Below are 57,462 nucleotides of genomic sequence, written 5' to 3'. Positions count from 1 at the left end.
TTTAAGTTTCCTCTAACAAAAGTTAGATAGCCTTATTTCTATGGGCGAGAACACTTGCCCTTATCCCTCATAACGTAAGCTAACTTGGGAATACATTAGGTTGCGATACCTTGTATATTTTACGCATAGAAGGATTACTCTATGCAACCTTATATATACAGTTATCAAAGAACTATAATACTAACGATTTAGTATTTGTGCCAGTGACCTAATCTTGCATAATGTATGTCAAACGTTGGTATGCCAACATCCATAATAGCAAAGGCTATCCCTTATTTTTCAAAGGGCAAATTAGCTACCTGCATACAGGTGTTAGGGTGACACTTATATTATAACAGTTTTCTTAAATAATAACCATATCGAATGGTTATTATTTAAAGTCCTTACATCCACAGGCACAAGGCACAGTGGTTTTACGGACTAAATTATAAAAAAAAAGATTAAAGACTGATGAAAATTTATTCAACAGTTTTTAACCTTTTTTTGATATTTTACTTATTAAGGCATACTTAAATTGTTATTTTATTTTATATGTCTAATGCATATTCAAGTTAAACTCGTTATGCTAAAATAAAACATAGATACTTTAGATAGAAGCTCTGCTCAATCTGTTGTGAAACTGATAAATTACTAATAAGCATGCTATACTATTTTTTTATGAAATACTTCATAGTCTAAACCCATTGATAGAATACCTATGAAAGGGACAACTCTTTGAGTTGTTATTTATATTCATATACTTATAGCACTTATCAGTTTACAGCAACAGGATACTTAACTTGTAAAGTAAATCTAGTACTAAATATACTTGATGCATATACTGCAATTACATATTGTCCTGTTTGATGTGCATCATACGAAATAGAATTATCTCCATATGCAACTAAATTGTTATTTGGATCATATAATTCCACTTGTAATAATGAATTTTGATCTAAGTTTATATCTATTCTTCCCTCTGCAGTTACATCAATATACGTTATAGATGTTCTAAATATACTAGCCTTTTTATTAAATGTTTCTGTTTTATAGTCTACACTACTGCTATTGTTATCAACAGAAACAGTTATTTCATTTGAATTTCCTACATTACCAGATGTATCTATTGCTTTAACCATTATAGTGTGATTACCATTTGTAACTGTTGTAGTGTCCCAATCAATACTGTAAGGATTCGATGAATCTTCACCTATTTTTGTACCATCTATATAAAATTCAACCTTATTCATGGCTTTATCATCTTGAGCACTTGCAGTAATAGTAATTGTACCGTTTAATGCATCCCCATTATTAGGATATGTTATACTGCATGTTGGAGGCACATTATCCTGTTCTGATGTACCAAAATTTGCCGAAGAAAATAATGCAAATGTTTGAGGTCCTTGTGGCACATTGTAACCCCTTACTTCAACTGTATAGTTTCCAGTTTCAGGATTGTTAATGTATACATTTTCAACATTGTTCAAGCGATCATGTGTGCTATCATACGGACTTGTAAAATCATTTCCATAATATATGGTACCCGATGGTGAAATAACTTTGATATCTAAATCATTTACAAGAGCTTTAGATGCAGTTACAGAACCTGGATAATCAGACCAAACCAATGTAATTTTTAGTGGTGTATTAGAGTCTTCAATAGAATATGAAAAAGTTTGTGTATCTCCAGTATTCAAACTATATTCTTGATCACTATACTTATATTCCTTTGACTTCAAAGAATCTACTAAACTTATACGACCCCAGCCCTGATCTCTACTTGGATAACCAAATCCTAAATCAGTGCCACCATTTATTATTGCTGCCTTCATCATTGCTGCACTCGGAGTATGGTTCCACTCTTGCTGCATATATTGACGTGCTACTGCTACTGCACCTGCAGTAAGTGGTGTAGCCATAGATGTACCTCCCATGTAAGCATAATAATCGTTATACCCCTGCCAATAGTTAGTTTCTGGTGCCACTGAAGATTTAGTTGAAAGTATCCATGTACCAGGTGCTACTATATCAGGTTTTATTCTACCATCTTCACAATTACCACGACTTGAAAAAGCTGCAATTTCATCAACATTATCCCCAACATTTCCCCATCTAGTTTGAGGCATATTAGGACGATAATTCTCAGAAGCACCAACAGTAATACAATTTTTAGAGGTACCTGGTGAACTTATTGAGTTATATACAGTCGAACCATTATCACCATCACCTTCATTACCTGCTGCAAAAAGTATAATCATATCATTGTTATTCCAAACAAATTCATCAACATCACGTGCTTCTGCATTATATTGTCCATTTACAGGAGCCCCCCATGAATTCGTATGAATACGTGCACCAGCTTGTCTTGCCTGTTCAAATAAATTATTCAGATCTGATGGAAGTCCTCCTAAGCCACCATTTGAATCCAACACAGATTGAAATACAATATGTGCTTTTGGTGCAATACCCTTAAATTGTCCATTTGATCTTGCACCATTACCTGCTGCAGAACCCGCAACATGAGTGCCATGTCCATGAGGATCATCAGCTGTATTCCTACCTAAAGCATATATTTCATCAATTCTTCCTTGAAAATCCAAATGCATACTATTATCATTCACACCAGTATCAAGCCCAGTATCACATATACCTATTACTTGTCCTGAACCGTCATAACCTAAATTCCAAATGTCATTTACACCCATATAGTCTTTAGCCTTATCATTATACAAAACATGCTCAACAACAGGCTCAATGTACTTAACAGAATTTAAACGAGCAAAGTCTTCTAATTTGTTAAAATTCAATCTAATAATTACTTCATTTTTATAACTATTCAATTTCTTTCCACCAAAATTTTCAATATAATCATCAAGAATAGAAGAATTACCGACTGTAGCTATTTTAACTATTCCTTCTTGATCTTTTTTAATATTACCTGAACTATCCTTAAAAAATGAATTTATTTTAAATTCAGGCATATACATTATTACATTTTCAACATAAGGAAGCTGCAAAATATCAAATACGTTTTCTGGACTTATCCTTGCCAAAAATGAAAAATCTGGAACATATTCAATCAATTCTGCTCCTGTTTTTTTAGCCCCTTCTTTCATGTATTCTTTAATTGGTCCATTAAATGCAACAATATACAAATCCATAGAATCCTCAATAATATCTTTTAGATTCGTATTATCTTTTACTTTTGCCTTATCTTTAATATTAATTTTGTCTAGCTCTTTGCTAGGCTTGTCAATTTTTTTAGGATTTATAGTTTTTCCTTTTAAATAAATCATATGTGGATTAGAATCACTTTCAACAGCTAAAAATGTCGTTGGAAACAATGTAAATATTACAAACATTGTAACTAAAAACAACCCTATTTTTCTTTTAAAACCTCTATTCATATTCAATCCCCCAATTATTAAAATTATAAATTTATTACTGATTTATAATCTCTCAGATGAAATTATTGATAATAACCACCTCATTCAATATGGTATGTTTTACTTACATAATATTAATAAAACATTTAAAATATGAATATTTATTGAAATTTTTATAAAAAAAAAATAAGAGTTAATAGATTCTCCTTCTATCAACTCTTAATTTTTTGTTATACTTATCAAGTTATAAAATTTGTATTTTTGTCTGGAGAATTATACGATTTTAAGAACTTTGCAAGTATAACTACCACCAAGATAAGCAGCGGTAATTCCCTCGCCATAATTTTTATGAAACTTGATATTTATATTAACTATAAATATTCATCATATTTTTTCTCATCAATAAGCTTATTAACAAGATATTTTATCTCTTGATCTCTATTTTTATCCATAATTAGAATAACATCACCAGAATCAACTATGACTAAATCCTTTACTCCAAATCCTATTATTAACTTGTCCTTTCCAAAAACCGCACATTCTTCACATTGTTCCATAAACACATTACCTTTTATATTATTTCCCCGGTAATTGTATATGAACCTACTCAATGCTCCATAATTTCCAATATCATCCCATAAAAATTCACATTTTACGACATATGCTTTTCTTGTTTTTTGCATTATACCAAAATCAACTGAAATTCCTTCTATTAAGTTGTACTGCTCATTAATAACACTTTCCTCTTCCTCAGTGTCAACACTTCTGTATATAACCATAAGTCTTCTATACATTTTAGGAATGTATTTTTCCATTTCACGCAAGAACACATCTGCTCTCCACACAAACATTCCACTATTCCATAAATAATTTCCTTTAAGAATCAAATCCTTTGCTACTTCAATATTAGGTTTTTCTAAAAATCTTTCAACCTTAAACGTTGGAACAGCAGCTGTTATTCTATCTCCCATTTCAATATATCCATAACCAGTTTCAGCTCTTGTAGGTTTCACACCTATAGTTACAAGCCCTCTTTTTCTTTCAGCAATTTCAACAGCTTGTTTAATAGTATTTTCAAATATTTTTTTACCCTCCACATAATGATCAGAAGGAAGAACTATCATAGTTGCATCTTTATCTTTTTTCAAAAACTTTATTGCTGATAAACCTATACATGTAGCGGTCGGGTTTTAGACGTTATGGGTCATTTAGAATCATTTATGAAACTTATAATATATGTCTATAATCTTCTCTTTTGTCTCTTTATTTTCGGAAATTATAATTTTATCAATTAAACTCTCAACTGTAAATCTATCAAACTCCTGAAAGTTTAATATATTATCGATTTTATCTTTATATATATTATATAGTTTATCCTTATCATCATGTCTTCGCTTTAACTCCAGTAGTTCTTCTTTTCTTTGAAGTAGCGAGTCCTGTTTCCTCTGAATTCCTTTGGTTATATTCTCAAAGTTTCTCTGGCTAATAACTTCATTTAATTTATCTATATATACATTTTCAAATTGAGCATCTAGTTTTCTAAGTTCATTATCAATTTGTTTAATTTTATACTCATAGTTCTCTTTTTTATATACTAGTACTTTCGCATACTCATATAATTTATTTTTATCAAACTGCTGTTCCACATACCTCTTTAAGTCTTCAATTATTATTTCTTTTAAATAATCTTCCTTAACTGAATGTGCAGTACACCTTCCCCCACCCATTTGACTATTTGTACATTTATACCCTTTAAAACTTTTTTTATATGACATAGAGCCCTTGCATTCATTACATTTTAAAACTGTAGAAAAAATATGTTTTTCATTTCCTTTATATCTGTACCCTTTAGATCTTCTCTTCATTTCTCTTTTAACTTTTTCAAACGTGTCTTTATCTATTATACCTTCAAATTCACCTCCGTATATCCACTGTTCTTTTGGCACTTTTACAATTTTTTTAACTTTATAGCTTATTCTTTTATACTGTCCCTGTACCATTATTCCAGCATATTTAGGATTTGTAAGTATAGACTGAATTGTATTGTTTGTCCAAACTTCAAATTTTGTTTTAGTGAAATTTTTTACTCTTGCAGAAGGAGGAAGTACATTTCTTTTATTAAGGTAAGTTGCAATTCTTCCAAATCCCCATCCCTCAAGGTATAGTTTAAAAATTTCTCTAACTATTTGTGTTGTTTCATCTTCAGCTGAAACTAATTTTCTAATTTTAACATTTCCTTCAAAATCATCTACAATTTTATATCCATATGGTGGCTTACTAGCAATGCTTGAACCTCTTAGCATTCTCTGTTTAAGTCCATCTCTAGTTCTTCTTGAACAATCTTTTATATACATTTCATTTAATATATTTTTGAAAGGTACAATATCATTTACTTCTTCTAAAGTATCTACATTATCTAGTACAGATATAAATCTTACATTATTGACTTTAAAATAATCTTCAATATAATATCCTGCGACCACATAATTTCTTGCAAATCTAGATAAATCTCTAGTTAAAATCATATTGATTTTGCCTTTTTCAATATCCTCTTTCATTCTTAGAAAGCTATCTCTTTCGAAGTTAGACCCTGAGAACCCTTTATCTTCATAAACTTCAATAAGGTTATAAACTGCCTCTTTATCACTTTTACTCTTTTCTAGTAACCATTTTTTTAAGCTTTGTACCTGTGCCGGAATTGATTCCTGCTGCTCTTTTTTATCCGTAGATACTCTAGCATATATAGCAACGTTCCAAACTTTTCTCATACCATTCACCTCTTATTACACTCTTTGGTAAATGGTGATTGTCTACTTTTATTATACAACGATTCATAGTACTTTTTATTGTTTACCTGTAAGTTTTTTAATTTGAAGTATACTATTTTTTTAAATAGTTCTTCAAAATCCTTATCACCATTGTGAAAATTAACTGTATGATTTTTAATATTCATAAAAAAACCCCAGCATATTAATGACTATGTCATTATATGCTAGGTTTTTTTATTTTGTGATTCATCAGTTGTTACATATTACTTCTATTTTACCAAATTCATAAATATATATTTGTTTAGTGAACTCGTTTTGCTAAAGCAAAACATCGGAATTTCAAATGGAGACTCTACTACACCTGCATCAAAGCATACTTGTAAAATACTTGCTAATTCATCAACCTTAGTAATTGTGCCACCTATACTCATAGAACCTAATACTACCATCTGACTTTGAATAGGCTTCTTTAAAGCCCCAGAACACATAGCAACAAAAGCTGCAAGTGATAATTCTGAAGTTACCCAAATCCCTTGTAAATCCTAAATATGCATTAAATAATCAAAATTCTGTACAGAAATGCTACCACTGAATTTCTGATAAGTTCATTTAGCCACCTACTTACTCTATATTTCTTTCAACTTTCTAAATCCATTCTGAATGGTTTCATATTCTTCCCATCTAATACTTTTCAGCATAGAATCAATTGGTGTAAAAGTTTTTTGAGGAAATAATGTTCCAAGTGCTACAGCCAATTCTCCTTTTACTCTCAACCTTTGGGTATTTAAATATTTTGTCAAACTAAAACCTGAAATAAACTCTTTACTCTTGCCTACTACATGACTTTCTTCCTCACCCATTTCACAAATTGCATCTAATATAAATGTTTCTAATGCTCCTTCTTTATCAAATGGGATAATGATAGGGAGTACTTCTATATGATTTTCTTCATCATAGTTGTTTGAATAAATATAATGGACCCAATCATTGTTGTTTTTAAAATCTATTTTAATACCATTATCCATAAAAATATCTTCTATTTCTCTCAATATCTTATTATTCTCTTCAAATTGATCTCTATCTTTTAATATAATAAGTTTTTTATATGCATTATCTCTTTCTAAAACCTCATTAGCTTGTATTATATGAGAGATTGCGTAATGAAAATTATTTTGACCTCCAACAGCCCATATAATTAATTCTTTTTCATCTTTTGAATATACATATACTTCTTCATTTTCATGATTCCTTATCGGTAACCCAATTTTTTTAGTTAATCTTTTGTTATAATTCCAACCCACTACTTTCCCAAGGTAATAACTTAAAAGTATGGCATCTGTACTTCCCTCACAAAATATTATATTTTTCATCCTCTTAACTCCATATTAAAATCTTCTCTAACTTGAAATGCTTTATATCCATTTAAAATTCTTACCTTGGTATCAAAATAAGTATCACCTTTTCTCAAAGTAATAATATTGATTGAATCCTCTAGATATTTTTTCCCTTTGTAATTCATCGAACACTCCAATAATACATCCAAAGCTTCTAAACTGTGGGTTGTAAAAAATATTTGAACTTCATATTTGTTGCTTGCTTTTATAAACCATTTGAAAACTCCTTCTAATGCACTATAATGTATTGCTGTTTCTACTTCATCAATTAGCAAAACACCACCTTTTGCATTAATAATTACAGATGAAAGATAAAAAACTTTTTTTAACCCATCTCCATAGGCCGAAAGTGGTAATAAACCTGTTTTTTTATGCTGTATATATATTTTAACGTTGCAATCTTCTTTAATGGTTTCAAAACCAGTGATGTCTGGATCAAATATTTTCAATACCTCAATTATCTCTTGTTTTCTTCCACTTTTAATAACAGTACTTATTATTTCTTTATCTATATGATCAAAAGGCATCACTCTAATCATATTTACTGGAGAAAAACTGTTTCTATTGCTGATTTTAACTCTGTCTGTTTCTTCATCTATATATAATTTATTCTTTACTTGGTTAAACTCACCATTATCTTTTTTATAAGCCAAAATACCTTCAAAAGCCTCAATTTCTTCGTTTTCAGTATCGCTTTTGATAACTTTTAGAATTTCTCCTTCAATAAAACATCCAACATTCTTTTTCTTTATATTACCTTCAATAGAGATTTTTTTCACCATAGCATCATCTTTACTTATACTATTTATAAAAATGCTATAGGGGCTTATTTTATTTAATCCTTCTCTTTTTCTACATACTTTGATATAATGTCCTATTTCTCCAGGATACTCTAATACATGTATAGCCTCTAAAAGTGATGTTTTCCCCGTGTTATTATCTCCTACTATAACATTGATTTCTTTTAAGTTTGATAATTTAAAATCTTTAAATCCCCTAAATCCATTTAAATAAAAAGAATCAATATATTTCATTGTTTCACCTCCATTTAACAATTTTATTACCTACAATCTTATATTAGCTAGGATATGGAATTGCTTCAAAAGGAATTGGTGTTTCATTTATCCTGTTATGCTCTGCTAGATGTCTCAAATGGACTTCTTCATATTTTTCACCTTTACTTAGCCAAAAATAATCTTCCATACACATTGCCCTAGTTCTTCTACATAATTCCCAAAAATCATAGTCAATTAACCCCATTGCTCTCAATATATCATCTATATTTGCTCTCTCTTTTGGAACAACTCTATCTTTAAGCCAAAATACTATATCATCATGGGTAGGCTGGTAATCAATATTCCAATTCTCGAGAGTATACATGCCTAGTGGAAGGTATTTTCTATCCTTAATACTGTCATATTTGGCAAACCTAAATTTTCTAGTATTCGTATCATAAACAAGATCTCCAACTGGGACATCTCTACACATAAGTACATATTTATCTATCATATTATCCCCCTTCCCACCAAATGATTATATCTAGTTTCTAATAAATATTTAATGCATTCTATTCTATACGAGGATAAATACTCACTGTATTTGTCTACTATATTGAATAATTCTACTAATGATACCCTAATCTCCTATTAATTCTAATTGTTCATAATGCGATGTACAAAATGGTTTACATTCATCTATCATTTCCCATGTTTCTTTATCATCTTGCTCCAATTCAAAATCTTGAATGTCAGCGTATAATGATAAACCATGATCATATAATGATGCAAATTTAATAATTTTACCGTTCTTAGTTACTATACTAAAATTTCGTAAATGTCTATCTATATTATTTATAAGAAAATCCATTACAATCATTCTATCAATGTCAACTTTAAATTGAGGAATTATAGAAATAATATAATTATAAAGATTATCTCTGTCAGCAGGACCTAAAAATCTTTGCTATTAATTTATATTTATAAAATAATTCTTTTATCATTGATAGTTGATTATTGTTATTTATATTATACCCTATACAAATATTAAATAAAAATGATTTTCCTATTTTATTACACTGGATATTTTTTCTTCTACCATGTAAAATCCCAATATATATTTTCTATCATATATACTGGGACTTATAATAATATTAATCTATATTTAAAATAAATGTATAAATGTTGATTTTTAACAATAATGATTATAAATAGAAGTTTTATTGTATACTATAGACATATTATTTGTGATAACTAAATTATGAATTAAGAAATCAGGGGGAATTAATGCAAAGCAGCCGACAGGCTTTTTAGATTTACTTGGACCTTATTTTGATCTCAACTCTTTCATACCTAAATCTTTTACTGATAAGTATTATTGTAATTTAGGTAGAGATAGCAAATATACTTTAACTTCGATTCTATCAGCTTTATTAATACTACATATATTTAATATTCCTACAACTAAACTTCTTTCTCTATTTCTTGTTTTTTCTACTGAAATCAGAGAGCTTTGTGGATTCTACGAAAAAGTTTCTGATGATTCTTTTTTTAGTAGATTCAAAACCAACTTTGAAAATCATATAGCTGATTTATTTGATTGTTTAAATTTAGAAATTATTAATATTTGTGAAAAAATAAATGCTGATTATGATAGAGTTTAATTCTCAAGGTATTCCTCTCTGCCCTTTAACAAAAGAACCTTTTAAACCATAAGGTTCTTGTAAAGGTAAAAATAGAATCTTAAGATTTAAATATACTTGCCCAAAATCTTTTAAGAATAAGCATGGAAAACGATATCATTATCGTCCTAAAAAATTATCAAATACTACAATTCTTTATATTCAAATGATATAATTCCCAAAATCAATATTAAAAATATAAATATCAATTGATATATAAACATATTATTTATTAATATTGGAGTAACCATATATCTTTCTAACGAACCATCATTATATATTGACGGAGCAGATACATTTGTTATAGGAGCTATACAGGCAAGTATTCGTCTTACATTTATATTCAAATTAAGTTGGTATCCAAAGAAAGGTATTTTTTGAAAAGTATATATATTAAATATTGCCATCTCAATTAATCCTACTATTAGGCTCACTTTACCAAGAATAAATATTGATGAAACAGCAGTAACTATCATAACAACCATCATATTCATAAAAATATATAGAAAACATTGTACCAAATCAGAATAATTTATTACAATATCTAGTATAGTAGTACAGACAAAGTAATTAAATAATATTAGCAGTAGAAAAAATAATAATATTAATAACAACCCCAAAAAGTTGCCTAGTAAATATTTCCATCTTTTAGGAAAAGAAGTTATCATTATATATAACTTACCTGATGGAATATCATCGCCTATTAAACCAGTACCAATGTATATTCCGACAAGTTGTCCATATAAAGTGGAAATTATAGTGAAATTATTAATCAATAAAGTATACTTTAACAATTGATTAAATTCTCTGCTTCCTGCTGACAGTACACCTGAACTAATAAAGACATTATAATTTAATACAATAAAAAAGGATATAAGTATAAATTTAAATAATTTATCCTCTAATAAAGTTAATATTTTATACTTCGATACTTTCCACATCTATAACTCCCCCCTCCTCCATAAGTTTTTCCAAATACCATTCTTCTAAATCTAAATTTTCTATATAAAAATCTTTTATTATACACTTTTCTATATCATTAACATTTATTTCAGTCATAGGTACTAAATCATATGTTCGTTTTTCTTTAGAACCACCTTTTATAACTTCAAATGTTATTTTTGATTTGTTATTTTCTTTAAATTGAATAGTGTTTATTTCTGAAAGTAACTTGCCTCGATGCATAAGGCCTACTTTATCACTTATAAGCCTTAAATCCGAAAGAATATGAGATGTTATCAAAACAATATTACCTCTATCAGCAAACTCTCTTATATTTTTTAAAACTTTTCTTCTTGATATTGGATCTAATCCATCAGTTGGTTCATCTAAAATAAGTATCTTAGGTTCATTTATAATAGCTTGAATAAAACCCACTTTTCTTTTCATCCCTTTTGAAAATTTATTTATGCTTTTATTTAACATATTATTTATATCAAATTGCATTGTCAATTCATTTATTCTCTCCTTTATACACTCTTCTTTCATTCCTTTTATAGTACACATATCATATAAAAATTCGTATAATGATACCAATCCAGGAAACATAAGATTTTCGGGCAAATAACCTATTTGACTATTTTCCATAAGAATTTCTATGCTTTCATTCCCAAACTTTATTTTACCTTCATTAGCTCTAATTAATTTTAGTATGCATTTAATAGTTGTTGTTTTACCCACTCCATTCTGTCCTATTAGCGAATATACTTGTCCATCTTCAATTGTAAATGATAAATTATTTATAACATATTCAGTTCCATTTGATAATGTATGATATTCTTTATATAAATTCTTTACAATTAAACTCATATACCCTCCTCCTCCAAAAAATTATATATTTCTATATCGTTCGCATGTGGAGCAACATAAAATGGATTTAATTTAACAAATTCCTTTACAGCGCCTAAATGTTTCAAAGTCAATTTCGGATTAAATATTCTCACTTTAAGCCCATCATTTTTGCTAAAGTCTTTAGTTCTAGTAAGAGGAATAAGTATAAGTGTACCAATCTCCTTATTTTCAGGAATATCTATCCTAAAAGGTTTAATATCGCAACTCAATTGATTTACTAATTTAATTGATTTTATTTCTTTTGCCCACCTTTTGTTTTCATTTATCCCATTTTGAACATATTTTGTTATCAAGTCTAAATTATCCTTTACTTTAAAATGTACTAAATTTTCTTTATCAATACCAAAACTTTTTATACCTAAATCTATTTTTTCTAGTTTAAATTCTTCATAATTTCTTTTTATAAATAAGGATATACCACTATATGGGAAAAATCTATTTTTCTTACTTTGATCTGTAATAATAGTATCAATATCGCAAATCAAAAACGCTAAATTATCATAATATTTCTTATCATTACATATAATTTCAAAATCTCCAAAATCAAATTTTTTTATAATACCATCTTTATACGTTATTATGATTTTCTTAGGTTTAAACACTCCCGTATAATTCATGATTGCTTCTGTTTCAATGTTTCTGAAAATAAAATTGTCTTCTTTAACTCCATCATTTATTCTCCATTTTATTATTTTTAATTTTCTATTTTTATCATCAACTATCTCTAAAGATTTTATGTTATCACTTGAACTCATTTCACTAATTTCTTCAGAATCTACAAAAGCTAGTGGAAGAGAAAATTGAGTATTTTTTATAACAAACATACTTCCTTCAATTTTAAAATAAGCCTGCTTATAGTGTAAAAATTCATTCCTTTTATCACTTTTCACATATATCATTACTGCAAATACTAATATTATTGTCATTATAGTTGATAAAAGCATCAAAATTTTTTTCCTCATTACCATTCCTCCTGATATAAAACAATATATCAATATATTGTTTTATAAAAAATATTTCTACGCACAAACTATTTTGGGTAAGTAAAACGTCTCAACTTTAAAACTTTTTTAACAATGATTGATATTTTTTTGCAATCATTCCTCCTTAACCCCTTATTTACATAATTGTAACATATTTTATATATAGACTCAATCTTATTAATAATATGTATATATGTTTTATTATACCTGTAAATTTTTCTTTGAAATAACTATAGTTGAGAATATTTTGTAACATATATTCATAGTTAAAGTAATTTTATAAAAAAAATAGAGACAACCTTCACTTTTTGTTGTATAAATTATTTTGTATAAATTGTTTCGTGAACAGTCTTTAACACCAAGAGTGAAATTATGTATAAAATACACCATTACAATTAAAACACTCAATTCGTATATCATTTATAAAAAAATCTATGACCTATATCGTCTATAACGCGGTCTCTTTATTAGCAGGCTCGACAAATATATTTTCAGGAACAACCTCAGGCAATTCGTCGCATATTTTTTTATAATAATCCCTATTTGTAACAACATAAATATTTTCTACTTCAACAAAAGATTTAATTCTATCAACTGTATTTCTTAAAAAACTTTTACCATTTATTATTTTTAAAAACTGTTTTGGACTTTGTGTACGTGATAATGGATATAATCTCGTTCCCTTTCCTCCAGCTAAGATTAGAGCATATAGCACTAATAACACCTCAAAATATTAGTTCACATTTTATAGTATGAATAATTCTTTAATGTAGTGATAAAATAAGAGATTCACTATTCAAAAATATTTCTATAGAAATACTTAATAAAACAATAACATTCTATTGAAAAAAGGAATTCGACATAAAACCCCAAACATGATAATATTATGACCTGAATGTAGAAAATATTGTTTATAGGAGGATAAATATTCTATGAAAAAAATAAAAAGTATAATAGCAACAATATTAGCTGTTATTATGGCTACTGCTGTTTTTGCTGGTTGTTCACCAAAAGACGATTCATCAAATAAAGCTAAAGACAACTCACCAAAAGAAACAGCATCTGTTAAAAAAGAAAAACTAACTTTATGGTTACCTCCAATAGGTGAAAATGATGCACCAATTTGGAAATCAATATTAAAAAAGTTTGAAGATGAAAACAACTGCAAAGTTGATTTGCAAATAATTCCATGGGACAACTATCCTGAAAAATATGCATCAGCTATTGCAGCTAATAAAGGACCCGATGTAGGATACATGTATGCAGAAATGTTCCCTCAATTTATCAAAATGGGAGCTGTTGAAGATTTAACTCCATATTTAACTGATAAAGATTACAAAAATTATATTTACATAAATGATGCAAAAATGCTAGGTGGAATATATGGTCTTCCAATCGAAGCTGCAAATCCAGCAGTTTTATACTACAACAAAGACATATTAGCTGAACTAGGGGAACAAGTACCAAAAACATGGGAAGACTTTAGGAGAATAGCAAAAAAAGCAACAAAAGATACCGATGGTGATGGTAAAATAGATCAGTATGGATTTGCTCAAGGTTGGGGAAGAAAAATGTTTGGTGACCTTAACTGGAACTGGTATGGTTTTTTGTGGCAAGCTGGTGGAGAACTTTACAATAAAGATCTTAAGAGCGTGAGATTTAATGATAAAGCCGGACTTGAAGCTGCACAATTTTTATACGATCTTAAATTTAAGGACAAAGTATTACCAGCAAACGCAATGTCACAGACAAATAAAGAAATGTTACAATCAACTTTTGGACCTGGTAAGGCTGCATTCTGCATATGGTTATCCTCAGGTGCGTCTGAAATACTAGATAAATCGTTCCCAAATCTTCATTATGGATTCATAACTTCTCTTAAAAATAAAAGCATGGGAACTTTTGCATCTGTTGATGATTTAACATTGATGTCAGCAGCAAAGAATAAAAAATTAGCTTTTAAATTAATGACTTATATGTTAAGTGCTGAATCTATGACAAAATTCCATGCATATCATCCTAGAGCACCTATTTCTAAGGATGAACCTTACCAAGGTGATCCTAGATTAAAAGATATTATTGAAAAAGATAAAGGAATATATAGACCACTTGTAGTAGCACCTCATGGTGTTGAAGTATACGATTACCTTTGGAAACAACTTCAAAGAATGATGGCAGGAGAAGTTACTCCAAAAGAAGCTCTAGATGAAGCTGCAAGATTTGCAAACAAATTACTGTCTGAGTAAAGCATATTCAAAGGAATAACAAGTCAGTATGCCAGTATATTTGACTTGTTATCTTTTTCAAATGGTTAAGTACAAGTATAAATATGAATATAAAAGCATCAAAAATATTTTGTTTTTGGTGCTTTTGCTAAGTAAATTATACTCGTTTATAAAGTTAAAAATTTTATTATTTTTACAGCCCATTTTTATTAACATTCTCGCAGGAAAGGATTGTATATGAAAAAATTTAGAGTTTTAATATTTGATAAATTAAAATATATTTCGAAGAAACTTGCTCCATATGGTTATTTACTACCATTAGGTATATTGCTCACTAGTTTCTATGTTATTCCAATTATTATGTCTTTCATTTTTAGTTTTACAAAATACAATATAATGACTCCTGCAAAATATATTGGTTTAAAAAACTATTATTCTATTTTCAAAGATAAAATATTTGTCGAAGCACTAAAGAATACGCTATATTTTACTGCTATTGTTGTACCAGTTCAAACTATACTTTCACTCATTATTGCCGTATGGCTTACGAGTAGGGAAAAAAGTAAACTTGCCGAATTTGTTAAAGGAGTAATGTTTATTCCTGTGATATCCTCAATGATACTAATAAGTATAGTTTGGAGAATACTTTTAAATGGGGACAGTTCACCTTTAAATATTGTTTTTACAATTTTTGGACTAAACACTCCAAATTGGCTTGGGAATTCTAAACTTGCTCTACCAACCATGATGGCAATTTCTATTTGGAAAAATATAGGATATTTTATGATTATATATATAGCTGGTATAATGGATATACCTCAAAGTTATTATGAAGCAGCTGAGGTTGATGGAGCTAGCAGATGGAACGTATTCAAAAATATAACAGTACCATTGTTAAAACCCACAACAATTATGGTCGTTTTTATAGGATGTATATGGTCACTTCAAACATTTGATATTGTATATACATTGACTGGTGGCGGTCCTGGACTAGCATCAATAACAATAGTTCTTCATATATACAATCTTGCCTTCAAACAATTTAATGCTGGCTATGCAATGGCAGTTGCTAATATATTATTTTTAATAATTGCAATTATTTCAATAACGCAGAAAAAATTTATTAAAAGAGATAAATCTACATATTAAGGAAGGTCTATATGAAAAGCATAAAAAGAATTATTGGAAATATAGTTTTACTTATGATTACAAGTTGTATGATAGTTCCATTTTTGTATATGATTATTACTTCTTTTAAGGTCACATACACAGCATACAATTTTGATTTTTCATTTTCTGATATAACCATTATAAATTACATTCAAATTTTTAGAGAAAAAAACTTTATGCATTATTTTTTTAATAGCATGTTTATTTCATTATGTGGGGTTGTACTAAACGTTTTATTCAGTAGTCTTGCAGGTTTCTCATTTGCTAAAAAAAATTTTCGTGGTAATGATAGTCTGTTTTTTTATATGATTATGACTTTAATAATACCATCTCAAGTTACCATGATACCACTTTATATAATAATGAGAACACTTGGCTGGATTAATTCGTACTATGCATTAATATTGCCCCTTCCAACAGCACTTGGAGTATTTATGATGAGACAAGCAATAATTAATGTACCCGATGAATTAATAGATGCGGCAAGAATAGATGGATGCTGTGATTTGAGAATATTTTTTCAAATAGTTCTTCCACTTATAAAACCACCAATTATCGCACTAACCATATTCACATTTATTGGTGCTTGGAATGAATTTTTATGGCCTTTAATAATGACTATGGATGATTCTGTTCGTACCTTGACTGTAGGTCTTTCAACATTACAAAACCAGTATACTGTAAATTATGGATTAGTTATGGCTGGAGCAACACTAACATTTATGCCATCTTTCATATTCTATTTAATTTTTCAAAAACAATTTGTCAAAGGCATTACTTTATCTGGAATGAAAGGATAGGAGAATTCAATTATGCAAGAACCAAGAGCAACTAAAAAAGAAGAATTTAATGAAGTTATAAATCTTATAAATAATGTTTTTAGGATATCTAGAGGATGTAACCCAACTATGAAAGAAGAATTCCCTCTTCTACTTAACACTAATAATTGCGACAACATGAGAATAATACTTGAGGATGGTAAACCTGTTGCAGATGTCAATTTCTTAAAACAGCGTATTAAAATTCAAGATAGTATTATAAAGACAGCTTCCATAGGAGCTGTATGCACAGATAAAAAATATAGAAAAAGAGGATATGCTTCACTAATATTAGATGATGTCGAAGCAAAAATGTATAGTGAAAATATTGATGTTGTTTTGATTTCAGGTGAAAGAGAACTCTATAAAAGAAGAGGATGCATTTGCGTCAATAATTTTTATGAATATAAAATAAAACCGCTTAAGATTGAAACAGATATAATGACTAAAAAATATACACCAGACTTTCTAGCTGACATGTTTTCAATTTATAATAAAAATTCAACAAGATATATTAGAACTTATGAGGAATTTAAAATATTATTAAATGCGGCAACTATTCCTTGGGGAAAGTTCACATATAGAAAATATGTATTCATAAAAAACAATACTTTAGTAGGGTACCTTGTACTAAGAATTATAAATGATAATATTAAATATGGTCAGGTCATAGAGTATTCTGGAAATATAGATACCAAAGTACTATATTATAATTTTGCAAATATTGCATACGAATTGGGACTGGAATATATAAAATATCATGTCCACATAAAGGATAATGAAAACAAGCTTAAAAAATATGATGATAAACAAATCACAAATCTTCATGGTACTATAAAAATAATAAATTTTGAAAGTTTGATGAAAAATTTAAAACAATATTTTATTCAATATGTACCAAAACACATTGTAGATGCAATTAAATTTAAAGAAAAAGATAAAACTTACTATATTCAAATAGAAAATGAAATTCTTGTTATAAATGACATCGTAACAATTACAAAACTTGTTTTTGAGGGGATTGATGGCTCTGAATTAATACTAGAGAACAAACCCATAATTAAAGACTTTATCGAAAAAGTTTTTCCAGTGCATTTCGTATGGAGTGCTAACCTAAATTATCAGTAAAGTCTTTTTGCTAAAGCAAAAGCTTCACTCTCCCACTTATATAATGTATATTCAAATAAATAATAAACCAGTACATTAGTATACTTAACTTATCATTTATTTTTATATGTTTAAGTTAAAATCTTATAGAATTGATAAATTATTCATAATATGTAGGAGGAAGTCAAATTGAATGTAAAATATTGCCTTTTAAATTCAGATTATAAGCATATTAAATATAAAGAAGTATCTGAAAATCTTTGGAAAAGAAAATCTCTACAAATCACAGCAGCCAAAGAACAAAAATTTGCTTTTCAAATTATGATTAACTGTGATACTGAAGTTTTCTGTTCTCTTGATAAAAATAATAATATAAGTTATAAAGGTCTTGAAAACAAACTAAGACTTAACTTGAAAGTTGATGAATCTTTACAACAATACTTTAATATATCTTTTTTAGGATATGTTAAAGATGATTGTGGTTTAATTGTAAGCGATCCAATTTTAAATGAACCTGCAATTATGCTTGAAAAAGATATATCTCAAATGCTTTGGGTTGAGGGAATAATACCTTCTTCATATGATAAAGACAGTATAGATATTGTCATTGATGTTTACAGTCAATATGGTTACGAAGATGAAAAAAAAGAAACTACTATAAAAGTTAAATTAAATATAGTAAATATATGTCTAAAAAGCTTAAAGGATTATGATTTTCATCTTGATTTGTGGCAACACCCAAGCAACTGGGCAAGAATGTATAAAACTCCTCTTTGGTCTTATAAACATTTCGAAATAATAGAAAATTATATCAAGGAACTGGCACAAATTGGAGAAAAAGTAATCACTTTAATAGTTTCAGATTTTCTATGGGCTGGTCAATCTTGCTATAAAATTCACAAAAATGCCTCAAATCTTTTTGAACATAATATGGTCAAAATAATAAAAAATAAGGAAGGAAATATTGAATGTAATTTTGATAATTTAGATAAATATATTGAAATATGCATGAAACATGGTATAGACAAAGAAATAGCTATATTTGGTATTTTAGGAAATTGGGCTGCAAGGGACTTTGGTAATCCAATTAAGGATTATAAAGATCCTATAAGATTAAACTATTATGATGAAAAAAGCGATACATTTAAATATATAACTTCCAAATGTGATCTTAAACGTTATTTAAAATTACTATTCAATCATTTAGAAGATAAAAAATTGTTAGATAAAGTATATATAATATCTGATGAACCAAATAATACAGAAGTTTATTGGGAATGTATAGATTTTATAAATTCAGCCTCTAATAATAAAAAACTCAAATATAAAACAGCCTTACATGATGAAAATTTTACAAATAATTGCATGCATATGGTTGATCAGATTTCTTTAAGTCTTCCTCTTGCAATATCCAATATGGATAAATTAAAAGATGAAAAAAATAAATCTAAAACAGCAACTTGGTATGTTTGCTGTTTCCCTGATAAACTAAATAATTTCATAAATTCACCTCTTATTGAGAGCAGACTTATTGGTTGGTTTACGTATTTATTTGAATTAGATGGATTCTTAAGATGGGATTATGCAATATGGCCAAACAATCCATGGGAAAATATAAGCTATAAATACCCAGCTTGGAAGGCTGGAGATATGTTTTTTGTATATCCAGGTAAAGACTTAAATCCCGTGCGTTCAATTCGATTTGAAAATCTGAGGTTTGGCATTCAAGATCACCAACTGTTAAAATTATTAGAAAGCAAGGGACTATCTAAAAACATAATAGAAAAAAAATTCTTAGAAAAACTTCTAGGTAAAAAAGCTGAAATGAAAGCACCTGATGATAGAAGTGTTGAATTAAATTACTCACTTGACTACAATCTTTATTGTGATGCTTTAACCGAAATTATGAAAATGTTATAAATTCTATAATCTATGCCCAAGCTCAATATTAACTGGGGACAGTGCAATTTCCTGCACTACCCCAGTTAAGGCATTTTCAAAAAAATAACTAGTCAGTATGCTAGTCTATTTTGTATCTGAATTCTAAACTATTTTACACATACTGCAATCATAACAGTAGCATCATATAGTATACCTTCTTCAATTTTATTTTCAACTACTGAATAATAATCTATATTATCAAAATATTTTTCAAGCAAATATTTAAATTCATTAAAATCATATTCTTTCACATGGAAAGGATTATTAATATTCATTCTCATATTTCTATTTGGAGTAGACACTATCATATATCCATCTTTCTTTAATACCCTGTATGCCTCATTAAAGTAATTTGATACAGTATCTAGTGGTAAATGCTCTAATGTTTCAAATGATACATATACATCAAACTCCTCATTTTTATATGGCAACTTAGAAACATCACCTAATTGCCAACATATATTTGAAAAATCATATGCATTTTTACCAAATTCAATATTTTCATAAGCAATATCTAAAGCATATACTCTATTACATAGTTTTGAAAAATATGCTGCTCCATATCCAAACCCACAAGCTGCTTCTAGTACTTTATCTGTATTTTTTATATATTTTCCTGCAAATAAATATCTCTCAACTATTCTTAAATACCCTAATGTAGGCATAAATTGAGTTGCAGGTATACCCCTTTCCCAAATATAAGCAAGTTTATTTTCTTTAATGTCCTCTACTATATACTCATCAAAAATAAAACCAGCTATATTATTAGTATAATTGACATTTAAATTTAGAATTTGAACTACTATATTTTTTATAAATTCCAAATTTTTGCTATACGCAAAGCCTTCTGACATATAAATTTTATTGTTTTGAGTATCATACCAAATATTATTTAGCACAAGTTTTTTACCATATTCATTTTCTATTATGCACTCAACTATTTTAAAAGTTTCTGATACTTTTTCTATTTTACCTATTTTGATTTTAGAATTTTTGAAGTCAAAATTATCAATATACTCCACATCATATGCAGAAAAATTATCAATTGTATTTCTTACATAGTCAATCGTTAAATTATTATTTAAATTCCTTAGCATGTTTTTTATTGATTTCATTTGTTTGTATAAAGAATAATTATCTTTAATAAAATTTCTATATTCCATAGAATCATAATTGTCTGAAACAACCATATTAACAGCTTCGTCAATTGTATTCCAAATATACCTTACGGGATAAATTTCTTTTGCTCCAACAAAGTTATGAATAATAGGCTTTATCCCCTTAGCCATTGCCTGCATAACACTCATATTTTGAGATTCAAGGACACTTGTACACAATATATAATCTTTATCATTAAGCCAATTCTCAATATTTTTCTGCCATCCATCAAATATTATGCAGTCCTTCAAGTTCATTTCATTTATCATTTGCTTAAAATACAGTAAATATCTTTCATCTTGAAATAATCCCGCAATATATAATTTATATCTATCATCCACATCATGAATAGCTTTAAATGTATGAAGTAGCAGCATAGGACCCTTCTTGTAATTAATAAACCCTACATAAGCTATATTAAATTTATTATTTCTTTTTTGATAGTTATATTCTTTTAAATCAACACCATTTGGAATAACAACTGTTTTCGATTTATTAATTTTTATTTTACTAAGCACATTTTCTCTAATATACTCTGAAACAAATATTAATTTATCAACATTTTCCCAAGCAACATTCACAATATTGTTAGTAAATGCTTCATAGCTGTGTATTCTACATAATATTTTCTTTTCTTCTGCTATTTTTAATCTGCTGCCATAAGCTATTAGTTGATCACACCATTCAAACCAGCATATATCTCCCCATTCCATTGCTTCATCAATTTGTTTAGACTCTTTGACTATTACTTTTTTAGTTTCATATTCTTCTGATATATTTTCAATTATATAGTTAATAAAACCATCTAAGCCATCTCTTACAATAAAAGCAAGTTTCTTTTTAATTTCATTTTTCATACTTATACCACCCTTTATCGATTTTACAAGACTCTCACTTCTATAAGTGAAAGATTGAAGCTTTTACTTCAGTCGGAGTAGATTCTCCACCTGAAGTCCCAATGTCTTGCTTTAGCAAAACGAGTTCACTTTATTGTAACATTCTTTAAGCAAAATATTCCTTCAATAATCTACTGACTTTTTATAGCAAGCCTTATATAGGAAAACTTAATAGCATTATATTCTTTGAAAGCTCGTTTTGCTAAAGCATATAGTGAAGTTATATTAACAAACACATGAAGTTATTCATATATTACTACTGACAAAATATTTTAATATTATATACTTGCAAAGTTCTTAAAATCGTATAATTCTCTAGACAAAAATATGAATTTTATAACTTGATAAGAATAAATACAAGGAAGTGATATACTTGATTAGCTTATGCATGATAGTTAAAAATGAAGAAGATAATTTAGATAGATGTTTAAATAGTGCTGAAGGAATAGCTGATGAAATAATTATTGTAGACACTGGTTCGAGCGATTCCACAGTTGAAATAGCTAAAAAATATACCGATAAAGTGTATTTTTTTGAATGGATATATGATTTTTCAGCAGCTAGAAACTTTTCTATCTCAAAAGCAACTGGAGATTGGATTTTAATACTTGACGCTGATGATGAAGTTTCTAGCAAAAGCAAATGTAAAATAAGAGAACTTGCTTCAAATTATAGTGTAGATGTGTATTTTTTTAACACATTAAATGTAATGGATGAAAATAACAAAGATGAGATTATAATAAATCAAAATCCTAGACTTTTTCAAAACAAACCCGGCTACAGATACGAAGGTGAAGTACACAATCAACTTATTTCTGTTATTCAAAAGGTTAATCCAAACATGGTAATGAAGTTTGCTCCAATTGATATATATCATTATGGTTACCTTAATTCTAATATTGTAAAACAGAAAAAAAGAGAAAGAAATATGAATATATTACTCATGCAGCTAGAAAAAAGCCCTAATGACCCATTTGTACATTATAATATAGCCAATGAGTATTTTGCACTCAATAACAAAAAAGAAGCATATAATCATTATTTGTTTGCTTATAACAGAGTAAAACCAAGCACTGCATTTTATCCTCGACTCATTATACGTATGCTATTATGCTGTATGGATTTAGGATTATATGATGATATCCATATATATTCAAATGAAGCATTAAAATACTATCCAAATTTTACAGACATTTATTACATTAATGGAATTATTAATCACATAATAGGGAGGCCTACTGCTGCTGTACGTGCACTTGAAAAATCCATTATAATAGGTGAATCTCCTCCATTTCTAGCTTATTTTAAAGGTTCTGGCACTTATAAATCTCTTGAAAACCTGTATAAAATTTATTTTGAATTTGAAGACTATGAAAAATGTTTAGAGTGTTGTTTTAAACTCTTTAAATATCCTAAAAAAATAAATATTGACTTTATAAAGACTGTGATGCATTGTATGTACAAATTAAAAACTCCAAAAGAAGAAAAAGAAAAAGTACTGAAAATAATTTTAGATAACAACAAAAAAGATGGATATATTTATGCGTCTAATATATTATTAATGGAAAAAGATTATGCACTCGCACTAGAATATATAGATAAGGGTCTAAAACATTTAGAATTGCAAAGTATAGAGGAATCATCGAGTAAAGATTTAGCCAATACTCTTAAATATTATAAAGGTGTATGTGAATTCAACACCAAAAATTACAAGAAATCTATATTGACATTGATAAATATCAATAGCAAAAATGTAATGTACTACAATATACCTCATATTTTCTTAGCTGGAATATTTACAAATGATGATAAAGCAATAAAATTTTCAATAAATAATAGCAGTTATACAGGCAAAGTTTGTAAAGCTCTTTATGATATTTTAAATAATATGTCTCCTGAAAAACTTACTGATGACAAAGAAGAATCATTAAAATATAAAAGCATAATATTTTTGATGTTGAGAATATCTTTGAATATTGATGATAATACCCTATTTAAACAAACACTCAAATTGTTGGATTTGATAAACTGTAATGATATTCACCTTGAATTAGGAAAGCTATTTTATGAGTACAGAAAATTCAATATAAGCAAAAAAGAATTAAGCCTATCTATTGCTCAAAACCATGTAATTGACAAAAAGGGTGCTAAAATTTTTTATAATTTACTGTGAAAGTATTTTTGAGTTGTTAGGCACAGTAAATCATAAACCAGTATACTAGTCTATTTTGCAAACTACTTCATCGTCAGAACCCACTTATAGAACCTAAAATGCATAGATTGTTGAAAATACTGTAGCCTTTTCAACAATCTATAACATAATTATTAATTCAATTTTTATCCTATAATTTCCATCAGGTACCTTATTCCCATCTATATCATATAACTGAATTTCCACATTAATATTTTCATTTACATTATATACTCCACTTCCCTCTAATACTGCTGTGGACTTATTTTTATCTATTAATTTACTTGCTATTATATAATCACTACAAATATTAAAAAATCTTCCATTGACGGTTAATAGCCTGATCATATACTTTCCTTGTATATTTTGAGGTAATTTCATTTCAACTTCGATACTACCATCATGAAATCTCTTTGCAAAAAATATCTTTATTTTATCTGATACAAATTCATTTTTTATTATTTGCATTTCTAAATCATCATAAGGAGCAAAAGCTTCATAGGGTATAATTTCATATATTGTCCCTAATCCTTTGCTCTTATCAAAAATATAATAATCTATGAATTCACTACCATTTAGCAAAATACTCATATCATTTTTTGTTATTTTTTTTACTCCTGGTTGTAGTAATATAATAATAGCATTCAAATCAATTCTATCAACAATTATATCTATTTTTTCCCCATAATTATTCATTCCTTTAATGAACTACCACCGTGACAAGCAACGGAGGTTTTCTCGATCCGAATATATAAATTTCACAGACAAAATTACAAAAATTAGCTAAATAGCTTTATACTCATATTAATAATATAACTATTTAGCTAATTTAATTTTTTACTTTCTATACTTTATCTGCTCTCATAGATAATTCAAGTGTTGCACTATCCCCATTTCCAATAGTAACCTTTACAGATAAAGTTTCACCTGCAAAATGAGTTAGGTAGCTTTTGTATACCTGAACTTTACTATTTGTCGTAGTAATATCTGAGTTACCCCTTAATTGTGCACTCTCTACTGTACTAAAATCTTCAGAATTAACTTTATCTAATTCTATCTTATAGTTTCCTGTTTCATTTGGTAATACAAAACTATAAGTTGCTTCACTAGCACTATATCCTTCCAAAAAATCTACTAATATTTTATCAGAAGTAGCTGTATCCTTAGTCACCTGTGCATATAGATAACTACCAGAAGTCGGGTTGAAATTGCTTGAAGGTCTGAAAGCATAATCCCCACTCCCTAAGTCACTAAATGTTGGCCATGTTTGAGAACCTGTTAAAGAAAAGTTACCTACAGTAAGTCCAGTTACAGCTGAACCTCCAGTATCAGTTACAGCAAATTCAATCTTATATACTTCTTCAGTACTACCATTAAATTGAGTATACACATCTACTAATGATATATTGCTTTTATTTTCAGCCATTAAAAAATCACCCCTATAATTACAATAAAATTTAATATATTGTCCTAATTTTATTATATGTTTTTATATTAAAATGTTACCCACATAAAAACCTTCAAGTAAATATAGACTCTACTTGAAGGTTTTAATTATTTTTCTATACTATTTGTACTCTTAAATCATCATCAAACACAACTTCCTTATTATCTTCATACACACTTGCAGTTATATTAAATTCTCCTCTTTCGTCAATCTTTATTGGTACTACCGCTCTTCCGTCTTTAAACTCTACTATACCATCAAATATTACTCGCTTATTACCTTTATAATTCTGTACTACAAATTCTATATGATTATCATTATTCAAAGAATCTTTTTTAGATAAATTTTTATCATAAACTGAAATTTTAGCTCTTTCACTTTTATATGGAATTTTTATTATTCCATCATCGTCCACAGGCATATTTTCATTGTCAGAAACATATCCTAAAGTTGCTTGTTTTAAATATTGCTCCTCACCACTATTTTCACTATTAATTATTTTTAGATTCTTTTTTATGTCAACAACTGTGCTCGGCTCAACATACAATATACCTTTCTTTGGCAACACTACAATAATTCTAATATTCAAACATGCTGTATGAGACGTTAATATTTTTATACTTTGCAACGGTAAAACAAAGTTCTTTTCACTAAACCATTTTTTATTCAATGTATAATCATCATCAAAGCTTATTTGTAATATAGCTAATCCATCTTTTGAATCTGTATTAGCTATATTTTCAATGTAGAAAGTAGTTATAACTTTTTGACCTAAAAAATAAATTCCTCTAGAATTTATTTTAATTGTCTCTTCATTTTTTGCTTTTTTACTTGCAATGATCTTATCCATAAAATCATCCCCAAATATATTGAATTTGGCCATATTATTTTTTCAATATTTATATTATGATTAACCCACAACAAGCCATTAGTAAATTTACACTATACACCTTATAATATTCACAGAATTACTTTTCCAGTATATAAGTATATATACTTATATACTACTGTTAAAATACTTTATGTGATATAACCATCTTATTATATAGATATGACAAATTCTATCATTTGGTTTAACAATAATATCTATTCCTTTATTTTTATAACACTTTTAATTGCATTTGTAGGACACACTTCTTTACATTCACCACATCTAATACATTCTAAGCTATTAGGATTTTCATATACCTTTACATTCATTTTACATTTTCTATGACATAATCCACAACTAGTACATTTACTTTTATCTACTTCATATCTATAAATGCTTATAGTATTAAAAAATGCAAGTATAGCACCTAAAGGACAGATAACTTTACAAAACGGTCTAAATGTTATTATAGACAAAAGTATAATTATTACTGTCAATAACACTTTCCATAAAAACAGGTTACCAGTTGCAGCTCGTATACTTGAATTTGCTATTGATAAAGGTATACCTGCTTCCAATGTCCCCACCGGACACACATATTTACAAAATGCAGGACCTCTCCAAATAACTGTAAGCAGAACTACAAACAGTATCAAAAAAACATACTTAAAATACTTTAATCTTTCAGGTATTTTAAACTTTGGTGACGGTATTTTATATAACAACTCCTGAATCAAACCAAATGGACAAAGATATCCACAAACAAATCTTCCCATTGTAACTCCTATCAAGGTTAAAAATCCAATTATATAATATGATACTTTATGTTTCGCACTATATAAAAAAGCTTGTAAAGAACCAATAGGACATCCCATCCTTGCACCTGGACATGAATAACAGTTCATGAATGGAACACATACTCTTTTGCTATTACCAGTATATATTTTTCCATCAATAAAGCCTTTAAAATATGAATTTGAACCTATTGCACTCAAAACTTGGATTACTCTTCTATTCAATAAATATCTTAATTTTTTCAAATTAGCACACCTACCTTTTAGGATTACCCAATCCCTATACACTCAAGTCATACTCGCACTGCTTTATTTAAAACTACCAAATTTTCTCCTCTGTTAACTCCTATACCTATCATAACTACGCTTATAATTAATAAAGCTATTCTTATGGCTTTTTTCAAACTATCATCTCCTCACTTTCACTATAATAAATATTATATATCAGATAATATTAAATTTCCATATTCGTTATGCTATGTAGCACTAATCATTTTCTGAAAATACCTAAATAAAATAGACTCTCTACCTCAAATATCGATGTTTTACTTTAACAAAACAAGTTCACTGAATATTTTACCATGCAATATTAAATTTAATTTTCTGAAATATATTTTTTGTATGGATTAATATAGAATTAGTGGTTATAATGTAACTATATTTTTATACTAGTTCGTGGAGGTGTAATATGAGTAATTTTATGGAAATGACTAAATCCGAATTTATAAAAAAAACTATAATGATTGTATTAGGTAGTTTTATTTGTGCATTAGGTATAAATCTATTTATAATACCCAGCCATCTATTAAGTGGTGGACTATCTGGAATAGCACTTATTTTTCAGTATATATTAAAGATTCCAGCTGGATATACAATACTAGCACTTAATGTACCTTTATTTATAATAAGTTTTATCAAAATAAATAAGAAATTCACTTTATTTACAGGTATAGGAACAATTGCATTGTCTGTGAGCCTTATTATTACAGACCCCCTATCAAAAACTTTAAGCCCTGTACCTAATTCTAATATGCTTTTATATTGTATTTATGGTGGTGTATTAAGCGGTCTTGGTCTTGGATTAGTTTTCACAAATCAGGGCTCTACAGGTGGAATGGACATAGTATCAATGCTTGCAAAACAAAAATACGATATGGAACTAGGAACAATAACATTTATAATCAACTTTATAATAGTATCAATTGGTTCCCTGCTTTTCAACTTTGAAATAGGACTTTACACTCTAATCGTTATGTATAGTACATCTTTAGTTATGGATAAAGTAATCAAAGGATTCAGCAAACAAAAAATGTTATTAATAATAACAAATAAACAAGATGAAGTTTCCAATGCTGTTATGAATAATTTGAGAAGGGGAATGACTGTTCTTTATGGCGAAGGTGCATACACTCGTGATAGAAAAAATGTAATGTATTGTGTAGTATCTTTAAGACAACTCCCTAAAGTAAAACAGCTTATTAAAAAGATCGATGAAGATGCTTTCATTTCAATAATCGATACATCTGAAGTACAAGGAAAAGGGTTTACCAGTCCATTTTAGTAAAATTTAAATATTTTAAAAATCAATATTTACACCAAACAAGGCATTTAAAAAAATCCAGAATATATAACATTCTGGATTTTATATATATTTTTTATATCTATATTATAAAATTATTTACTGCTTTCTCTAAATCTTCAGCTATTGATTTTAACTCTTCTGTTTGCTGTGATAATTCCTCCATTGAAGAAAATTGTTCTTCAGCTGATGATGAAATTTCCTGTGTTGCAGCTGATGTCTGTTGAGAAGCTGCTGAAATGTTTTCAATCGCATTTATTAATCCATTTTTCTTGTCCACCATATTTTCACTATCTTGTTTTATTCTAATAACTTTATCATTTAATAATTTTATTGATTCCGCTATTTCATTAAATATTTTACCAGTTTGTGTCACAGCTTCATTCTGTTCATTTACTACTGTTTTAGATATTTCCATAGCTGATACAGCCGTTCTAGCTTTACCTTGAATATCATTTATTATCTTCTTTATATCTTCAGCTGAATCTGAAGATTGCTCAGCTAATTTTCTTACTTCTTCAGCAACCACTGCAAAACCTTTACCATGTTCTCCCGCTCTTGCAGCTTCAATATTTGCATTTAATGCTAAAAGATTAGTTTGTTCTGCAATAGCTACTATAGTTTCTATGATCACCCCAATTCCTTCGATATTTTTTGCAACATCCACAACAATATCATTTACATTTTTTGAAGATTTTTCTGTTTCAAGTGTTTTACTTTCAAGAACCGTCACCATATCAGCTCCCTTTTCAGTCAATTCATTGGTATCATTTGAAATATTACTAATGTTTTCTGTTGCAGATGATATTTTATCCATTAAAATTCCTATTTCTTCAACCTTAGACGCACCATCTTCTGCGTCATTAGCCTGCTCTCCAGCAGCTTTAGCTACATCTTCTATTGCCTTGCTTATTTCGTTTGTTACATTTGCAGATTGATATGCCATGTCTGCTAGTTCTTTTGATGCTCCCTTAACTGTATTTGAAGATTCTATAACTTTCTTGAATAAATCAGTAATACTCTCAACCATAGTATTAAATCCATCACCAACTTCTCCAAATTCATCATTATTTTTAACATTAACTCTAACTGTCAAATCTCCATTTGATGCCTTATCAAATACTTTTTTCAATTCCTCTAATGGTTTAGTTATATTTTTTGCCAAAATAAGCGATAAAACTAATGCTAACACAATAGCAATAATAGCCCCATATATCAAGAAATTTCTGATAATATTTGTGTCATTCAATAATTCTTGTTCACTCATAGAAGCCACTAATTTCCAACCTGTTCTTTTATTTGTTGCAAATGTTATAAATTTATTCTGTCCTTCATATTCATACCTTGAAAAACCTCTATCATCTTTTTTTACTTTTTTCCAAAATCCCGTCTTTGTAGCGTTATAGGTTCCTATAAATTCACTCTGAGGATGTGCTATTGTAATACCATTTGAATCAGTTAAAAACAAATACCCTTTTTCACCTATTTTCGTCTTACTAATACTATATGATAATTTTTTTAAATCAACATCAATAGCTGCTACTCCTATAACATTACCATTTTTTATCACAGTATTTGCAACTGTAATAACAGCTTTTCCACTAGTAGCATCTATATACGGTTCTGTCCATATAACTTTTCCCTCATTTTCTATAGCCTTTTTATACCATGGTCTAACTCTTGGATCATATCCATCCTTAAACTTTTGAGAAGGATATATATACATATTCCCATATAAATCTGCAAAATAGGTACTTTGCGCACTTTCATCAGCATATTTTACTCTTTTTAATAGCTTATCATATTTTGTATTTTCATCACTTAGTAGTTCATTCATACCACTTGATAATATTTTTACTTCATTTTCTCTGCTTAACAAAAATTCATCTAACCTCTTTTCAGCTTCATCTACGATTTGCTGCGTTGTTATACTCAATTTATTCTCTAGTACATTAAATGCTTGTTTATAAGATAAATACCCTAATACAAGCATTGGTACAAGCATAGCTAAAATTAGTATAATTATAAGTTTATGTTTTGTCTTATCCTTATAGGTCTTCTTTGACATATTCTTTAATTTTTGGTGTTTTTTCACAAACTCTCCTCCTTAAATTAAATTAATAATCACATTGTTATTTTTGTATTATTTTGCATCTATACAAAATATTTCCTGCAAAATTAAACAACTCAGTATATCTGTTATATTTCTACAAAAATTTGCATTTTCCTTCTTTTTTCGCATTTGAATCTATATTGATCCTCTAGGTAAAATTGTTTTGCAAAATAAGAAATATGCATATTACAAGTGAACTCGTTTTGCTAAAAAAACATCGTGACTTCATGTGAAGATTCTACTCCACATGAAACGAAAAACTCCAATCTCCCACTTAGGCATTTTCAAAAAAATAACTAGTCAGTATGCTAGTCTATTTTGCGCACTACTTCATCGTTGGAACCCGTTGATAGAACCTACTATCAGCGGAACCCAACTCTTTGTATTTCACAAAATATACGTCGCATCTTTGACTTGTTATTTTCTTTCAAATGCCTTATAGAAGTGGGAGTCTTATAGTATAGAATCCATAAAGCTATATTTTATAAAAATAATATAATTCAAACAAATATTTAACAACTAAAAAAAGATATTCAAATAATGAATATCTCCTAAAAAATGTAACTATATTACCTTATTTTAAATATTTTTCTTTAAAATCTAAATATCCTTTCATTCTCAGTTTGCATGATGGACATTCTCCACAGCCATCACCTATTATTCCATTGTAACATGTTAATGTTTCATTCTTTATTATGTCAAGAACACCTAAATCATAAGCCATCTTCCACGTTTCTTCTTTATTTATCCACATCAATGGAGTGTGAATTACAAACTCATAATCCATTGCTAAATTCAAAGTAACATTAAGTGACTTTATAAATACATCTCTGCAATCAGGATATCCACTAAAATCACTTTGTGAAACACCCGTTATTATATGATTAACTCCTCTTTGCTTTGCAAAAACTGCAACAAAGGATAAAAACAGCAAATTTCTTCCATCAACAAATGAATTAGGCACTCCATCCTTTGGTGCATCTTTATCAACATCAATATCAGTTCTAGTTAAAGAATTTGGTGCTAACTGATTCAATAAAGTTAGATCCAAAATATGATGCTCAACACCATATTTATTGCAAATATTTTTTGCACATTCAAGTTCTAATTTATGTCTTTGATTATAATCAAATGAAACAGCTATAACCTCTTTAAATCTTTTCTTCGCCCAAAATAAACAAGTTGTACTATCCTGTCCACCACTAAATACTACTACCGCCTTTTCTTTATTCATAATCATTCCTCCAATTAAATTTTAAGAATTTGAAAAAACAACAACTCAAATATACTAGCATACTGACCAGTTACTTTTTGAAAATACATTATCTGCATAACATCATTATTCTGTTATTTAATTTAATATCATCAGTGAACTCGTTTTGCTAAAGCAAAACATCGGAACTTCAGGTGGAGACTCTACTCCACCTGAAGCAAAAAGCTTCAATCTCCCACTTATAGAAGTGGGAGTCTTATAGAATCGATAAATTTTCCTCTCAACGTTGTAGTCAATGTTTTGGTACCTGGTTTTTTTATTCCTCTTGAAGTCATACAACCATGCTCTCCTTCAATAATTACTGCAACATCTTCACTTTCTGTAACCTTTTGTATTATTTCTGCAATATCGCTTCCTATTCTTTCTTGAAGCTGTAATCTTTTCCCAACCATATCTGCTATTCTAGCAATTTTACTTAATCCAATTACCTTTTTATTAGGAATATATGCAACTGTAACTTTCATGTTATACATCAATGCTATATGATGCTCACAATAACTGAAAATATCAATATCCTTCATTATAACCATATCTCCAGTTGACTTTTCTATGTTTAAATCATCCTCAAATGTTTTATTAAACATTTCAGCAATTTCATCATTTGTATAGTTAATACCTTCAAACACTTCTTCATACATATTTGCTACACGCTTAGGTGTTTCTTTCAATCCTTCTCTATCTGGATTTTCCCCTAAAGCAATCAATATTCCTCTAATATGTTCCTCTATTGCTTTTTTATCAATAGCCATAACTCTTAAACCCCCCTCTTCTGTGGATCCCATATTATTTTGTGAAGCTGCATCTGCAAAGTAACATCATTCATAGTATTTATTTTCATAAATTCCACAATATCTTTCATATAGATTTTACCAAATACCGGGCTTATATATACATTGGTTTTGTTCGCTAAATCATATTCTTCAATTATATACTTAGCTCTTTTTAAATCCTCAATGTTACCTACAACAAATTTAACTATATCTTTCTTTCCCAGGAAATTAAAATTGTTTACAAGCATATACTGTTCCATATTACTTGAGGCAAGCTTATAATCCATTGTGAATTTAGGTGGATTAAATTTAATACCAGAGAATAATGATATGTCTACACTCCCATTCGTTTCTATCTCAACCGACAATTCACAATCCTTAGATAACACACTTAGCAATTCTAGTATACCATCTTGTATGAGTGGTTCTCCACCTGTTAATGTAACATTTTTAATATTTGTAGATTTAATATATTCGTATATTTCTTTTGCAGTCATTAATTCATATTTAACATCTTTTTTATTCGCCCACTGCGTATCACAATAGCTACAATTCAAATTGCATCCTGCAAATCTTATAAATACCGATAATTGACCTGATAATTTTCCCTCACCATTAATGCTTGTAAATTTTTCCACGACTCTATATTTCAATTCAATTCACCTCGCCCTCTTCATATACAGCACAATTTTTTGGCGTTTCGTAAACAAATACTCTTTTTACATTGTATCCCTTATTTTTCATACGATTAAAGAAAAATAATGCAAAATTTTCCGCTGTAGGTCTAAATTCAACCTCAATCACCCTAAATCCGTCTTCTAATATACATTCCAATGTTTTATTCCTCATACTTCCTTGCTGTATAATAAAAGCATGGTCATAATAATCAACAATTTCCTTTAAATCTTTTTTTAAATCACCAAAATCAACAACCATACCTTCTAATTGACCATTTTCTGTTAATTTATTTGATTGAACTTCAACTTCTACTTTCCATCTATGTCCATGTATATTACCACATTTTCCATCATAACCTGCTAAAAAATGTGCACTATCAAAACTATGCTCTGTCCTCAATATATACATATTTCTTTTCCTACCTTTCTTTTAGTCTCCAGTCCCTAGTCTCCAATACAGATTTGTGACTTGTAGCCAGTATCTTATTAGGTACCAGGTGCTAGGAGTTAGGTACTAGGGGAATAATATTTACACTTTTGTTGTTTTGCTTCCATAGTAACAGCACCCAATGGCACCATTAAATTGAGGTTCTTTTAGCGAAATCACTTCATCATAATCCTGCTTTAAATATTTTATTATTGAATTATTATTGGCAACTCCACCAGCTACTATTAATTTTTTACCTCTAAACTTTGTAAGCATGGGTTTTAACCTTTTGTATAATGAATAATTTACTCCCGCACACAATCTATCCATTGTAACTCCTTCTGCTATCTTACCAATTAATTCTGATTCTGAAAAAACCGCACAGGTTGAATTAAGCTCCACTGGATTTTTATAATATTCACTCATTTTATCAACAGATACTTCAAGAACATTCGCCATATTTTCCAAATATCTACCACAAGATGCAGCACATTTGTCATTAAGTTCCAAATCTGTAATAAGTCCTTTTTCAATCTTAACTATTTTTACATCCTGTCCACCAACATCAAGTAAAATAAAATCCTTTAACCCTGTCTGATATATTCCACCATATGCATGAGCCTTTATCTCATTAATGGGTGTGAACATATTTAAATCCGTATTGTTCTTTCCATATCCAGTTGATACAGCTTTATCTATTTTATCAATATTTAATTTATCTAAATCAACAGTAATTTTTCCATCAAAAGTACAATAATCCCTATAAAATGAAATAGTACTCACTTTCATTTTTTTTACAATATTATTGTTTTCCATAACTAGAACCTTAACTTCTCTGCTACCAAGATCTATTCCTAATATTCTCATTTTTTCACTCCTTCAAGTCAAGAAGCATATCCAAAAATGCTTCCAATCTAAGCTTAGTCCTTGCATCTAATTTATTCAATTTATCACCCTCAATATTTAATATTGGAATGTCCAATTTAGCCTTTAATATAATATCCTCAGCTGCCCTATAGCAAAAAGCTTGAGTATAATGAATTATACCATCCAATTTTCTTTCACTAATCTGCCTTTTTAATTCTGCAATTCTAAATTCTATATCATATGGGTAAGTATAGTCATAATATTGTTCATATATATTTAAAGCTTTACTAGCTCTCGGAAAGGCAAATTCTCTTTGAACTTCATTGTATACAATCCTAGCATCAAATTTTTCAACATAATCATATATATCTGATGTCATAGGCGGTACTCCAATGAATCCTAATCTAAGTTTCATGCTTTTAGGTTCTCTCTTTTTTATATCTGAAATAACTCTCTTTAACTCTCCCTCAAATTCATCAACATTTCCATTGAAATCGCTTAAGCTCACTTGATATAAATGATTTTCAAACCCACTAACCTTATTATCTATATAAGTTAATCTATCAATCTCTTTACTAAATTCTCTAATCTTATTCAATCTTAATCTAACTTTTTCAACTTCTTCATAGCTTACATTAAAAAGATTTATAAATTTTTTGATTTCTATTTCAATATCTTCTTTTTTATGACTATGTGGAAATGAAAATGGATATATATTAATTCCTCGTAATTTAAATACTTCTATAAGTGCTTTAGTATTTGAACAATCCCCTTCCATAACTCCAACAATTTTTTTAATATCATTATCAATACAAGCCCCATAAATTCCCTTTATCCACGCACACATACTTTTAGGGAATCCATCTTTTTCCGCTATATCAATGTACTTTGAATAATCTTCTGAAGTTATAAATACATTATTAAGATCTATTGGTTCATATCCTGCTGCCAAAAGAACCTCAATAGGAACCGTAGTTGTTAAACCAATTTTTTTCATTTTTAAAGCTCCTTTCACGTTAAAAAGACAACAAAAAAGGGCATAACTGCCCTTATAAACAAAAACTACCTACCATGGTAGATATATCCTAGTTTTGTTTATAGACAGGATGGTTTCGAACTGTCTTATTCAGTTTTCGCATTTCACAGCATAGTGTATCATACTTTTTATTTTTGTACAATAGTTTTTAAAGAAAGCTTTAACGTGTAATATTTTCCATTAGATACTAATTAAAAGCAATTGCTAAATATTTTTAGTAATTGTAACGTTTATTTATATTTTTAACGGTTTATTAATGAATATACGAAAATATACGTTATAAAGTATTCAAATTCAATTTTACATATCAAATCAATAGTACTATCATTATAGTTATGCTGTATTTTATTACATTATAAAAAGAGGTGAGCAGATTATGAATCCCTTCATGTGTTTGGGAATCGCAATTATAACAGGTATTATTTTTGGTAAAATAATGAATAAGTTTAAAGTTCCGGCTGTAGCAGGCTACATTATTGCAGGTCTGATACTCGGGAAATCAGGTTTCAACATTGAAAATGGTGCAATTATAGACAAGCTAGCTTTCATAGGTGATTTTGCATTAGGAATCATAGCTTTTAATATTGGAAGTGAACTTGAGGTATCTGTAATAAAAAAACTAGGTAAATCTATTTTCACAATTGCTACTTTTGAAGCATTGGGAGCATTTGTTTTAGTTACTGCAAGTATGCTTTTATTACACCAACCAATTTCAACAGCATTAATTCTTGGGGCAGTAGCTTCTGCAACAGCTCCAGCAGCAACAGTTATGGTTTTAAAAGAATATAACGCAAAAGGACCATTAACTAGTACATTGTTAGGAGTTGTAGCTGTAGATGATGCTATATGTTTAATGATTTACTCTGTTGCATCATCAATAGCAAAAGTGTTTATTAAACATGAACCACTAACTATGTATAGAGTTGTTGTTCATCCTATTTTAGAAATCATATTATCAATCGCTTTAGGCTTATCTATGGGTATATTATTATGCTACTTAATTAGAATAAGCAATAGAAAAGAAGAAATGCTTCCATTTACGATCGGTACTCTTTTGCTTTTAACTGGTATAACAATGAAGTTCAGTCTTTCACCATTACTCTCTGCAATGTCACTTGGTGTTATGGTAGCAAATGTATCATCGAATCGTACTAAAGCATTCAAGTATATTGAGGATTTTTCATCCCCAGTTATTGCATCATTTTTCATACTTGCTGGTTCTAGGCTTGATATATCATTACTACCTAAATTAGGAATTATCGGCATAGCATATTTTGTATTTAGAATTCTAGGCAAAGTAACAGGAGCATCATTTGGAGCTATTGTTGCAAAATCACCTGTTGTAGTTAAAAAATATATAGGCTTTGGTCTCTTCTCACAGGTGGGTGTTGCTGTTGGTCTTGCCATACTTGTAAGTAGAGAATTCGCTAATAGCGATTTAGGTTCGATAGTAATTACAATCCTTCTTGCAACAACAATTATTACAGAAATAATTGGTCCAGTTTTCACAAAAAATGCTATAATAAAAGCAGGAGAAGCAAATCTTTAATTTTAAGGAGGATATCTTAAAATGTATGCTTTATTTTTAATATTAAATGACATTGACAAATTGGATAAAATACAAGAAATATTTTATGAAAATAGGTGTGGAGCAACAAGTGTAGATAGCCAGGGACTAGGTAAAATTCTTCTTGAACATCACATAGATGTTTCAGTTTTTGCTGGTATAAGAAAACTTGTAGAAGGAAACACTCCTTACAATAAAACCATAATGAGCGTAATACAAAAGGAAGAAAAATTAAGAAAAATTATAGATTTAATCAATGAAGAATTAGAACTCGATAGTAAAAAAGGAATAGGATTTTTATTTGTACTTCCTGTTATTGAGTGCCATGGATACATTCATGATAAAGGTAAAAAAGAATAGCTTCGTTTTTCTAAGGTAAAAGCTTCAATCACTCACTATTAATTAACTCTAAAAATAGACTGCTCATCAAAACGAGTAGCCTATTTTTAATTATCTGTTATATTGATATCTGAAAATTCTACTGTAATATTATCATTGTTGCTTTTATTCGCAGAATAAACATTTTCAACTTTTACAGTACCGCCTTCAATAATCTTAGCTGGAAGCTCAATTATAAACTCACTTCCCTTTTTATACTCACTTTTTACTGATATATTACCCTCATGCATCTCTACTAATGCTTTTACTAAAGAAAGTCCTATTCCACTTCCATTTTTATTTATAGAGTGTGTACCATCAACCTGTGCAAACCTTTTAAAAATATATTGTTGCTTATCATCAGGTATGCCAATTCCAGTATCCTTAACCGATATTAATACATAATCTGTTTTATCACTTACAGAAACTAGTATATTCCCGTTTTTCCTTGTAAACTTAATTGCATTCGATAATAAATTAAGCATTATTCTTTCAATTTTTTCCGAATCACATGCAATTATCTTCTCTTCCACATTCGTATCGAAAATAAGCTCAATGTCTTTGCTTTCTGCATATTCTACTACTGATAATGTTATGCTTTCTACCAAGCTTATAATATCATGATTTTTTAAATTGAGCTTAAAATATCCAGAATCAATTTTTGTAATGTCTATAAGATTATTTATGAGTTTAAGTAATCTATAGCAATTCTGCATCATAATACCCTTGTATTTTATAACTTTTTCCTTATAGGTAAATAATAAATCGTTTCTTTGTAAAAAATCAATATATTGAAGTGAACTTACTATTATGTTTATAGGAGTTCTAAGTTCATGAGAAATATTTGCAAAAAATTCTTTTCTCAAGTTATCATATTCTTTCATCTCAGAAAGAATTCTTAATCTTTGCTCCGCCTTTTCCTTTAATTCTTGATTTCTCTTTAAATATGTAATATCATGTCCAACAGTTACAATTGCCTTCTTACTATCATTCTCATAGAATATAGGTATCTTGTAAATATCAAACACTAATTTTTCTCCGGTACCATCAAAAATTTCTTTTTCATATCTTATGCCTCTAGCATTTTCCCAAATTATCTTGTCATTTATATTGGGTAATAAATATTTATCGAATTTATCCAATTCAGCACTAGTCTTTTTTTGCCATTCTTCTTCTCTTAAATCAAATAACTTTAATAATGCTTTATTAACCTCAAGCCATCTACCATTATCATCCCTAAAACAAATTATATCTGGAGAAGTATTCATAAGAATTCTCAATCTTTTTTCACTCGCTCTTAAAGCATTTTCTGCTATTTTTCTCATTTTAATATTGCTAACTAGAAATATTATTATTGATGTAAGAAAAATAATAAAAATAGCAGCTGCATTTTTTACTATTTTTTTAGAAATAGAATATTTTATTGATGGTATATTTATTATGCAACTTCCTTTTGGAAGTCTTAGTTCATCTATACCAAATTTATGAAGCTGATTGTAATCAAACACATATTTTGAATAACTTTTATCCAAAACATCTATATCAGATGGGTGCACACCTTTGAGTATTTTTTCAGCCATTTGCCCAGCAACAGTTCCATGATAAAATCCATAAATCAATTTTCCTCCGATAATACCTCTATTTATATAATCTGCCCACGCACTATAAATAGGTACTGGACATTGCTTAGAAATTTGATTAATTCCATTGAGCATGCCATCATATTCATTTTCATCCTCCATAAAAACTGGAAATATAAATGCTACATCATACTTTGATAAATTTTTAACTTTAGATAACGTATCTCTAATGGTAGATGACTCTATAATCCTAAATTCAATATCTGAATAATAGTTTTTCAAATGATTAATTGTCTCTATATTCTTATCATTATTGTGAGTTTTATCAACAATAAAATTTATGTATCTCACATATTCATGAAGTTTCAAAATTGTATCTATAGTATCCTTAATATCAACCTTTTCTATTACACCAGTAAAAACACTCCTATCTTTTACATTTACGAAATTATTTTGTTCTACCCCGCAGAAAACCACCGGTGTGGCAGAAAACAAGCTTTTATAGTATTTATTAGCAAAATTATATGCATTATTACCAATTACAATTACAACATCGAATTTTTTATTGCTATACTTATATTTATAAAGCTCATATAATTTTTCGTAATATAACTCATTATTATATCTATTTGTATCCATATACTCTTCTATTATATTTACTCTTTTAAATGCCTTATTTAACACACTCTTTACTCCAAGTGAAACATCATTAGACCATTTAAAACCATGATCATATGAATTTAATATAAGTACTTTCTTCTCCAAAACCATATCTGTAGCAAATACATTAATAATATTAAATTGTGAAAAGAGGGGTAAAATAATTATTAAAAAAATAATTATTTTTTTATTACTTTCACCCATGCACCACACCTCATACGACATTTTTCGCCATTTATTATAAAAAAATTAATTAAATTATATTTATAATTAAATTATATTTATGTATAAAGTTCTATTAGTGTAAATATATAATACCACATGAATTATAAACATATTTTATCATTATTAAATAAAATAATCAAATTCATTATATGTGATATAATTATATCAGTAATTATGTTAGTGAATATAAATATAAATATAAAAACTATAACAATGAAAATACAAACTATTGGAGGTAACAAATGAGCCACTATTATCAATATGGAAATCATCGCTGTCTTGATTCGATTCATTCATTTCCAGATTCAACTTGGAAACTTGATAATACACCAAACATTTATGAAAACGAAATACTAATTGATGTTTTTCTCCTTAACATAGATTCTGATAGTTTTATGCAAATTTATGTCGAATGTGATGGAAATAAAAATAAAATGTCAGAAAAAATCATGGAAATAGTAAACATGCGTGGCAAACTTCACAATCCTATTACAGGAACAGGTGGAATACTCTGTGGAAACATATTGCAAATAGGTAAAAACTATAAAAATAAATACAAACTACATAAAGGCGACAAAATAATTAGCTTGGCTTCTCTTACATTAACACCCTTATTAATTGAAAATATAATTAGCATTGACTGCCATTCATGTCAACTAAAAATACAGGGTAAAGCTATTTTGTTTCCAAATTCACCTTTGATAAAAATTCCAAATAATTTACCTTTAAAGCTTGTTATGGCTGTTTTAGATGAAGCAGGTGCTCCTATTCAAAGCTTTAATTTAGCTAAACCTGGATATAATATTTTGATAATGGGTGCATCATCTAAAATAGGTCTTATGTGTGCTTATGCAGCTAGAAAAAAAATTGGATATAACGGTCGTATAATAGGTATTAATAGTTCAAAAGAAATAGACTTTTTTACTAAAAAACTAAACAATATTTTCGATAACATATACTATTATGATACATTAAAACCTTTGGAAAGCTATGAAAAAATTATTAAAAAAGAGCATGAATTTGACTTAACATTAAATTGCATAAACTTTTCAGGAACTGAAATGTTGAGTTTATTATGTACAAAAGAATGTGGCACAATATATCTAGCAAGCCTTGGTAGTAATTACAAAACAATGTGTCTTTCTGCAGAAGGAATAGCCAAAGATATTAACATTATAGCATATAAAGGTTATACTGAAGGACATGCTAATTTCACAATAAAATTATTAGAAGAAAATAGTGACCTAATTGAACTTTTAAATAGAAGACTTGAGAAACGTTATTATGATGAATTTAATAACAATAAACTAGCTTCAAATCCAACTTTTGAATCAAACATTTTAAAAGATATAAATCTTGAAGAATATGTATTTGAAAGTTATGAAATAAAAAAGGTTTTACACACCGCTTTTAAAGTCGCCAACTATAATTGCACCGTTCTAATCACTGGTGAATCTGGTGTAGGCAAAGAAATAATTGCAACGGCTATCCATAAATCTAGTGACAGAAACTATAAACCTTCTATAAAAATAAATTGCGGTTCAATACCTAAAAATCTTCTTGAAGCAGAACTTTTTGGTTATGAAAAAGGTGCTTTTACAGGTGCAGATAAAAAAGGCAAAATAGGATTTTTTGAAATAGCGGACAAAGGCACTCTATTTTTAGATGAAATAGGTGAACTTCCTTTAGACTTACAAGTTAAGCTTTTAAGAGCGATACAGGAAAAGGAAATTTATAGAGTTGGTGGCATAACCCCTATTCATATCGATGTTAGAATAATCGCTGCAACCAACAGAAATTTATATGATATGGTTAAAGAAGGTAAATTTAGAGAGGATCTATATTATAGGCTAAATGTTTTTCCTATAGAAATTCCTCCTCTTCGCAATAGAAAAGAAGATATTATTCCCCTAACTAAACATTTCATAAATAAATACAATAAAAAATTTAATCTTAATAAAAGCATAGATAAAGTTGCATTAGAATATCTTACAGAATACTCATGGCCTGGTAATATACGCGAACTAGAAAACGTAATACAGCGATTATTAATAAGTACAGATAACAATATAATTACAATAGTAGATATAACCAAATATTTACACGATGAATATATTCCTTTGGTTGAACATACTTCATTTGAAATTGACAATCGTTCATTACAAGAAATTCTAGATGAAAAGGAATATGAAATATTAAAGATAGCTAAAGAAAAGTATAAAACAACAAGACAAATAGCAAAGGCACTAAAGATGAGTCAAACAACACTAGTAAGAAGACTTAAAAAGTATAATCTATAAAAAACACCCCAGGGGCGGAAAAATTTTCCGCCCCTGGGGTGTTTTTTTATTCTGTCCTTTTATAGGCATTTTCTATTATTGTTTTTGGATAATTAATATACTCTAGAAGTCTAATTGCATTTCTAGTTTGAGAAATTCCTTTTTTAAGCTTATAATCAAAACTTAAACCTTTATCATTATCAACATCTTCGCTAAAATAATAAAACTCATAGTCATCTTTTAAAATATCAGCTAGTTCTCTATCATGTGTTGTTACTATAGGAATTGAATTTTCATTATTCAAATACTTTAATATTTCTGCTGATAATGCAATCCTTTCTACAGGATTAGTACCCCTAAATATCTCATCTATGGAACAGAAAACAGGTATATCCTTTTTTATAGCATCAAATATTCTTAGTATTGATTCAGCCTCTGCCATATAATAACTCTTTCCTTTCACTAAATCGTCATTAGGACTGATTGATGTAACTATGTTTAAAAAACTCGCTTCATAGTCTTTAGCTAAAACAAAGTAAAATGTTTGAGCTAAAACTATATTTACTCCTAACATCTTTAAAAATGTGGATTTACCTGACATATTTGTTCCTGTAAGAACTATGCCCTTATTATTTATAGTAATAGAGTTAGGTACAGCATTTTCTATTAGAGGATGTATTCCTTCTTTAATACTCAATGAAGTTTTATTTTTAAATTTAGGTCTTATGTACTTATTTTTTAAATTGTGTTGATAACCCGCAATTGATATTAATGCTTCCAATTCACCAACTATATAATAGAGTTCCATAACATACTGCTTTTTGTCTTTCAATTTACTCGACACAGCATAATATGCACTTTCTTCTAAAAGAAAAATAAATGCAATAATTTCAAATAATCCTCCCCAAACATTTGTAATTACAATCAATCTCGTACTTCTGTCGATATCTCTTATCTTTTTTAGTATAGAACTTATTTTATCAGTATAACTAGAAACACCCTCATTTTTTATACTAGCTATCTTTTTTGCAGCTATTATAATATTTCTCAAATAGCAAATTCCATTTGATTTAATATTACTTTGTTCATGATTGCTTATAATCATATTCAACCCACTTAAAGCAAGCAAACCTAAAATTATTTTTTTATCCACAAATATTGATAAAAGTATTATTATAGAAGGTATCACTTTACCTATAAAAGTGTAAAGATAATATTTTAACCTATTTACTTCTAATTCATTTTCCATCATATACAAAAAACTATTTTTAATATTTTTACCCAAATTATAATATATGCACAGAAGCCTCTCTCTTAACTTTTTATCATTTTTAAATAAATCTATTAATCTACTCCTGTATTTTAACTTTTCTTCATCCATCAATGGGTTTCTTAACATAGAATACAACGCAGCCTCTCCTAAACTGCTATAATTTCTATCTAATTTTTTATATACACTATCCATATTCAAATCTTCCCATGTTTGGTCGTCTAATGTGTATTCTCCTTTTTCACTCATATCAAAAAATTTTCTTATACCTTTAATATCTCTAGATTTGTCCATTTCCCTTTCATACTCACGTCTTATAAGCCCTAAAATTCTTTTATTCACATAAATTCTCCTTTCAAGCATTAATATCATATTTGAACATTACATTATGAGTTTTTAATTATATAAACTCATCGATTCTATAAAACTCCCACTTCTATAAGTGGGAGTTTTAAGCTTTTTACTTAAGGTAGAGTAGAATATTCACCTAAAATCCTTATGTTTTGATTTAGCAAAACGAACTCACTTTCAACACTTATAATATTGTACATCTTAACCAATATATTTTCAATATTTATAACTTCTGCAATAATACTTTTTCTATATAAGTAGAAAATCGAAGCTTTTCACATAATATATTTAGCTTTAGCAAAACAAATTTATTTTCAAATTTAAACTATTATAGTATATAATAACTTTTATGTGCAAATCTTTTTCCGAACCAATAATGGTTCTTTGAACCATTATTGCAATAACATTGAACCAATTTCGGTTCAATGTTATTGCATAAGAATATAATAATATAAACACAATATCGCATTAGAAGTTTTGAATCCCTTATGTTTTTGGAGATTTATAACATTGATAAATTTTAGGCACAACTCTTGCTGATAATATTTATATTGAAAACATAAAAATCATCACAACACCAATTATACTATATAGAGGAGGAATTACATATGAAAAAAGGTCATCCATACGGAATTCACAGAGTTATATCACCAAAGGGCGTACTTCCACAGCCTGCCGATGTTATCGATAATAATATGGAACTCTACGATAATGAAATATTAATCGATGTTCAAACTTTAAATATTGACTCTGCAAGCTTTACTCAAATTCACAATCAAGCTGATGGAAACATAGAACAGATAAAAGAAATTATTTTAGGTATAGTTGAAAAAGCTGGGAAAATGAAGAACCCTGTTACAGGTTCTGGCGGAATGTTGATAGGTCGTGTTGAAAAGATTGGCTGTGCATTAGAAGGGAAAATTGATTTAAAAGTTGGAGATAAAATAGCAACTTTAGTTTCTCTTTCATTGACTCCACTCAGAATAGATGAAATATTAGAAATTCGTCCTGAAATCGATCAAGTTGATATAAAAGGTAAGGCTATACTTTTCCAAAGTGGTATTTATGCTAAAATCCCAAACGACCTTCCTGAAAATCTAGCACTTTCAGTCTTAGATGTTGCTGGTGCACCAGCACAAACTGCAAGATTAGTTCAAGCTGGACAAACTGTAATTGTTTTAGGTGGTGGTGGAAAATCAGGAATGTTATGCCTATATGAAGCAAAGAAAAGAGCAGGTGTAAGTGGAAAAGTTATATGTGTAGAATACAGCGATACAGCTTTAAAAAGATTAAAAAATCTTGAAGAAGAAGGTGCAAAACTTGCTGATGTATATATTCAAGCTGATTGTACAAATGCTTGCGAATTAATGGACAAAATCAGTGAAGTTACTAATGGTGAAATGGCAGACGTTACAATAAACAACCTAAACGTACCAAATTCAGAAATGGGAACTATATTAGCTACTAAGGATAAAGGAATTGCTTACTTCTTTAGTATGGCAACTAACTTTACAAAAGCTACTTTAGGAGCTGAAGGTGTTGGTAAAGATATTAGCATGGTGATGGGAAATGGATATACTAAAGGACATGCAGATGAAGCACTTCAAATCATGCGTGAATGCGAACCTTTAAGAAAACTTTACGAGGAATTATACGCGTAATAATATAAACAGTTCACCTATGGTATGATACTTTTTAACTAGATACCTACCATAGGTGATTTTTGTATAATATTTTATGCAATCGCACAACCTATTAACATATAAATAATGTTAAAGGGAGGCGACTATTAATTTCTAAAATTAATATTGTATTTGATTTTAGAAATTAAAATCATTATGTACAAAGAACCTTATTTTGAGCCTGAAGAAAAAGATAACTTACTAAATAAAATTCCTGGTAAAATAGGCAAAACATATCTTACTGAAGAAGCTTTAAAAGATGCTGTAGAAGAAATAAAAGACAAGAAAGCCGAAAATAAGAAACTTTACAATGAACTTTATGGTTTTTCAGTTCATCCAAATCCATCTTTTTTTGCTAATGAACCAGATGATTTAATATAACAATTTTAACATTAAAAAAAACAGATTTAAGTTTCATTTTAAACAGGACTCAAATCTGTTTTTTTCTACTTCTCTATTCTTGTCCATTTATTATTGTATAAATACGTAATAATAGCAGCTGTTACAATAAGTATTCCTCCAAAAACACTTAAAGCATCTGGTATCTCTTCCCATAAAAAAAATCCAATTACAGCTGAAAATACAATACTAAAATAATTAAATATTGATACTTCTGATGCTGGAGCATATTTATATCCAAATGTAAGCGAGAACTGACCAATTGCAGCAAAAATTCCTGTGCATAACAAAAAAATCAGTTGCATCATGTTTGGTAATTTAAAGTTAAATAGCATTAATGGAAGTACTCCTATTACTGATACTAATGAGAAATAAAATACTATTGTAGATGGATGTTCTTTATTTTTTAAATATCTTACAAGAGTATATGCTGCTCCTGCACATACTGCTGAAACTGTACCTGAAACTGCTGGAAGTATAGCAAAACTAAATCGAGGTTTTATAACTAATAATGCTCCTATAAACACCACAATTAAAGCAGGAATTTGAATCTTTGAAAGTTTCTCATTAAGAAAAACAAATGCAAATAGCGTCACAAAAAAAGGTGAAAGTTTATTAAGCATGGAAGAATCAGCAAGATATAAATTATTTATAGCATAAAAATAAAATACTACTCCTGATAATCCTAATAGCGATCTAGCTATTAAATATTTTTGATTTTTTCTATCGCCAAACATGCTAACCTTGTTTTTTCTGATAAATAAAAATGCAACTCCCAAACTTACAAGATTTCTAAAAAAAACTTTCTCAAAAATAGGAATATTACCTGATAATTTCACCATTGCACCCATCATTGCAAATGCAAACGCCGATAACATCATAAAAAGCACAGCTTTGGGTTTATTATCCATACATCTCACCACCTAAAATAATAATACTAAACAATTCTATCAGATATGTTGATTTCTTTCTACATTTTTTTATAAATTTATAAAACTCTTGTTTATAATTAACAAACATTACTGATTTCAAATTAAAACTCTATAGAATTTTCTCATTTAACAAGACAAATCAACAAAAGAAGTTGTCTCAATAGCGAAACAACTTCTTTACAGTAACTAAAAAAAATGAAACTTATAAATTATCACTTAATTCATCTGGAACAACAAATTCAAGATTATCATGTTCACTCTTTCCACCTGTTTTCTTTAGCAATTCAAATTCATCATACTCTTCTACACCATGCTGTCTTAATACTTCATCAATATTCCTTTTTTCTTTATTAGGAATTCTTTCCGCAAAAGAACGAAACAACTCCTCTCTAAAATATTCCGCATCTACCTTAGGCAAATAAGGTAATAATCTAAAATTATATTCCGAAGCTTTTTCTACCCCTTTGACATCATACTTAAAATAATATTTACCATGTCTTCTATGCAACTCACCAACTTTAAAAGTTTTGTCATCTTTCTTCCAAACCAACCACAATATTTCATCTTGATTATAACTCATCTTGTCACCTTCTTTTCCAAGTTTTTCGATATATCTACATAATATATTATATATCGACAAACATCCACACAGTACTTACTATACTATATTATATAAACAATTTCAATAACATTTTTCACAAAGCTTTACTAAAATATGCATTACTAAAGCACTTAACAATCAGACATAGTAAAAAGCGGTTAACACCGCTTATTTTACTTTTTTAATCATTATATCTTCATATCTAAATTTTGTGAATGGATCCATTTCAACCCCACTTATTCTATCATTCAAAGCAAATCCTGATTGAGGATGAAACAAGAAAATCATAGGAGCATCATCAACAATCATCTGATGAGCTTTTTTATACATATTCGATTTTTTTTCTGGATTTATTATAGTCTTTGCATCTCCAATTAATTCAACAACCTCTTTATTATAATAATGACCATAGTTAGCAGCTGAATCCTTCATAATTAATGGCTCTATAAAATTAGCCTGATCCCCTGTATCTGCAATCCAACCAGTTATTATAACATCACTTTCTCTCATCATTTGAGGTGATAAATATTCTTTTGGATCAACATTTTTTATATCAACACCTATTCCAACAGCTTCATAATTTTCTTTCATTATGGTAGCAGCCTTTTCAAACATACTCTTTCCATCACTGCCTTTTACCTGAATAACAAGTCTCTCTGAAGAATACACTGCTTTTTTTAATAGCTCTTTTGCCTTTTGAGGATTATATGAATAACTATTTAAATTATCATCATACAATATTGCCGGTGGAAATATTCCTTTAGCTTCTTCTGCCATTCCTCCCATTACCTCATCTATTATTCTTTTTTTATCTAATGCATAATTTAAAGCTCTTCTCATATAAATATTATCTGTAAAAATACTATTTCTATCGAAATTAAACACACCATAAATCGTTGTCATTGTACTTTTCATTTGCATTTTATCACCATAACCTAGTTCAATCAATTTTTCTTTGGTTTCATTATTGTTAACTAAAATAAAATCATATTCACCTTTATGAAATTTATCAATAAAATCTGTATCTTTGAAAGTAACTTCAACTCTTTCTATATATGGAACACCACCAAAATAATGTCTATTAGCCTCTAAAACACACATATTTTCCTCTATATTACTTAATTTATATGGACCACACCCTGTAAATTTACCTTTTTCAACATCATCTATATCAATTACAGCACAACAACTCTGTGCTAAATTCAATAAAAATCCACTGTAAGGCATTTTAAGTTTAATCGCTAATCTGTATTCATTTATTTTTCTGATACCAGAAATACTATATACACTGCCATTATAATATTCTTCCGCGCCCTCTATTGGAAATAAAAACCATGCATTTGGTGACTTTAATTTAGGATCTAGCAATCTCTTAAATGAATATATAACGTCATCGCTCGTAATATCTTTACCATTATGAAATTTTGCACCTTGTCTTAAGTTAAATATCCATGTTAAATTGTCTTCCTCTACATGCCAACTTTTTGCAAGTCCTGGGTGTATATCTGTAGCAGTCCCAGTAATCAGCAATCCCGCATGAACATTAAGCAAAATTTTACTAGTAAGAACATCATAACTCATTATAGGATCAAATACCGTAGGCATACCCCCTAAACAAGTTCTTAATGTATATTGAGTAGTTGTATCGCTCTTAATCCTATCTAAAATGGCTTTACCATTCTTTTTTAAATTATCCACTATTTTAGATAGCATAGCAATTGATGTTTTTGTATACGATGTGTTTAAAGAAGATATCTCCAACATAGACATTGTTTTTTCTGAAATATCATTCATTTCCTCTGTTGAAGCTATTACTTCTTTTAACCCTTCTGTCTGCTCTGTTGTAACATTGCTTATCGTATTAATAATTTCAGTCGTTTCATTTACAGCATCAATAATTTGATCAAACGACTTTTTTGTTTCATCTGCTATCTTCATGCCTTCATTTACATTATCAATGCTTTTATCCATAACTAAAACAGTTTCCTTTATGCTGCTATTCATTTCTTGAATTACTTGATAAATCTCTCCTGCTGCTAATTCACTTTTTTGTGCAAGCTTCTTAACTTCATCAGCGACTACAGAAAAACCTCTTCCTGCTTCACCAGCTCTAGCAGCTTCAATAGATGCATTAAGAGCTAAAAGATTAGTCTGTTTTGAAATGTCTCTTATTATATCCAACATCTTATTTATATTTTCAGCTTTGTCTTTTAAAGTATATACAACATTTTTTATGTTATTAACAGATTCAGCTATTATATTCATTGCATTAATAGAATTGTTTACTGCTTTGCTTCCATTTTGGGCAGTCATGAGTGTATCCTCTACTACCTGTTGAGAATTTGTTGTATTAGCATACACTTCCTCTGCCATAGCTGAGTAATTATTTATTTCAGAAGCAACTCTTTCTATTGACTTCATTTGCACTTCTGCATACCTTGCCATATTATCAATAGAATTAATAAGATTCAAAGTTATAAAATCTGTCTCCTCTATTTTTTTCATCAAATTATTTATTATAGGTTCTTGATTATGAATAAGCAATTGAAATTCTCTTTCTTTAATGTCCGGTTGTTTAACTTTTAATTCTTCATTCTGTGAAACATTTAATGTGTTTTGGTTGCATTCATTTTTATACTTATTTTTCCACCCAAACATACTAATCTCTCCTATATATAATATAATCTTTCATACTATGTAAAATATTTTTATAAAAATTAAATATAATTTATTATACCATAGAACTATAACAATTACATATTGCATTTCAAATAATTTCTAAAAAATGCACAGTAGCCCAACTGCCACAAAGCAGACTACTGTGCATATAATACAAAACAATTTTTCTTATTTTATAACTTCAACAGCAATTTTAAGAATTTCACCATTGATTTTTACTTCTTTATATTCCTTAACTTCATTATAAATTACTACTTCTGATAATGTTTCCTTTTTTATTGTATCTTCGAATTTTTTAATAATGCTTTCAAGCATATCATTGCCAGACACATAAAGATTTATCTTATCTGCTACTTCAAATCCACTATCTTTTCTCATATTTTGAATTTTGCTCAATATCTCTCTAATATGTCCTTCTTCTCTTAATTCTTCAGTTATTGTGGTATCAAGCACTACACCAATATCTCCTTCACCTGCAAATGCAAACCCCTCAAGTCCTTGCATTGTAACAAGTAGGTTTTCGCCATTAAGAACTATATCTGTTCCATCAACATTTATAGTAACTTCTCCACCATTTTTAACTGTTTGAGCTAATTCCATCTGATTCATAGATGAAATCTCTTTTCTAATCTTAGGTATTAATTTTCCATAACTCCTACCAAGTACAGGAAGATTAGGTTTAATTTCAAAATTAACATATTTAGAAATATCAGCACCTAATTCAACCTCTTTAATATTAAGCTCATCTTTAATTATATCGCCATAGTATTGTGGAAGAACTTCAGTTGACAAAAGCATTTTTGAAAGCGGCTGTCTATTTTTAATATTTGCTCCATTTCTAGCTGCTCTACCAAGCTTAACAACTTTGTAAGCAATGTTCATTTCTTTTTCAAGTTCTTCATTTACTAAGTCAGCATTGTATTCTGGCCATTTACACAAATGAATGCTTTCTTTTGCATTTTTATCTATATTAACAACAAGGTTTTGATACATTTCTTCTGTAATAAATGGTATAAATGGTGCTGCTATTTTAGAGAATGTTACAAGCACTCTATAAAGTGTCATATATGCACCTATTTTATCATCAGTTAATTCTTCTGACCAATATCTTGCTCTATTTCTTCTTACATACCAATTTGATAGTTCATCAACAAATTCGTCTAAAGCAAGTGCAGCTTGAGTTATTTTATAGTTATCAAGATGTTCCTCTACATTCTTTATTAATGAGTTCAATCTTGACATTATCCATTTATCCATCACATTTTCAGAAACAAAATCTTCATATTTTGTTGGATCAAACTTATCTATTTCTGCATAAAGAACATAGAATGAATATACATTCCAAAGAGTGCTTAAGAATTTTCTTTGTGCTTCTGCAACATCATCTATAGAAAATCTTGTTGGAAGCCATGGAGCACTTGCAGTATAGAAATGCCATCTTGTAGCATCTGCTCCCTGTGATTCTAACACATCAAATGGATCTACAACATTACCTTTATGCTTAGACATCTTTATACCTTTTCCATCAAGTACATGACCTAATACTATACAGTTCTCAAAAGGTGCTTTATCAAATAATGCTGTAGAAATCGCAAGCAATGTATAAAACCAACCTCTTGTTTGATCAACTGCCTCAGATATAAATTGTGCTGGGAAATTTTGCTCAAATATTTCTTTATTCTCAAATGGATAATGATACTGAGCAAATGGCATTGAACCTGAATCAAACCAACAGTCAATAACTTCTTTTGTTCTTTTCATAGGCTTACCACATTTTGGACATTTCAATTGCACTTTGTCAATATATGGCTTGTGAAGTTCAACATTTTCAGGTACATCGATACCTTTTTCTCTTAATTCTTCTCTGCTTCCTATACATTCTCTATGACCACATTCACATTCCCAAATAGGAAGTGGTGTACCCCAATATCTATCTCTACTTATACCCCAATCTATATTGTTTTCAAGGAATTTACCCATTCTTCCAGTTCTTATGTTATCAGGAAGCCAGTTTATTTTATTATTGTTTTCTATTAATCTTTCTTTAATAGCAGTAGTCTTAACAAACCAACTGTCTTTTGGATAATATAAAAGCGGAGTATCACATCTCCAACAATGTGGATATGAGTGAGTAAATTTTTCTGATTTATATAAAATTCCTTTTTCTTTCATGTATTCCAGTATCTTAGGATCAGCTTTTTTAACAAACATACCCTTCCATGGCTCTACACAGTCAACAAATTTTCCTTCTCTATCTACCAAATTAATTAGTGGTAAATCATACTTTTTACCTAATCTATTATCATCTTCACCATATGCAGGTGCTATGTGTACTATTCCAGTACCATCTGTAAGAGTTACAAAATCACCATGAACAACATAAAATGCTTTCTTTTCTGGCTTATAGAATGGTAATAGTTGCTCATATTCCATTCCGAGAAGCTTTTCACCCTTAAACTCATCTACTATTTCATACTCACCATCTAAAACATTTAATAGTTCTTTTGCAAGTATTAAATGTTCTTCATTATTGATTACTTCTACATAATCATAAGCCTTATTAACCGCTAAAGCCGTGTTACTCGGTAATGTCCAAGGTGTAGTTGTCCATGCAAGTATGTATTTATCTTCTTGAGCAACCTTGAATTTTACAAAAGCTGTTGCTTCTTTTACATCTTTATATCCTTGTGCAACCTCATGTGAAGAAAGTGCTGTTCCACATCTTGGGCAATATGGCATAATCTTATGTCCTTTAAATAGTAATTCCTTATCCCACATTGTCTTAAGTGCCCACCAAACAGACTCAATATAATCATCGTGATAAGTAACATATGGATTATCCATATCAACCCAAAACCCTAATTTTTCAGACATGTCTTTCCACATGTTTGTATATTTAAATACACTGCTTTTACATTCAATAATAAACGGTTTCACACCATAATCTTCTATTTGTTCCTTACCTGATATTCCTAATTTTTTTTCGATTTCTAATTCGACAGGTAATCCATGAGTATCCCAACCAGCTTTTCTTAAAACCTTATATCCCTTCATAACCTTATATCTTGGAATTAAGTCCTTCATAACTCTTGTAAGTACGTGTCCTACATGAGGTTTACCATTTGCAGTTGGAGGTCCATCGTAGAATGTAAAGTATTCACCATCTTCATTTAAATCAAAGTTCTTTTGTATAATATCCTTATCATTCCAAAGCTTAGCTATTTCTTTTTCTCTATCGACAAAGCTTTTAGAATTATCAACCTTTTTATACATTTGCTTTCTCCTTTCTTAAATGTTTATTTTTATATTTCAAAATTTACTCTACTCACTTTATGTTTCATCAGCTACTTCAAAAACAAGCAATTCAAGTTCACATGCCAAATTTTTGATGAAACTCAAAAAACTTCGCCCAAAATAGGACGAAGTTAAATCCGCTATACCACCTATGGTAACAAAATTTCAAGCACAAACACTTAAATTAACAATTGCCAATGCACAACTAAAATTTCAATTATAGCCGTCTAACATAAATTGCCAATAGTCAACTGTATAATGCTCTATTCTTTAACGCAGAATTACGTATAAACTTACTCACAACACATGCTTTCAGTTCTCAGCTCATAGGTGATTTTCATTAATCCTCTACTGTGAGATTCCACCATACCTCACTCTCTGAAAGCTTATAGATTAACTACTCTTCCTAATCAACGCCTTTTAACACTATAACACATTCTAATATATAAATTATCTCCATAAAAACACAAAATATTCAATAACAATACTAAATCTAATTTTCATTAATTATATTATAATTAAAATTTCTTGTCAACAAGTTTGTCAATATATTCAGAACTTTAGTATCTATATCCCAGTAAAAATCTTCAATTAAGTTATTAATCTTTATATATTTTTTATAAATAAATTTGACTTTCATATATTTTTATATAATTATATGTATATAAACTCATTTTTCGTTGATTTTATATATTTTTTATATATTATCAAATTTTATGTATAATATTTTATATCTTAGAGGAAGTGATCTGTTGATTCATATTAATAAAGAATCAGAAAAATATACACCAATAGCCAATTTAATAGCAAAAACATTTGGCAAAAAGGGGGAAAATACTAATGTACAGTTTTAAAAATGACTATAGTGAAGGTGCTCATCCAAAAATCTTAAATGCTTTAATAGAATCAAATATGGAGCAAGAAGAAGGATATGGAAATGACGTACACTCTCAAAATGCAATTTCTAAAATAAAAAAGCTTATAGGAAATGAAAATATTGATGTTCACTTTATATCAGGAGGAACACAAACAAATTTAATCGCAATTAGTGCTTTCTTGAAACCTCATGAAGCATGTATATCTGCTAATACAGGACATATTGCAATTCATGAAACTGGTGCAATTGAGTATACTGGTCACAAAATAATTACAGTAGATTCAAATGATGGTAAGGTGACAGTTGAAAAAATACAAGAAGTATTAGAGTTTCATACAAATGAACATCTTGTAAAACCTAAACTTGTATATATTTCTAATTCAACAGAACTAGGTACAATATATACAAAAGAAGAACTTAAAGTTTTAAGTGAATTTTGTAAATCTAATGATCTTATTTTATATTCAGATGGTGCAAGACTAGGTTCTGCTATGTGTGTTAAAGATTCAAATTTAACATTATCAAATATGTGTAATTTTACAGATGCATTTTCTATTGGTGGAACTAAAAATGGAGCTCTTCTTGGTGAAGCTTTAATAATAAAAAATGAAAATTTAAAAAAAGACTTTAGATACCTAATAAAACAAAAAGGAGGACTCCTTGCCAAGGGAAGACTTTTAGGAATACAATTTGAAGAATTATTTGAGGATAACCTTTATTTTAAACTCGCAACTCACGCCAACGAAATGGCAAATCTTTTAACTAAAGGATTAGAAGAAGTTGGTTGTGAATTTTTGATAAACTCACCAACAAATCAAATTTTTCCTATTCTAGAAAACAAACAAATTGAAAAACTAGAAAAAAAATTCGATTTTCATGTTTGGGAAAAAATAGATAATACTAGATCTGCTATTAGACTTGTTACTTCCTGGGCAACCAAAAAAGAAGCTGTACTTGAATTCATACATGAAATAAAACAAACTATATATTCAGAAAACCTTAACTAGTGAATAGCAAACTTTAAATAAAGAATAATGAATAGGGAATAGAGATTAGTAAAGGTAGAAATTGCTACGCAATTTCTACAAAATAAGAGTTCTAGTAGGTACTAGGAGAACAATGAAGGTACTAGGAATTTAAAAATCTGGTTGTAAGTATATAGTAATCAAGTTATAAATCTATACTAGCATACTAGGCGTCTAGCCATCTAGCAAACTTGTTTTCCTCCTAACACCTAGTACCTCTTTCCTAGTACCTAACCCCTAGTACCTGGTACCTAAAACCTTGTTTTAATCCCTAGCCCCTACTTCCCAGTAGCACTACAAACAATAGCTGACGCTGTCATAATGCCAATAAATAATCCATCTACAACAGTAACAACAAAAATACCGATATTACCTTTGCTAACTCCCTCTATTCCATTCATTTTGTATAAAACCAAACTTATGAGCATCAAAAATATAACTGCAAAATATATAATCTTTATGCTAGAAGGCATTTTATTACTATACATAACATTTCTATTCCTAATTTTAAATAAAAATATCAATATAACAATTAACCCTAATAACGTACTCCCATGTTGAAGTAATTTATACACTGGAATACTATACCTATAAAAATTTATATTATTCGACAATGAAGGAATAATCCTAACAAACATTCCTGTACTATGCGTAAATCCATCCCAAAAAACATGTGTAAACATACCAAGCAGTGCAGAATAAACAAAAATCAAAAATTCTTTAAGTGATTTTATTTCCCATCTTTTTTCTATTAGATATCTATACCAATTATCCATAGGATGCGGCAAACACATTACTAGTGGTTTTTTTATAACATAATGAAATAAATATGCTAATAATAAGCATAGTGGTAAATTCAAATATAAAAATCCCCAAAATGTATGTCCCACAATTCCCATTGGTCTAAATCGCAAAAAATATTCAAAATCAGGTGCCATACTTCCTAAAATCAATGCTGTTAAACTAAAATACCTACTCCACTTTTTCTTAATTGGAATAATCGCTGCTGGATGAGATAAAGTAAAAGGCATCACTATCACCTGGTTTCTAAAATTTAGACAATCTTACCTGTCTAAATTTTTCACCTTATCGGACTAATAAGATGGTGGTATCACAGGATTCAACCACTAGGATAGCATTGCTAAATCTCGTCTTGCCACTATTGTTCAATTATCCCAATAGAGTCCTACAAGATTATGGGAGTTACCCATTCCTCAAAATATTTTAATCACCTAAGCCTTTCCTACTAGGTGTACTTAGGCAAT

45 protein-coding genes, 2 pseudogenes and 1 other annotated feature are annotated in these 57,462 nt (G+C 28.7%); of the genes and pseudogenes, 14 read left to right on the top strand and 33 right to left on the bottom strand.

Annotated elements, in window-relative coordinates:
• Window positions 1-752: 752 nt before the first annotated feature.
• From CLTEP_RS08175 to CLTEP_RS08135, 9 genes and pseudogenes are all read right to left on the bottom strand, one after another.
• Complete coding sequence (locus CLTEP_RS08175) at window positions 753-3,386, bottom strand: S8 family serine peptidase (protein ID WP_066825257.1); 2,634 nt, start codon at window positions 3,384-3,386, stop codon at window positions 753-755.
• Window positions 3,387-3,736: 350 nt separating this feature from the next.
• Window positions 3,737-4,549: pseudogene (locus CLTEP_RS08170) on the bottom strand (mannose-1-phosphate guanylyltransferase); the annotation flags it as partial.
• Window positions 4,550-4,579: 30 nt separating this feature from the next.
• Complete coding sequence (locus CLTEP_RS08165) at window positions 4,580-6,133, bottom strand: recombinase family protein (protein WP_066825255.1); 1,554 nt, start codon at window positions 6,131-6,133, stop codon at window positions 4,580-4,582.
• 5 nt (window positions 6,134-6,138) lie between these two features.
• On the bottom strand, window positions 6,139-6,318 hold the full coding sequence (locus CLTEP_RS08160; protein WP_066825253.1) for a hypothetical protein: 180 nt from the start codon (window positions 6,316-6,318) through the stop codon (window positions 6,139-6,141).
• Window positions 6,319-6,402: 84 nt separating this feature from the next.
• Window positions 6,403-6,621 (bottom strand): hypothetical protein, encoded by a 219-nt coding sequence (locus CLTEP_RS15290; protein WP_066825251.1) that lies wholly within the window; start codon window positions 6,619-6,621, stop codon window positions 6,403-6,405.
• Window positions 6,622-6,759: 138 nt separating this feature from the next.
• Complete coding sequence (locus CLTEP_RS08150) at window positions 6,760-7,503, bottom strand: DUF3226 domain-containing protein (protein WP_066825248.1); 744 nt, start codon at window positions 7,501-7,503, stop codon at window positions 6,760-6,762.
• Window positions 7,500-8,561 carry an AAA family ATPase gene (locus CLTEP_RS08145; RefSeq protein ID WP_066825246.1) on the bottom strand — a complete coding sequence of 354 codons (1,062 nt, stop codon included), beginning with the start codon at window positions 8,559-8,561 and terminating at the stop codon, window positions 7,500-7,502. Before CLTEP_RS08145 ends, CLTEP_RS08150 begins: the two co-directional genes overlap by 4 nt.
• A 43-nt stretch (window positions 8,562-8,604) precedes the next feature.
• Window positions 8,605-9,036 (bottom strand): hypothetical protein, encoded by a 432-nt coding sequence (locus CLTEP_RS15080; protein ID WP_066825244.1) that lies wholly within the window; start codon window positions 9,034-9,036, stop codon window positions 8,605-8,607.
• 126 nt (window positions 9,037-9,162) lie between these two features.
• Window positions 9,163-9,432, bottom strand: a complete 270-nt coding sequence (locus tag CLTEP_RS08135; protein ID WP_278319538.1) for a protein kinase family protein — start codon at window positions 9,430-9,432, stop codon at window positions 9,163-9,165.
• A 355-nt stretch (window positions 9,433-9,787) separates the two neighbouring features.
• On the opposite strand from CLTEP_RS08135, the gene CLTEP_RS15590 reads away from it, so the two are divergent.
• Window positions 9,788-10,186 carry a transposase gene (locus CLTEP_RS15590; RefSeq protein WP_153016303.1) on the top strand — a complete coding sequence of 133 codons (399 nt, stop codon included), beginning with the start codon at window positions 9,788-9,790 and terminating at the stop codon, window positions 10,184-10,186.
• A 164-nt stretch (window positions 10,187-10,350) separates the two neighbouring features.
• Here CLTEP_RS15590 and CLTEP_RS08130 read toward each other — a convergent pair whose 3' ends face one another.
• From CLTEP_RS08130 to CLTEP_RS08115, 4 genes and pseudogenes are all read right to left on the bottom strand, one after another.
• Window positions 10,351-11,145, bottom strand: coding sequence for a hypothetical protein (locus CLTEP_RS08130; protein WP_066825239.1), 795 nt, complete (start codon window positions 11,143-11,145; stop codon window positions 10,351-10,353).
• Entirely contained in the window at window positions 11,123-12,013 is an 891-nt protein-coding gene (locus CLTEP_RS08125; RefSeq protein WP_066825236.1) for an ABC transporter ATP-binding protein, read from the bottom strand. Before CLTEP_RS08125 ends, CLTEP_RS08130 begins: the two co-directional genes overlap by 23 nt.
• On the bottom strand, window positions 12,010-13,017 hold the full coding sequence (locus CLTEP_RS08120; RefSeq protein WP_066825234.1) for a hypothetical protein: 1,008 nt from the start codon (window positions 13,015-13,017) through the stop codon (window positions 12,010-12,012). The genes CLTEP_RS08125 and CLTEP_RS08120 overlap by 4 nt, the downstream gene beginning before the upstream one ends.
• A gap of 475 nt (window positions 13,018-13,492) precedes the next feature.
• A pseudogene (locus CLTEP_RS08115) lies at window positions 13,493-13,753 on the bottom strand (sugar phosphate nucleotidyltransferase); the annotation flags it as partial.
• Between the two features lie 217 nt (window positions 13,754-13,970).
• Between CLTEP_RS08115 and CLTEP_RS08110 the strand changes: the two are divergent.
• From CLTEP_RS08110 to CLTEP_RS08090, 5 genes are all read left to right on the top strand, one after another.
• Window positions 13,971-15,284, top strand: a complete 1,314-nt coding sequence (locus tag CLTEP_RS08110; RefSeq protein WP_066825230.1) for an ABC transporter substrate-binding protein — start codon at window positions 13,971-13,973, stop codon at window positions 15,282-15,284.
• Between the two features lie 216 nt (window positions 15,285-15,500).
• Window positions 15,501-16,412 carry a carbohydrate ABC transporter permease gene (locus CLTEP_RS08105; protein WP_242863892.1) on the top strand — a complete coding sequence of 304 codons (912 nt, stop codon included), beginning with the start codon at window positions 15,501-15,503 and terminating at the stop codon, window positions 16,410-16,412.
• Window positions 16,413-16,423: 11 nt separating this feature from the next.
• Window positions 16,424-17,233, top strand: a complete 810-nt coding sequence (locus CLTEP_RS08100) for a carbohydrate ABC transporter permease (RefSeq protein WP_066825228.1) — start codon at window positions 16,424-16,426, stop codon at window positions 17,231-17,233.
• A gap of 12 nt (window positions 17,234-17,245) precedes the next feature.
• Window positions 17,246-18,379, top strand: coding sequence for a GNAT family N-acetyltransferase (locus CLTEP_RS08095; protein WP_066825225.1), 1,134 nt, complete (start codon window positions 17,246-17,248; stop codon window positions 18,377-18,379).
• A 168-nt stretch (window positions 18,380-18,547) separates the two neighbouring features.
• Window positions 18,548-20,278: a DUF4091 domain-containing protein gene (locus tag CLTEP_RS08090; protein ID WP_066825221.1), complete on the top strand. Its 1,731-nt coding sequence runs from the start codon at window positions 18,548-18,550 to the stop codon at window positions 20,276-20,278.
• A gap of 128 nt (window positions 20,279-20,406) precedes the next feature.
• Here the strand turns inward: CLTEP_RS08090 and CLTEP_RS14875 are convergent, their stop codons facing one another.
• Window positions 20,407-22,314: a methyltransferase domain-containing protein gene (locus tag CLTEP_RS14875; protein WP_066825219.1), complete on the bottom strand. Its 1,908-nt coding sequence runs from the start codon at window positions 22,312-22,314 to the stop codon at window positions 20,407-20,409.
• 412 nt (window positions 22,315-22,726) lie between these two features.
• On the opposite strand from CLTEP_RS14875, the gene CLTEP_RS08080 reads away from it, so the two are divergent.
• The gene (locus tag CLTEP_RS08080; protein ID WP_066825218.1) at window positions 22,727-24,526 is read left to right on the top strand and encodes a glycosyltransferase family 2 protein; all 1,800 of its coding nucleotides are present in this window, start codon (window positions 22,727-22,729) and stop codon (window positions 24,524-24,526) included.
• A 138-nt stretch (window positions 24,527-24,664) separates the two neighbouring features.
• Here the strand turns inward: CLTEP_RS08080 and CLTEP_RS08075 are convergent, their stop codons facing one another.
• The 5 genes from CLTEP_RS08075 to CLTEP_RS15450 form a co-directional block, all read right to left on the bottom strand.
• On the bottom strand, window positions 24,665-25,240 hold the full coding sequence (locus tag CLTEP_RS08075) for a hypothetical protein (RefSeq protein WP_066825213.1): 576 nt from the start codon (window positions 25,238-25,240) through the stop codon (window positions 24,665-24,667).
• 148 nt (window positions 25,241-25,388) lie between these two features.
• Complete coding sequence (locus tag CLTEP_RS08070) at window positions 25,389-25,970, bottom strand: hypothetical protein (protein ID WP_066825211.1); 582 nt, start codon at window positions 25,968-25,970, stop codon at window positions 25,389-25,391.
• Window positions 25,971-26,106: 136 nt separating this feature from the next.
• On the bottom strand, window positions 26,107-26,841 hold the full coding sequence (locus tag CLTEP_RS08065) for a hypothetical protein (RefSeq protein ID WP_066825209.1): 735 nt from the start codon (window positions 26,839-26,841) through the stop codon (window positions 26,107-26,109).
• A gap of 236 nt (window positions 26,842-27,077) precedes the next feature.
• Window positions 27,078-27,902, bottom strand: coding sequence for a 4Fe-4S binding protein (locus tag CLTEP_RS08060; RefSeq protein ID WP_201786603.1), 825 nt, complete (start codon window positions 27,900-27,902; stop codon window positions 27,078-27,080).
• Window positions 27,903-27,949: 47 nt separating this feature from the next.
• Entirely contained in the window at window positions 27,950-28,060 is a 111-nt protein-coding gene (locus CLTEP_RS15450; protein WP_278319537.1) for a CD1871A family CXXC motif-containing protein, read from the bottom strand.
• A gap of 284 nt (window positions 28,061-28,344) precedes the next feature.
• On the opposite strand from CLTEP_RS15450, the gene CLTEP_RS08055 reads away from it, so the two are divergent.
• The gene (locus CLTEP_RS08055) at window positions 28,345-29,217 is read left to right on the top strand and encodes a YitT family protein (protein WP_066825207.1); all 873 of its coding nucleotides are present in this window, start codon (window positions 28,345-28,347) and stop codon (window positions 29,215-29,217) included.
• Between the two features lie 100 nt (window positions 29,218-29,317).
• Here CLTEP_RS08055 and CLTEP_RS08050 read toward each other — a convergent pair whose 3' ends face one another.
• The 7 genes from CLTEP_RS08050 to CLTEP_RS08020 all read right to left on the bottom strand — a co-directional run bounded on the left by CLTEP_RS08050 (window position 29,318) and on the right by CLTEP_RS08020 (window position 36,359).
• Window positions 29,318-31,330 carry a methyl-accepting chemotaxis protein gene (locus CLTEP_RS08050; protein ID WP_084364782.1) on the bottom strand — a complete coding sequence of 671 codons (2,013 nt, stop codon included), beginning with the start codon at window positions 31,328-31,330 and terminating at the stop codon, window positions 29,318-29,320.
• A 592-nt stretch (window positions 31,331-31,922) separates the two neighbouring features.
• The gene (queC, locus tag CLTEP_RS08045) at window positions 31,923-32,582 is read right to left on the bottom strand and encodes a 7-cyano-7-deazaguanine synthase QueC (protein WP_066825205.1); all 660 of its coding nucleotides are present in this window, start codon (window positions 32,580-32,582) and stop codon (window positions 31,923-31,925) included.
• A 218-nt stretch (window positions 32,583-32,800) separates the two neighbouring features.
• Window positions 32,801-33,370 carry a GTP cyclohydrolase I FolE gene (folE, locus tag CLTEP_RS08040; protein ID WP_066825203.1) on the bottom strand — a complete coding sequence of 190 codons (570 nt, stop codon included), beginning with the start codon at window positions 33,368-33,370 and terminating at the stop codon, window positions 32,801-32,803.
• 5 nt (window positions 33,371-33,375) lie between these two features.
• Entirely contained in the window at window positions 33,376-34,044 is a 669-nt protein-coding gene (gene queE / locus CLTEP_RS08035; protein ID WP_066825201.1) for a putative 7-carboxy-7-deazaguanine synthase QueE, read from the bottom strand.
• A gap of 1 nt (window position 34,045) precedes the next feature.
• The gene (gene queD / locus CLTEP_RS08030) at window positions 34,046-34,477 is read right to left on the bottom strand and encodes a 6-carboxytetrahydropterin synthase QueD (RefSeq protein ID WP_066825198.1); all 432 of its coding nucleotides are present in this window, start codon (window positions 34,475-34,477) and stop codon (window positions 34,046-34,048) included.
• A gap of 120 nt (window positions 34,478-34,597) precedes the next feature.
• Window positions 34,598-35,362, bottom strand: coding sequence for an acyl-CoA dehydratase activase (locus CLTEP_RS08025; protein WP_066825196.1), 765 nt, complete (start codon window positions 35,360-35,362; stop codon window positions 34,598-34,600).
• 4 nt (window positions 35,363-35,366) lie between these two features.
• The gene (locus CLTEP_RS08020; RefSeq protein ID WP_066825194.1) at window positions 35,367-36,359 is read right to left on the bottom strand and encodes a 2-hydroxyacyl-CoA dehydratase family protein; all 993 of its coding nucleotides are present in this window, start codon (window positions 36,357-36,359) and stop codon (window positions 35,367-35,369) included.
• A gap of 415 nt (window positions 36,360-36,774) precedes the next feature.
• Here CLTEP_RS08020 and CLTEP_RS08015 point away from each other — a divergent pair, with 415 nt between their 5' ends.
• Together CLTEP_RS08015 and CLTEP_RS08010 are read left to right on the top strand one after the other, a co-directional pair.
• Complete coding sequence (locus CLTEP_RS08015) at window positions 36,775-37,947, top strand: cation:proton antiporter (RefSeq protein ID WP_066825192.1); 1,173 nt, start codon at window positions 36,775-36,777, stop codon at window positions 37,945-37,947.
• 21 nt (window positions 37,948-37,968) lie between these two features.
• Complete coding sequence (locus CLTEP_RS08010; RefSeq protein ID WP_066825190.1) at window positions 37,969-38,325, top strand: hypothetical protein; 357 nt, start codon at window positions 37,969-37,971, stop codon at window positions 38,323-38,325.
• 86 nt (window positions 38,326-38,411) lie between these two features.
• Here CLTEP_RS08010 and CLTEP_RS08005 read toward each other — a convergent pair whose 3' ends face one another.
• Complete coding sequence (locus CLTEP_RS08005) at window positions 38,412-40,787, bottom strand: ABC transporter substrate binding protein (protein WP_161938361.1); 2,376 nt, start codon at window positions 40,785-40,787, stop codon at window positions 38,412-38,414.
• Window positions 40,788-41,050: 263 nt separating this feature from the next.
• Between CLTEP_RS08005 and CLTEP_RS08000 the strand changes: the two genes are divergently transcribed.
• The gene (locus CLTEP_RS08000) at window positions 41,051-43,108 is read left to right on the top strand and encodes a sigma 54-interacting transcriptional regulator (protein WP_066825188.1); all 2,058 of its coding nucleotides are present in this window, start codon (window positions 41,051-41,053) and stop codon (window positions 43,106-43,108) included.
• 46 nt (window positions 43,109-43,154) lie between these two features.
• Here the strand turns inward: CLTEP_RS08000 and CLTEP_RS07995 are convergent, their stop codons facing one another.
• Complete coding sequence (locus CLTEP_RS07995; protein ID WP_066825182.1) at window positions 43,155-44,699, bottom strand: MutS-related protein; 1,545 nt, start codon at window positions 44,697-44,699, stop codon at window positions 43,155-43,157.
• Window positions 44,700-45,316: 617 nt separating this feature from the next.
• Here CLTEP_RS07995 and kdd point away from each other — a divergent pair.
• On the top strand, window positions 45,317-46,369 hold the full coding sequence (gene kdd, locus CLTEP_RS07990; RefSeq protein ID WP_066825179.1) for an L-erythro-3,5-diaminohexanoate dehydrogenase: 1,053 nt from the start codon (window positions 45,317-45,319) through the stop codon (window positions 46,367-46,369).
• Window positions 46,370-46,546: 177 nt separating this feature from the next.
• Window positions 46,547-46,771, top strand: coding sequence for a hypothetical protein (locus CLTEP_RS07985; RefSeq protein ID WP_153016301.1), 225 nt, complete (start codon window positions 46,547-46,549; stop codon window positions 46,769-46,771).
• A gap of 65 nt (window positions 46,772-46,836) precedes the next feature.
• Here the strand turns inward: CLTEP_RS07985 and CLTEP_RS07980 are convergent, their stop codons facing one another.
• The 4 genes from CLTEP_RS07980 to ileS form a co-directional block, all read right to left on the bottom strand.
• Complete coding sequence (locus CLTEP_RS07980; protein ID WP_066825168.1) at window positions 46,837-47,700, bottom strand: DMT family transporter; 864 nt, start codon at window positions 47,698-47,700, stop codon at window positions 46,837-46,839.
• Window positions 47,701-47,923: 223 nt separating this feature from the next.
• Window positions 47,924-48,301, bottom strand: coding sequence for a HipA N-terminal domain-containing protein (locus tag CLTEP_RS07975; RefSeq protein ID WP_066825165.1), 378 nt, complete (start codon window positions 48,299-48,301; stop codon window positions 47,924-47,926).
• Window positions 48,302-48,490: 189 nt separating this feature from the next.
• Complete coding sequence (locus tag CLTEP_RS07970; RefSeq protein ID WP_066825162.1) at window positions 48,491-50,980, bottom strand: ABC transporter substrate-binding protein; 2,490 nt, start codon at window positions 50,978-50,980, stop codon at window positions 48,491-48,493.
• 189 nt (window positions 50,981-51,169) lie between these two features.
• Entirely contained in the window at window positions 51,170-54,274 is a 3,105-nt protein-coding gene (gene ileS, locus CLTEP_RS07965) for an isoleucine--tRNA ligase (RefSeq protein ID WP_066825160.1), read from the bottom strand.
• Window positions 54,275-54,413: 139 nt separating this feature from the next.
• Window positions 54,414-54,718 (bottom strand) — a binding site (T-box leader).
• 417 nt (window positions 54,719-55,135) lie between these two features.
• Here ileS and CLTEP_RS07960 point away from each other — a divergent pair.
• Window positions 55,136-56,179, top strand: a complete 1,044-nt coding sequence (locus CLTEP_RS07960) for a threonine aldolase family protein (protein ID WP_066825157.1) — start codon at window positions 55,136-55,138, stop codon at window positions 56,177-56,179.
• Window positions 56,180-56,475: 296 nt separating this feature from the next.
• On the opposite strand, the gene CLTEP_RS07955 is transcribed toward CLTEP_RS07960, so the two are convergent.
• Complete coding sequence (locus CLTEP_RS07955) at window positions 56,476-57,228, bottom strand: DUF4184 family protein (protein WP_066825154.1); 753 nt, start codon at window positions 57,226-57,228, stop codon at window positions 56,476-56,478.
• Between the last annotated feature and the right edge of the window lie 234 nt (window positions 57,229-57,462).

Origin of the sequence: Clostridium tepidiprofundi DSM 19306, from assembly GCF_001594005.1 — a bacterium.
Taxonomy (GTDB): Bacteria; Bacillota; Clostridia; order Clostridiales; family Clostridiaceae; genus Clostridium_AC; species Clostridium_AC tepidiprofundi.
Note: the sequence above shows the minus strand (reverse complement) of the source record. Positions and strands in the feature narration are given on the sequence as shown.

Coding starts and splice junctions, on each gene's coding strand:
- CLTEP_RS08175 (WP_066825257.1), bottom strand. CDS start 3,386: ATGAATAGAGGTTTTAAAAGAAAAATAGGGTTGTTTTTAGTTACAATG.
- CLTEP_RS08165 (WP_066825255.1), bottom strand. CDS start 6,133: ATGAGAAAAGTTTGGAACGTTGCTATATATGCTAGAGTATCTACGGAT.
- CLTEP_RS08160 (WP_066825253.1), bottom strand. CDS start 6,318: ATGAATATTAAAAATCATACAGTTAATTTTCACAATGGTGATAAGGAT.
- CLTEP_RS15290 (WP_066825251.1), bottom strand. CDS start 6,621: ATGTGTTCTGGGGCTTTAAAGAAGCCTATTCAAAGTCAGATGGTAGTA.
- CLTEP_RS08150 (WP_066825248.1), bottom strand. CDS start 7,503: ATGAAAAATATAATATTTTGTGAGGGAAGTACAGATGCCATACTTTTA.
- CLTEP_RS08145 (WP_066825246.1), bottom strand. CDS start 8,561: ATGAAATATATTGATTCTTTTTATTTAAATGGATTTAGGGGATTTAAA.
- CLTEP_RS15080 (WP_066825244.1), bottom strand. CDS start 9,036: ATGATAGATAAATATGTACTTATGTGTAGAGATGTCCCAGTTGGAGAT.
- CLTEP_RS08130 (WP_066825239.1), bottom strand. CDS start 11,145: ATGTGGAAAGTATCGAAGTATAAAATATTAACTTTATTAGAGGATAAA.
- CLTEP_RS08125 (WP_066825236.1), bottom strand. CDS start 12,013: ATGAGTTTAATTGTAAAGAATTTATATAAAGAATATCATACATTATCA.
- CLTEP_RS08120 (WP_066825234.1), bottom strand. CDS start 13,017: ATGAGGAAAAAAATTTTGATGCTTTTATCAACTATAATGACAATAATA.
- CLTEP_RS08110 (WP_066825230.1), top strand. CDS start 13,971: ATGAAAAAAATAAAAAGTATAATAGCAACAATATTAGCTGTTATTATG.
- CLTEP_RS08105 (WP_242863892.1), top strand. CDS start 15,501: ATGAAAAAATTTAGAGTTTTAATATTTGATAAATTAAAATATATTTCG.
- CLTEP_RS08100 (WP_066825228.1), top strand. CDS start 16,424: ATGAAAAGCATAAAAAGAATTATTGGAAATATAGTTTTACTTATGATT.
- CLTEP_RS08095 (WP_066825225.1), top strand. CDS start 17,246: ATGCAAGAACCAAGAGCAACTAAAAAAGAAGAATTTAATGAAGTTATA.
- CLTEP_RS14875 (WP_066825219.1), bottom strand. CDS start 22,314: ATGAAAAATGAAATTAAAAAGAAACTTGCTTTTATTGTAAGAGATGGC.
- CLTEP_RS08075 (WP_066825213.1), bottom strand. CDS start 25,240: ATGAATAATTATGGGGAAAAAATAGATATAATTGTTGATAGAATTGAT.
- CLTEP_RS08070 (WP_066825211.1), bottom strand. CDS start 25,970: ATGGCTGAAAATAAAAGCAATATATCATTAGTAGATGTGTATACTCAA.
- CLTEP_RS08065 (WP_066825209.1), bottom strand. CDS start 26,841: ATGGATAAGATCATTGCAAGTAAAAAAGCAAAAAATGAAGAGACAATT.
- CLTEP_RS08055 (WP_066825207.1), top strand. CDS start 28,345: ATGAGTAATTTTATGGAAATGACTAAATCCGAATTTATAAAAAAAACT.
- queC (WP_066825205.1), bottom strand. CDS start 32,582: ATGAATAAAGAAAAGGCGGTAGTAGTATTTAGTGGTGGACAGGATAGT.
- folE (WP_066825203.1), bottom strand. CDS start 33,370: ATGGCTATTGATAAAAAAGCAATAGAGGAACATATTAGAGGAATATTG.
- queD (WP_066825198.1), bottom strand. CDS start 34,477: ATGTATATATTGAGGACAGAGCATAGTTTTGATAGTGCACATTTTTTA.
- CLTEP_RS08025 (WP_066825196.1), bottom strand. CDS start 35,362: ATGAGAATATTAGGAATAGATCTTGGTAGCAGAGAAGTTAAGGTTCTA.
- CLTEP_RS08020 (WP_066825194.1), bottom strand. CDS start 36,359: ATGAAAAAAATTGGTTTAACAACTACGGTTCCTATTGAGGTTCTTTTG.
- CLTEP_RS08015 (WP_066825192.1), top strand. CDS start 36,775: ATGAATCCCTTCATGTGTTTGGGAATCGCAATTATAACAGGTATTATT.
- CLTEP_RS08010 (WP_066825190.1), top strand. CDS start 37,969: ATGTATGCTTTATTTTTAATATTAAATGACATTGACAAATTGGATAAA.
- CLTEP_RS08005 (WP_161938361.1), bottom strand. CDS start 40,787: ATGGGTGAAAGTAATAAAAAAATAATTATTTTTTTAATAATTATTTTA.
- CLTEP_RS08000 (WP_066825188.1), top strand. CDS start 41,051: ATGAGCCACTATTATCAATATGGAAATCATCGCTGTCTTGATTCGATT.
- kdd (WP_066825179.1), top strand. CDS start 45,317: ATGAAAAAAGGTCATCCATACGGAATTCACAGAGTTATATCACCAAAG.
- CLTEP_RS07985 (WP_153016301.1), top strand. CDS start 46,547: ATGTACAAAGAACCTTATTTTGAGCCTGAAGAAAAAGATAACTTACTA.
- CLTEP_RS07980 (WP_066825168.1), bottom strand. CDS start 47,700: ATGGATAATAAACCCAAAGCTGTGCTTTTTATGATGTTATCGGCGTTT.
- CLTEP_RS07975 (WP_066825165.1), bottom strand. CDS start 48,301: ATGAGTTATAATCAAGATGAAATATTGTGGTTGGTTTGGAAGAAAGAT.
- CLTEP_RS07970 (WP_066825162.1), bottom strand. CDS start 50,980: ATGTTTGGGTGGAAAAATAAGTATAAAAATGAATGCAACCAAAACACA.
- ileS (WP_066825160.1), bottom strand. CDS start 54,274: ATGTATAAAAAGGTTGATAATTCTAAAAGCTTTGTCGATAGAGAAAAA.
- CLTEP_RS07960 (WP_066825157.1), top strand. CDS start 55,136: ATGTACAGTTTTAAAAATGACTATAGTGAAGGTGCTCATCCAAAAATC.
- CLTEP_RS07955 (WP_066825154.1), bottom strand. CDS start 57,228: ATGCCTTTTACTTTATCTCATCCAGCAGCGATTATTCCAATTAAGAAA.